The organism is Methanomicrobium sp. W14, assembly GCF_017875315.1.
GTDB lineage: Archaea > Halobacteriota > Methanomicrobia > Methanomicrobiales > Methanomicrobiaceae > Methanomicrobium.
This window is the reverse complement of the sequence record NZ_JAGGMM010000003.1, coordinates 1-57,671: the sequence shown is the minus strand read 5'-3', so window position 1 is coordinate 57,671 and position 57,671 is coordinate 1. Positions and strand designations below refer to the sequence as shown.

Here is a 57,671-nt window from a genome sequence, read left to right as displayed (position 1 = left end):
ATTCATTAGAATATGAAATCAATGCATACAATCTTGAAAATCTCCTATCAATATGGATTGTAAAGAATCCAGATTTGTTTTTTCATTTGCATGAAAAAAGTGAAGATTGGAATCTGCTTTTACCTCAAATAAAAGAGATAATTAATCTTCAATTATGCAAAAAGGATCCTATTCTTTTAGAAAATATTGCAGATGATATTTTTTCTGAAATTGACTCTGAAAAAACAGATATTGATAAAATTATATCTTTTATTAGAGCAATATCGTTTAATTCGCTGGACGGTCAAAAAGTTGATCTATGGCTAGAGAAGTTTATAGAAATAGACAATCTAAAAGTAAATGAATCAATTATTACTTGCATTTGGTATTTGTCAAAGAATTGTGGAAATTTCAATATCTTAAAAAAACATTTGATAAATATATTAAATAATCAAAAAGAGATAAACAGTAACTTTTTAGATCATTTATATATCCCTGTAATTTATAATCTCAAACAAAATTGTGGAATTGTTCCCGAAGAATCTGAAAATGAATTAAAAAATGAGATCTTAAAAACATTAGTAAAGATTCCAGATTTCTCTATATTTCACAATAATTATCATATTAAAGAAATACTTGACTATACACTATCTGATGTAAATGAAATTGTCAAATTCATCCATTATCGAGCTGAGGAAAAAAAAGAAAATGAAGATTATTATATTCTATTGACATATGAGATCCCATTTTTTATTAATCTTAAAAGCTATGAAGAATTTCGATTACTTATCAAAGAGACATTCAAATTATTTTATGAAGGTAAAATACTTAAATCTGAAATCATTAGTCAAATCAAATTAGCTCGTCATTTCAAAAATTCAAATACAGATAAATTATATTTAGAAGATTGCATTGAAGAATTACTAAAAAAGAATAAGGCAAACGAAATACTAATCTTTTTTAGTGCTCTTCCACTTAATAGGACTACAAAGGAAACAATAATTAAAATATTAGAGAAAACCATACCTTCAGAAAATGAAGACAAAGCAAAGAGAATTTTTTATTACAATATAAATTCAGGAGGAGTTAGTTTTGGAAAAAACGGCATCTCTGAAGAATTAAAAAACAGAAGAGATTTTTTGAATGAATTAAAAGAATCTGCAGATCCAGGACCCGTTAGAACTTTTCTTTCTGAGGTTATAAAAGAAGTATCTCAGGAAATTGAGTATAATAAAAAAGAATATATTGATATGGATCTTGGAAGAATCTAATAATTAAATATTAGTTTTAAGATTAAATGCTTTAATTTTATTTAATAAACGAGAAATATCTAACTATGAGAATATGATATAAGAACAACTTAATGCCTGTTTTGATAAAGACTAATAAATATACGGGGGAATAAATGACAGAATATATCCAGAAACCTCTTTTTGAAGAAAATTATCTTGTAAGAACTTTAGGTCAGTTAGTTAAAAGACCAGATCTGGCCTTGACTGAACTTGTTGCAAATGCTTGGGATGCAGGTGCCTCTAAAGTGATGATTACTATTCCAAAAAATGAAGGAGAACTTTTGGTAGTTGAAGATGATGGAACCGGTCTTACTCCAGAAGAATTTAGAAAAAGATGGATGACTCTGGGTTACAACAGGATTGCACATCAGGGAAAAGAAGTAATCTTTCCTCCGGGCAGAGAAGAAAAACGCAAAGCCTATGGTAAAAATGGAATAGGACGACATGGGATGCTTTGTTTTAATGATGAATATACAGTAATTACATGCTCAAAAGGGACTAAGACAATATTTACTATCACAACTTCAAATGAAGAACATCCCTTTATAATTAAAAATGAAAAAAAAGAAGTTTCAGATAAACATGGTACAAGGTTAGAAGTTTCCGTAATCCAAAATTTACCAAAAACTAATTTTATTATTGATACCATTTCTGCTCGTTTTTTGCACGATCCAAAATTCACAATAACAATAAATGGAAACACCGCTACACTTGAAAAACATCCTGGAATAATTAAATCAGTAAAATTAGAGATAAATAAGGATATATCTCTTGAAATTTTTCTTCTGGAATCAGGAATTGCACATAGCAAGATTTTATATCAGGGAATAGCTTTTTGGCAGGATAACCGTCTTGTAGGCGATCCATCGTGGATATTAGGTAAAAATCAGGTTATTGATGGCAGGACTAAATTTGCAAAAAAATATTCTGTCATTATCAAAACCAATGATTTAAGTGAATATGTTAAGGAAGACTGGTCTGGGTTTATAAAAAACAGCGAGATGGATCATATATATGAAAAAGTTGCTGAACAAATACACAATTGGTTTTTTGAAATATCTTCAGAATACGTCTCAGATACACGGGATAAAGTATATGATGAATATAGTGATAAAATCTCAAACTTATCTCGTCAGGGAAAATATGAGGTAGATGAATTTATTAATCATATTGCAGCTGATACATACACTATTCCATTAAATACCCAATCTAAAATATTTGGAGCTTTTATAAACCTCGAAAGTTCAAGAAGCGGAAAAGAACTTTTACAAAAATTATCTGTTATGGCAGAAGAAGACATTGATGATTTAAACAGATTGCTAGAACAATGGACTGTTAAGGATGCTCTCTCTGTACTTGATGAAATTGATAGGAGAATTTCTGTAATTGAAGCTATAGATAAACTATCCGGGGATAAAGATGTTGATGAGCTTCATGTTTTACATCCTCTTATAACTGAGGCCAGATGGATTTTTGGCCCTGAATTTGATTCTCCAGAATATACTTCAAATAAGAGTATTAAGACAGCAGTGAAAACAATCTTTAAAACAGATACTAAAGATTTAAAAATTCCTAATTTACAAAAAAGGCCTGATTTGGTCCTTCTTTCAGATTCGACATTTTCAATAACAGGAACTCAAATTTTAAATGATAAAACAAATCTATACGAAACAAACAGATTATTAATTATTGAACTTAAAAAGGGCAAATCAAGACTAAAAAGAAAGGAAAGGAGCCAAGCTTTGGATTATGCAGAGGATTTTATTGGACTTAAAAGTCTTATCGGAAATCCATTTATTAAAATATTCTTAGTAGGTCATATTATTGATGAAGAACTCACTACATCATCACAAGATCTAAATAGAGATAATGTAATGAGAGGTACATTAACAATCACTACCTATTCTCAATTAATAGATACTGCAACAAAGAGGCTTTTTAGACTGCGTGAGCATCTTGAAGAACGATATGAGGACATTTCCGGACAGGAATTAGCCGCAAAAATAGGCCAGCAGAGATTTAATTAACCATGAAACTCGGAGAATGGCTTTACAGCACAACACACAAGTCCCCATGCAAAATAGTTGAGGAAACAGAACTCTGGGGAAACGTAACCTGCAAAATAATTCTTCCTGATAATAACAATATTGCAACTGTTCCTAAATCAACACTAAAACCGCTAAGCAGCGAAAACACACAGATAAACTCTTATTATCTCAGATATATTGCACTGGCTGCAAAGATTTCCGATATTCTTGAGGGAAATCCTGACAGTGAAGGCAATAAAACTCTTCTTGCACCTGTTGAATCTAACGTAATCCCGCTCCCTCATCAGCTTACAGCACTAAAAAGAGCAGTATCAGATGAACGAATAAGATATCTTCTTGCAGATGAGGTAGGGCTTGGAAAAACCATCGAAGCCGGCCTTATAATGCGTGAACTAAAATTAAGGGGCCTTATTAAAAGAATTCTTATAATTGCTCCTAAAGGCCTGACTGAACAATGGTTGTCTGAGATGAGAACTCACTTCAATGAAAATTTCAGCATACTGCTTCCGGAAGATATTCAGACACTAAAAAAAGTCGCTCCTTCCATCGGTGAAAAATACAACGGAGAAATGAATCCTGAAGTATTCCGAAAAGAGATCAATCCCTGGACAGTCTTCAATCAGGTAATATCCCCAATGGACTCAGTAAAGCCTCTTGACAAACGAAAGGGCTGGTCAAATGAAAAAATAAGTCAGTACAATAAAGACCGTTATGAAGACTTGATAAGTGCCGGATGGGACTTAATTATCATTGATGAGTCACACAGGCTTGGAGGAAGCACAGATCTTGTCGCACGCTATAAACTGGGAAAAGGCCTTGCCGAATCATCACCATACATCCTTCTTCTCTCAGCAACACCGCACCAGGGAAAAACACAATCTTTCTTCAGGCTGATTTCACTTCTTGACAATAAAATGTTCCCGGATCCTGACAGCATAACACAGGAAAAAGTCAGCAATTATGTAATCAGGACAGTTAAAAGAAATGCCATTGACTCTGACGGAAATCCTCTCTTTAAACCGAGATATACACAGCTTTATCCTGTTAAATGGTCGGAAAAACACAAAGACCAGGAAGAACTTTACGATGCAGTAACTGAATATATAAAAATAGGGTACAACGAAGCAATAAAGGAAAACAAGCAGTATATTGGATTCTTAATGGTTCTTATGCAGAGACTTGTCACATCAAGCACAGCGGCAATTGAAAAGACACTGCAGCGCCGTCTTGACATATTGTCTGATGCAGAAACAGAGAATTCAGCAGGAAATGGAAAAAATAAACCAAATGTTTTACATTTCTCTGAAGAGTTTTATGATCTGGACGGACAGGAACTGCTTGACATTGTTGTTGAATCAAAAGATAAAACCCAGAGCAATGAATACAACAAGGTCAAAGAACTCCTTAAATTAGCCGGTGACTGCAGACAAAAAGGTCCGGATGCAAAGGCTGAGGAGTTAATTAATCTCATCTACAGGCTAAGAGCAGAAGAAAAAGACTCTGATCTAAAAATACTGATTTTTACTGAATTTATCCCAACACAGGAGATGCTGAGCAAATTTCTTACAGATCGTGGGTTTACAGTCGAAATTCTAAATGGCAAAATGTCACTTGAAGAAAGAAACCAGACACAGGACAAATTCATGCGGAATGCCCAGTTTTTAATCTCTACAGACGCAGGTGGTGAGGGTTTAAACCTCCAGTTCTGCCATATTGTAATTAACTATGACATCCCCTGGAACCCGATGAAACTTGAGCAAAGAATCGGGAGAGTTGACAGAATCGGCCAGAATCATCCTGTAAAGGCTATAAACTTTACATTTGAAAACTCAATTGAATTCAGGGTAAGAGAAGTTCTGGAAGAAAAACTTGCCATAATTTATCACGAATTCGGTGTAGATAAAACCGGAGATGTACTTGATTCTGCAATTGCCGGAGAAATATTTGAAGACCTCTTCATTGAAACAATAAAAAATCCGGAAACTATTAAATCCTCAGTTGACAGGGCTGTATCAAAGATAGAGGAAGAGATAGAAGATATCAGGAAAAATTCAATTATTGGCGGAATTTCTGATACTCCTGACATAGAATTATCAAAAAAAGTAAAAGACCATCCTTTCTCATACTGGCTTGAAACAATGGCAGTATCATATCTTCTCTCACACAATGGCACTGCGAAACAAACCCTTGACTCCTGGAATATAACCTGGCCGGATGGAACCGGATATAAAAATGCAGTATTTACAGAAATAAACAAAACCAGATCAGAACAGATTATCCTCACACCTCAGGAACCTCATATAAGAGGCATTATCAGCAAAATTCCTGAATACATCACAGAAAACCAGATACTTGAAATAAATATCCCTGATTTACCCGGAGATCTGACAGGGTACTGGGGAATCTTTGAAATCAGCTTTTCATATGAGAAAGAATCAGATTACATGGAATCCCTTAGGTTTATTCCATCAGGAAAGAAAAAATACATGCCTGTATTTTTATCAGAAGAAAATATCAGCTACAGACAGACTGCACACTTTATCTGGGACTGTTTGATGTCAAAGTACTACAATACAACAAATTTAATTCAAAATACAGCATCCGCACAAATAATAGAAAAAATAATTCAGGAAGCAAAATTATCAGGCGAAGCAATATTTGGTGACTTAAAAGAAGAGCATAAACAACAGATACAGACTGAAAAAATACGTGCTGAAACTTCATTTTCTTCAAGAAAAAGAGCTATAGAAAAAATTGGGCTTCCGGAAGTCAGAAATTACCGCTTAAGAGAACTTTCAAAAGAAGAAGAATTATGGAGAAAACAAATTAATTCAGCAGAGTTAATTATTCCAAATCTAAAACCATTGATTATATTAAAAATTGCAAAAGGCCGGAATTAAAATGGGTTGGCGTGACAGCATACTAAGTGAATTCATAACCGATATCAGTAAACTTACTCTTGTAGCCGATCCTGACGGATTGCTGACTGAAGAGCTTTTAGTAACCAGACTGCGTGAAAAAGGTTTTGAAATTATTGAGTATGAAGATGCCATATCCTTCAGATATGCCTATGAAACAAAATACAGATCATTATGGGATAAAGGAATCACAACAGACCTTGTTGTTGTATTAAGAACGCAGGAATCAGATCTTGAAAGATTGCCATATGATCTCTACGAAAAGGGCAGAAAATTATCGTTCAGCACAAATAAACTTTTTCCAAATTTTAGCAGTCCTGTTGTAGAAGAACTGGACAAAAAATATTATGATGATTTATTTGAATCACAAAAAAATAACTCACCCCAGAGGATTGGAGACAATGCTACAAAAGATTACATACTTGAGAATGTCTTTGGGATAAAACCTGCTCTCATAAGTACAATTCCACAGCTTCTGAATCTTCTTCTAAGAATCCATTATTCAGAAATAAATCTTCCTCAAATCCTCAGACTCCGGATAACAAAGATATTGCAAAAAACAAGCATCTTCAAAGAATGGCCACTCGAAATCCTTTTCTCTGAAAAAAATTCTTTTTTCAAATTCTTACAGGAAAGATGGCCCTTATTTGTAGATTCATGTCAGGTCCCAGAAGAAACCGGTGCAGGATTTATCAAATCGCAAAAATCTCCATATGGTCTGAAATTCCCCGGACCTGCAAATCTGCCGTTCGATGATGATAAGGTAAGAATATATATTGATGACCTCTTCGCTGAAGGAAAGCTGCAGCCAATATCATGTGAAAAAGGCGACAAATTGAAAAACACATTGGTGAAATTTGGAATAAAAGATGAAACACAAAAAGATTTCATTTCAAGGATTGAAAATAGGCTTAAAAAGCTAAGACACTCTATTCCAAAACCCGATTGCGACCATTCGCGATGGCTTATTTTTGCGTCAGAATATGCAGAGCTCAAATCACTCATATATTGCAACCATAACACCAAATTTGATATAACACCTGATATTAAAAACTGTTTCAATGATATTTCTAACAATATCAATGAAATTTTTTCAGAATGGCTTTTCAAACGCTATCAGGGAATAATTAACCTTCCCCCAGTCCCGCCTGTCATTGTAAATCAAATCCCAAGATATCTCCAGCGTCAGCGTGAGAATAACCTTTCTGAAAAAATTGCTTTGATTGTAATTGACGGACTCTCATTAAACCAGTGGTTTACAATAAAAAAAGTACTAATGTCTCAGAACCCAGAACTTGAATTCGATGAAAACTCCATCTTTGCATGGATTCCAACATTGACAAGTATCTCACGTCAGGCTATTTTTTCCGGGAAAATTCCACTTTATTTCCCCGATAGCACAACCACTACTTCAGGTGAAGCAAAGTCCTGGTCAAATTATTGGGAAGATGCAGGGTTACCTGGTAAAAGCATATCATATGTAAAAAATCTGGTCGGCGAAAATATTGCTGAATTCTTAGAATCTGATTTCAATTTGCACAATACCACTATTGCAGGATTTGTAATCAATACAATTGATAACATTATGCATGGAATGCAGCTGGGTGAAGAGGGAATGCACAATCAGATTGAACAGTGGTCAAAAATGGGATTTTTAAACCAGATGATCTCATACCTTCTTGAAAATAATTTCAATATCTGGATAACCTCAGATCATGGAAATATAGAGAGCACAGGTATTGGAAATCCCTCCGAAGGAGCGATATCGGATTATAAAGGAGAACGTGTGAGAGTTTATAAGAATTCAATTCTTCGTGATGAAATCAAAAAGAAATATGAATTAGCAATAGAATGGGATACACCAGGGCTTCCCAATAATTTTTATCCATTATTTGCTCTCAAAGATTCATCTTTTGCGAAAAGAGGAATCAAATCAATTTCTCACGGGGGATTTTCTATAGATGAAACAATAGTGCCTTTTATTTCAGTATCTAAGGGAGAAAATAATGAAACGTCATGATATTATTGGAATAAAACAATCTGTAAGGCTCGAATGGATGCAGAAAACATCTGATCTACTCCTTGAAGGAAAAAATGAAAAAGAAATCCGTAATGAACTAAAAGAATATCTTTCTGAGAGAATGGGAAGAGGTGTTTTTGAGAAACGCAGTGAAACAGCATGTAATTTTTCAGTCAGTATGTTAATGAGAATCTGGGTAGTTCCTGATAAAGATCTGTTGCCATTCAGAGATGCCGGATTGAAATTTCTAAAAAATTCATCTGAAGATGAACAGGTTGCCATTCATTTCTGCATGCTCTCGGCAGCTTATCCTTTCTGGTATAATGTTTCAAAACAAATAGGGATGCTTCTTAGATTACAGGAAAATGTTACAATTCAGCAGATAATTCAACGCACCAAAGAATATTATGGTGACAGGCAGACAGTTGACAGGAACACGCAATTTGTTATAAGATCACTCTATTATTGGAATCTTTTAGAAGAAACAGATTTGCGGGGATGCTATAAAAAAGGAATAAATATAGAAATCCTTTCAGAGACTTTAAATTCATGGATAATAGAGGCGCAATTACATTCAATATCGGATGGAAAAGCAGTCTTATCATCACTGCAAAATGATATGGCTCTATTCTCATTTAATACTAAAAAATTGAATAGCACCGTTATCAGCAAAAATAATAAATGGATAGAAGTTTTTCAGAGCGGAATGTCAGATGAGATTATGATGATAAAATAGTTTTTTTCTTTTTAAAAGCATAATTATTTGATTCTTCTTGTTAACTCACCTTAAATTCAAATAAAAATGACTCCCGAAAATCTATAAAATCCTAAAAAAATCAGATACTTGGAGCATATTGATAAGAAAAAAATTGATGTAATTTTGTTTTATTTTTTCCCGCTTCCACTGTTTTTAGCAGCTGCAGATTGTGCTCTTGATGCAAAACCTGAATTGTTCCCCGTCTTTGCTGCAGCGGACTGAATGCGTCCAGCCGCTGATGGTGTCATTGCTTTTTTACTCACTTATTTTCACCTCCTTTTCCTGATAACAAATAATAAACAGAGATTTAATAAAACCATATTTGGAAATCATTTCTGTTTTTATCAACAAAATCATTCATTTATTATTAGCTAAAGCAAATTTTAAAGCCAGTTCTCCATTTTCTGTTATAATAAATCGTTTTTCTTTTTTATTAACCGATTTAACAGATCTTTTTTGTTTACCTTTCATACTGGTTTTAAAGACCTCAGTTTCCTGAATTAATTCCCAGTTTTCTAAAACCTCAGTCATTTTAGTAAGGGTACCTCCGTGCATTACTCTGTCTGTTTTTTTATCTCCGGTATTTCTAACAGGTCGATATAACTCTCTCATTTTACTTTCAAGAGATTTCCTTAACTCTCCTTCTTTTTTCCCGGACAATATTTTTAAAATTGAAATATAATTTGGATTTGAAGATACATCTTCGACATACATTTTAGGAATTGAAATTTTCTGAATTTCTGAATCTTCGGATACATAATAAGCATCACCAATTAACCAAATGGACATTAATAAAAGTCCTATTGTGTGGATTTTTGTTCCACCGGTTATATTAAATGAGAAATAGGCATTTGGATATTTGAGTTTAATGTCAGCAATTGCATTTCTTATAGAATTAATATCTAATTTATCAAATTCTGCCGGATAATATTCTATTTTATATTGATCTGATAGGATTCTGACATTATCATATGCCTGTTTAATTCTGATTTTTTTGGGATCATTATTATTTTTGAGAACATCAGATTCAATCAAGACATAGGTTATATCAATTGGTTTTCCATAAGGAGATTTAATATTCATCACAATATGACGATAAGTTTCTTCTATACTGGCCCCTGCAGCCATAATATGAATATGTTTTTCCTCTGGTTCTATCATAAAAGTAATTTCAATCATAAATATAAAATTATTTCTAATTTTGGAAATTATTTCTAAATTTAATTTTATCTGTATTTATTAAAACTATCATTGAGGTAATGCCTATAGACCTAAATTCTACAGCTTTACCCGGTATGGAGATAAAATGACATTCAATAAGATGATCCGTTCAGTAAACTGGCATTTCACTTCGAAATGCAACTACAATTGCAAGTTTTGTTGTACTCAAAAAATGAAAGGAGAAATGGAAGCATCTCTGAAACCAGAGAATATTTATGAAAAATTAAACGATCTTGGAATTGAAAAAGTAAATTTTGTTGGTGGAGAACCTTTCATGAGTCCAAGAATCTTTGAACTTGTAGAAAAAGCCAAAGAAATGGGGTTTACAACAAGTATCGTGACTAATGGATCACTTGTTGATAATGAAAAACTGAAGAGAATATCTCCTTATCTTGACTGGATAGGCATATCAGTCGATTCAGCTTCAGAAATTGTAGAAAAAAAACTAGGCAGGGGTTTGGGCAAACATATTCAAAATTCAATTCAGGTTGCCAGATTAGCAGAAAAATGTGAAATTAAATTAAAAATAAACACAACCGTTACAAAATTATCAATAAATGAATATATGGGGGGATTAATAAACGAACTTAATCCTGAAAGATGGAAAGTATTTCAGTTCATGCACGTTCCCGGACAAAATGATGAAGCATGCGAGTTATTTTCGATTACTGATGAAGAGTTTAATAATTATAAAAAACGTAATTCGGAGATTAGGTTGAAAAATGGAAAATTCCCTGTTTTTGAAAGTTCTGCAGAAATGCTGGATTCATATTTCATGCTTTCTCCATCGGGGTGTGTTCATATAAACACTGAATATCCAGGTATCGACATTCCACTTGAAAGTGTAACCAGGGATAATATTTTTGAATTGATTAATTCCAATCATTACTTTCAGAGAGGAGGAATTTACAACTGGAATGGGAAAAATAAAAATGAATTCCAACAATTTTTCTTGTTTCAATTTTATACAGATAATTATTCCAGATAATATTTTTTTGATTAAGGAAGAATAAAATGAAAGACAATAAACAGAAATTTAAAATAATACATTTTCTTCTCCTTGGAAACTCAAAGGAGCATATAAACCGTGTCATTGAATACTACGAGATACGTAATATTGTGTTTTTTACATCAATTAATCTGATTAACGAAAACCTGGAATTTATTAAGGATATTAAGAAAAAAGAAATTAATGTCCTGGAAACAGTTTTACTTGATCCTTTTGAAGAAAAAGCTCTGGAGAATATGACTAAAAAAATGCTTGATGCATATTCTCTTTATTCAAATGATGGTATAAATCACATAATCGCAGGATTAACCGGAGGAACTAATCTAATGGTTCTTTCGATGGGGATGTTATGCCTTTCTGCCGGATTAAAAGCTCATTATGTGGTTAATAATGAAAATAATGATGTTATTACGATTGATATTTTTCAAGATATGGTGAAAAATGGCGATAATATACAAATTTTTAAAGATCTTTTTAAAGGAGAATTATAATGAGTAATCTATACTACGCTAACCTTGGAGAGGAAGATCCAGAGCAACTAGAGGATAGAGTCGTTCAAAGACTCAAAGATTTTCAGATCTTTTTAAACCAGGCTGAATATAGATTGAAGAAAAAACGCTATAAGTTTTCTTTTAGCACAAAAAATGCAACAGGCAAAATTTCAGCTACAGATGCAGATATTAATCTCAACCCGTTTTCTTCAGAGGGCATATTTCTTGATGAGAAACTGACGAAGAGAATCCAGGAAAATCATATTAACAGGGATAAAAAAACCATTAAGCTAATTGAAGGGCCCTATATCAATAGAATCGTTTATGTTAAATCCAACGGAATGAGATATCCTTTTCAATTCACTCCTCAGGAATTTACTCTGAGCAATATTCATCCCGAATTGGTCTCAACTTATGATAATGGGAATTCTGATGAAAAAAGAGTACGAGAAGATGAAGAGGATCTGGCTCTGAATTTTCTGTCTGATTCAGACACAATAGAGATAAAGTCTAAAGGAAAAACAAGGAATATCCGTTTCAGAAATAAGTTAAAACGAGAAGAGTCAATTATTGTCAATGAATTACCTGAAAATGGAACCTTCTGGGCAAAATACAATACTTACATAATTCAAAGACAACGTCAGGCAATTGAAGACCTGGCCTTATCTCCTCAAAGACATCAGATTCCCCTTTTAAATCTTTTCAGACAAAAGGAGCGTGATTTTAGTTGGGGGAAAAGTGATACATCATTTAACCCCGAAATGTGGTTTTTGCTCACCGATAAAAACAGGGACGGGACCGATGAACAGCGTGAATTCGTTAGAAAAGCATGGGGTACGCCGGATTTCGCAATTCTTGAAGGATCGCCGGGTTCAGGAAAAACAACCACAATTCTGGAATTAATTGCACAGGCTATATCGAGAAATCAGCGAGTTTTAATGGTAGCTTCGACTCATGTTGCAGTTGATAATGTTATTGAAAAACTTCTTGAAACCTATGTTCAAACAGCTGAAGGAGAAAAAACTCTAAAAGAAGCATGTGGGGCTATCCCTTTAAGGATAGGTGATGAGGATAATGTTTCGGATTTAATAAAGCCTTACTGCCTTAATAATTTTGTAGAAAATGAAAGAAATGATCTTATAAATTTTCTAAACAGTAAATCCACATCAGGCAATTTGACAGAATCACAAAAAATATGGAACCTATCACTTACAAAAAATAAGGCTGATGCAAAAAAGAACCTTCAAACGCTTCTTCTTGATGTAGCTAATCTAATCTGTGGTACAACCATTGGAATATTACAAGCCCCAATCATAAAGAACACTCACCTGACAGAACCTCTATTTGATCTTGTGATACTGGATGAAGCCTCAAAAACAACATTCCAGGAATTTCTTGTACCTGCTCTATACGGCAGGAAATGGATTTTATCTGGTGATGTTAAACAATTATCCCCATATGTGGATCAGACTCCGATAGAAGAGAACCTTAGCAATCTTCCGTCATTTACAAAGGAGAATGGACAAAAAGACCGTGAAATTTGTTATGCAGCATTCCAGGCATCAGGATTTGATAGAGGTCCAAAAAATGTTCTTATGATTAAAGAAACAGATGAAGATGTTTCTGATTTTTATAAATATTCCCTAAAACAAGCCGAAGAGACAAATAACTATTGCAAAGAGCATAAAATTAAAAATGAAATCCTTACATGTAAAGGAATTTCTCAAACTCCAAGTAGTTATTCAGAAAAGCTTGAAATTCTTGGATCAAATTTCATTATTGCCAAGAAAGATTTAGTCTCTAAAATAGGATCATATCTGCCGCCTGATGTTTATTTCAATGATAATGAAATTCATGGTTTTTTTTCAGATCAATTCATTCGAAAAAGAAATGCCTGGAATGCTAAAACTTATGAAAACAAATCCTGGGAAGGTGAAATCACCTGGAGAATCAGCAGAATGCATGAGTTAAAAAATTCTGATGATTATGATCAGCTTTCCTCTGAAGTGGATCTGCTCATTCCCAAATATGAAAGAGATAATCCCAAAACGGATGATTCAAAAAAGCATAAACTGAGATTTGATCTTGTAAAAAATGAGATCGATAAGATACGGAGAATTGCTCTTCCTTCCGTCCTTGAATTACTTCAGGAAGGATTTGAGACACATTCAAAAAGGAGAGATCATGATCTTATAGCTTTATACAGCGGTCTTTCTTATGGTGGAAAAAATCCTGAGATTTTAGATATTCGCCATACCCTTTTGACATATCAGCACAGGATGCATCCTGATATATCCAATCTGCCACGAAAGTATATTTATGAAGGCAAGGCCTTAAAAAACGCAAACGGCGATGAAAGGATGAAAAATGAACGAGATTGGAAATATAATACATATAGTTCACGATGTGTCTGGATAGATCTAAAGCCCTCAAAAGAGGATTTGGGATTTGGGAAATCAAAGTACAATTTGAAAGAAGTTAAAGCTATAAAAAAATCTCTCAATGAATTTATCAATTGGGCTAAATCTAATCCAAATCCTGGCGATAAAAATGGTCTTTGGTCAATAGCTGTCCTTTCTTTCTATAAAGGACAGGAAAAAAAGTTAAAAGATGAACTGGCTGATATTTCTGAAAAAAATGGTATTCCATCTGAATTTGTTCGCCAAGATTGCAATATCTCTGTAAAAATATGCTCCGTTGATCGCTTTCAGGGTCATGAGGCCGATTTAGTCTTCTTATCATTTGTTCAGTCCTGTCGTAGAAGGGATAATAAACGCTGCAAAAAATCAAGCATTGGATTTCTGAATTTCCAGAATCGGCTGAATGTAGCAGTTACAAGAGCACGTTATCAGCTGGTTATGTTTGGGGATAAACAAAATTTTGAGAGAAGTAAATCTGTGTTCCTCAAAGCACTGGCAACAGAAAGTACGCCCGGAGATATAGAATTTGGAGGTAATAAAAATGGAAATTAAACTTGAACGGAATATTTCAGTCAAATCTTATGAGGCAATAATGGAGATTGCATCATTTAACAAAGATTATGACTTTCTTCTCCCTGTTTTAAAACTTGAAGAAGAAGGTGGAATTACAGCAGAGCAGATAAACACTAAGCTTCTCAATAAAATTCCAAACCATATAATGGGAAAACGCCTGTTAGACAGAATTGAACAATACAAGCTTATTGAAAAAGGATCCAGCCTAATTAAAAAAGAATCAGACAGAATTGAACAGAATAGTCTTTCAGAATATTTGACTTATTATCTTAGTAGCAGGGGGGAGAGACTATTAAATCTTCTAAAAGGTAAAAACTTCTGGGACACTTATTATGATGTTGATGAGGATCTTCTAAAATCTCTTTTTGAGATGGGCCTTTTAAACCCCGCACTAGTTGGAGCTGGAAGTTGTTCTAAAACAAAAAAATGCGAATCATTATTACTTCATTCCTGGCCATACACTCCCAAAGATAAAGAAGAAAATCAAATATTTATTTCTCTTGAATCCATGGGTTTCCTTGAAAAAAATGAGCAAAATTCAAGTAATATTTCTTTTGATTATAATAAAAATCAGGACTATAATTATACATTGACAGAAATTGGAAGGAAGGCACTTGAAATCGGAAAAATTCCTATTCCTGAAAAAGGGTTATTTGTGATTTATACGACTGAAGACTCGCTTTTCCGTGAAAAAATGATTGCATGTGAGCCTAAATCCGAAAATAAAAGAAAGGATTTTAAAGAGAAGTCAAGCAAATATTCTCAAAATGACAATCAAAAAAATAACACTCAAAAATCCAAAAATCCTGAGTGGCTAAAACAAATAATAAAATCATTACAAAATTCTCCTAAAATTATTGAACTAGATGCACAGAACAGAGAAGAAATACAACTGATAAATATTGAAGGCGAAGTAAATAACTCCGAGCAAATAAAAAAAATATCAATTAATCTTATATTATCATCAAAACAGTCTCCACAGATGGAAGTTTATACATCTACATCTGATAAAAGAAAAAATCCGACAAAAGAGATTAAATCGCTATGTCAACCTGTAATTAATTTATCACTCCTTGAAATCCTGAAAAAAATGGTTGCTGAACATGCCAGTGATATTATTGAATTTGAAAATGAACCTGCTCTTCTAATAAAATTCTCTGAAATTAAAAATAATCCTTCTGAAATAAATTCAGGAAAAAAGTCATTGAAAATAAAATCCCCGGCTATAGAAGGATTTGGAACTTTCAATGATGTTTCAATACAAAATATAAAAATACTCCCTAAGACTTTAGAGGATGCTATTTCATGGTCAAATTATCTAATTTCCAGTTCAATCAACTATTACATTGATAGAGACTCGTATAATGCTCTCTGTGAAAAAGTAATTCAGCGTTTTAAAGAGAGATTTGAACATCATGAATTAATGAATGGAGTCCATTCTTATGATGAACTAAAATCTGAAATCATCGAAGCAAAAGATAAAAATCGACAAAAATACTGGTATTTTACAGCTCCAGAAATACTTACATTTAAGAGGGTGAAATAATATGGCTATCAATTATTCCGGTAATATCTTGAAATCTCTTGAAAAACCAATCCAAGAGACATTTAGTTTTGAAGATGAGATACTTGGAACATGCTGGGAAAGCAAAAAAGTTACGGATTTAAATAACCTTCCGGTTTTCAATGGTGACATAATAAAAGAAAACCAACGTGATTTTATCATACCCTCTAAAAATGGTGAATTAATAACATATTTAGTTAAAAACATTAAAAAAGCTCATAATGAAATTTATCTCTCATCATTTCTCATTCAAAAAAGTCCTGTGACTGAGGCTCTTTTAGAAGCCGAAAATAGAGGAGTAAAAATATTTCTGTTAACTGCAAGAGAAGAAGATCTCAAAAACATTAATAGCGAAAACCTGGAAGAAGAGAGTGATATAATAAAAGAGCATATTGCACTTTTAAATTCTTTTGCTGGGAAGATACTTGTCAGGACATGCGATAGTTTTCATGCCAAATATATTCTGATTGATCCTCTTTCGGATAATCCATTTGGATTGATGATGACCTGTAATGCTACTGTTGATCCTATGACAGGTTCAAATATTGAAATAGCCGTTTCACTTAAGAATGATGAAATATTATCCTTTTTTTCACATTTTCTTAATGGCTTTTGGGAGATGGCAGATCATGAACTTCTAGAACCTGGCAAATTAAGAGCCGTGAAAAAAGATCTCTCTTTCAAACCTGATTTGGGAGAAATTACTCTGCCGGTAACGACCAATAAATCTAAAACATTAAGAAAATACCTGATTGAATTAATTACAGGTGCTAAAAAATCAATTTATATTACAGGATGGTCATTTGATCCTGGGTATCAAATTGTTAAAGAATTAGAAAATGCCTCTTCCCGTGGTGTTTCTATTCAAATCGGAACAAAACAAACACCAAAAAGTACAAAAGCACTATTAAAACTTGCAGAGCACAATGCTTCTATTTTGGGTCACTCACGTTTTCATGCAAAATGTGTTTTAGTAGATGGAGAATCAGGAATTATTACTACATCAAATTTTACAAGACTTGGTCTTGAAAGCGGATTTGAAACATCCGTTTTATTAAATAAAGATGAAGTAAAAAAAATCGAATCTATTATTTCAGAATGGTTTAAAAGCTGTCCCTGGAAATTAAGCCACAGCCTTCTTCTTGGAGTCGCTGATGATAAAATTTTAGAATTATCAAAAACAGGGGATAATTTAATTGATTTTTCAATTATAACTGAAGAAGAGAGATCAATTCCTGATTTTTCACCTCAATCATTAGAACAGATCATAAACTACACAATTCAAAAGGGACAGGCTGAAAAAATTAGAAGAAATGTAAATGATAAAAAAATTAAAAAATTGACATTATCTCAGAAAATAATTCCCCCAAAATTGGCAAAAAATGCTAAAAAAGAGGAGCATAAAGAAATTCCTTTTCCGGTATATAACACAGGGAAAGGACTAAAATGCATCACCATCTCAAAATGGGAAGATATTAACTCCGCAAAAGAATTTGCCCATAAATTGAACGCTAAAATTGTTTTAGAAGCCTAAATAATAGTAAAAAAAGGGGATTTAATATGTCTAAAAAAACAATTATTGAAATTAATGAAAAAATTACGAATCTTAGGGAACAACTTGCGGGTTCACTAATGAGTGCAGAAAAAGAATATAGAATCAGATTTGAAATCAGTGATTTGCAATACGAATCACTCCAGATGCAGATAAATGATCTGCATCAAAAATTAGAGTCAAATCAAAATAAAATCTTAAAACCTCCCAGAAATGAAAATAATAAATCAATAAATTGCAAAAGAGCAATAAAAGATTTTTATAAGCAAATTGAACACTTGGAGATGGAACAACAGACAAGGGTTATGAATGCTGATAAAGAGCGTGAATTGATTGAAAAAATAAAAGAATTGAGACTTAAAATTCAAGAACAAGAAGATAATTTAAAGTCGATTTCTTAAAAAAAGATTTAACTTTTTTTGATTGTTTTTCAATCCTTATTTCTTGTGATTTGTAAAGTTAGGATTTAAAAATTATTGCTCAATTTTAAAAATTAAAGAATTATAAGAATGAAATTTATCAAATCTACACCCAATAAAATCTAATCTCACTTTTAATCCTCATGCCTCCCTCCTAAAAATTAAAAATTCCAACCATATTTTTCCATGACTATCACACTTCCCGATCCTGTAATGAGTGTAGCGGTTATCCTTGGAATCTCAGGTGCAGCCCTTGTCGCTGCAAAAAGCTCTCAGGTCCGGCGTGCAGGATTTTCATGATCAATTAAAAGGGCGATCTCAATCTGTGCCTTGAAAATCACATCTCTATTGATTCCTTAAAATGTGTTTGATTTTTTGGACATTATATAGATACGGCAGGTCTGATAAAATGATGAAAATATCGTAACCTTCCAGATTTCTATATAAATGCAGTCCCTCAGAGGTGCTCCCTTAGAAGGGGGTCCCTCTGTTATAGTCCTGATTGGTTTTATAGCAGGTTTCCTACTCTCTCAATTGATGAATAGTACAGGTAGTAGGTAATAGGTATAAAATCGAAGTACCCGTTGCTCGTATTAACGGGCGTATTTTTTCCCCTCCGTAGGTACATAGGATTGCAGCCTGAGAAGCTCAGCCAGACCCTCAGACATACAGGTATTAACTGGAGAATAAGAATTGTAATTCAATAGCAGGGGAGCTCTATTTAGCAGTTAAAAAACGATGCCTGTATCTAATTTTAAGATTAAACGCGATGTCCCTTGAGCATCTTCCTGAGAGACACAGGATTGCATCTGAACTTGCAATAAAAAAAGGGTAAGTGGATTCTTGTTTAAAATGGTAATCCATAAAATAACTTATTTAAACAGGATTTACGTAGTTGCTCTTTGAAAAAAAGTAATATACTAATTTTATTCTTTTGAGTTCTTTCATCCTTTATCTCATAGCATAACGTATTGGTTGTTCTTTCTGTTAGTACAATGATATATTCTGTTTAATTCTAATCCATTCCATTCTGACAACAGCTATGATTGCAAGAAGGATATATCCAATCTGAGCTCATGCTTTCCTAGCCTGACAGGCCTCACACCAAGATACTGCTTCAGATTTTTAGGACATAATTCAATTTTAAAGATCATATCGGATGTTTTTCTCTTTTTCTTCTTCAGAAAATCAGTCGCCCAAAACGGTATGCCATTTCCATCATTTTCACGGTTAGAAATACGAACAATTCTTACTCCTTTTGCTCTGACATTAATTCCAACCATAGGAATAGGAAATTCCTGAATTTGACAAAATTTTGTTTTTTCAATTTTTATCCTCAGGTTTTTCAAAGCCCCAAGTACATCTTTTTCCCTATAGGAGGAATTGACTCATCCAATCCATCTTTTTGCTATAATCTAATTTATTCTCAATCTTTTCTGTATTTAAACAGTCTATATCGACGTTTTCAAATTTGTAATTTAATATATTATAAAATCCCATTAAAATAGCTTTGAACACAGTTATTTTATATTTCTAAGAATAACAAGAAGAAGAATAAAATGAAGAAAATGTAGAAAATGAAGAAAATGTTAAAAAAGGAATTCCTTTTTTTAAAACAAATATTCAATAATCATTAAATTCCCTAAATTGTTGCATATCACAAAGATATACCAAATATTTACCATTCCTAAAGCCACAACTCCGGTATATTGGTATTTCTTTTCATAGGACATTGCCATTTTTATTATCAGATAAGCAATAGCTATTTTAAAAATCAGATGAAGCACAGGATTGTAAGCAAAAATAATCATTACAGGATTATATTCAAGTCCTCCAAACCAGATGATGAATGATGTTGAAATGACATCCAGGCAGAACAGGACTCCTAAAATAACACAGAGAACAAAAATTACTAAAAAGCTTATGTTAAAATCAAATTTTAGCATATTCTTATTTTCAATCTGCATCTTTTCCAAGTCCTATTTTATCTATACAACCGGATAAATATTTACGTTTTATTCTAAAACGTTAAGGTTCACCCCTCAAAAGAAATGATAATTGATGGATTTATATGGATAATGATTACAGAAAAGATAAAAACATTAACTTTCTTTAAAATTGTAAAGGTCAGGATTTGAAGATGTTGCATATGCAACATATCCTGACTACAGTGTCTCGCCACAGAACCCTGTAACATATTTCTTCATATCAAATTTCTCTTCAGCAGTGAATGAAATATTGAGATAATGGTTCATTGCAGTTATACTATTGTGACCTTGTGACATATGTATCTGTAATGCCATATGCGGGAAAGAGACTATTAACCAGGATTCCCAGGTTTTCCGGGTCATTTTAGGCATTATTCCGTTTGTACCAATCCCAGCCTTCTTTGCTGCCCTAAGCAAGTCTTCCCTCCATGCCACTCTGGAAACTTCATATACCTCACTGTCATATAGTCTTTCCATAGCCTGCAGACCCCAGTTTGAAAGGAAAATATCCCTGGCCTTGTGTTTTACTTTGCTTTTTTTCACTAGTTTTTCAGGCAGATGAATTACGCATCTTTCAGGATCAAAGTACCTTTTGTATTTAATAAATCTCCAGAATTCTTCTGTTCTCGCGCCTGAAAAGAGCATTCCATCAAAGATCATCTTGTGCGTATAGTTTTGAAATTCAGATCTTAATCCGCGATACTCTGCGGGGGTTAAAATACGGGTATTCTGTTTTAAAAGAATACTCTCTCCTTTCATGCATCCTTTTTCAGAAGGATCATTCACCAAAGGATATGAATGTTTTTCATTCATGATCCTGTTTCCTCCTCACCAACGATTTTTCTTGATTAAGAACCGCCTCCAAGGTTATGCCTATAAGGAAGTTCATACGCTCTCCCTCCAAGATCGGCCTATAAGGCAACTCATATGCGCCACCTCTTTGAGGTTCCGCCTCTTTATAGTCCTTTGGCTTATATTACAGACAATATTCAATGGAAAAACAGGTATGCAGGGGTTCATCTCCGTTCCTCCCTATTATCTACTGTTTCTCCTCTTTTCACCAGTATTTTTTCCTTTAATACCTCTCCTGCCGCTGAAATTTTCAACTGGTTTCCAGACATCTCCTGAAATAAACCTGCTCTGACTAACTCCTCAGTACAGGCAATTACAGGCTTCCTTTGCGACAGTACAGGGTCTTTTACTTTTCCTGTCCTGAATACGTCCGTTACCGACCCAATTTTTATCTGACGCCGGATAGATTTTGATTCATTTAGGTACTCCCTCTCAATATAAGCCAAAAAAACCTTTGAGGCATTTTGCGAGACCTCAAATACCTTAGAAATTGTTGTATAGAGAACCTCAACGGAAGTTTTTTCATTGACTTCATCGGTGACTGCATTTATCTTTTCATCTATCTCCGGACTGATTATTTGCTCAGTATTTTCTGTATTCACTTTAAGTTCCGAAAATTCTTTCTTTAGAAATCCAGTAAAACTCTCAAATTTATCATCTAAATTTGTTATTTTCTCCTTCAACTGGGTAATTAGGTTTAGAACTTTCAGTTCTATTTCCCGAGGATAATATTTTTGTATGTAACTCAGAAAGGCCTGATCGTCATTATAAAGGTTATTCAAAACATTTAGAAGTTCGTCTCTTATTGGAATAACAGATGAAACCTGAAAATTATTGAAACATACAAATTCTATTCTTAATCTTTTATTGCCCGCCCTGTCCTTATTATATATTTTTAAATGGGGTAAAACCTCATTTTTGGAACTGAAATACACATTAACCAGAGAAAAGTCGTTCTTTTTTAGTAATGTCTGAATGATTTTGATTCTTCCCGGATCGATGATGTCAACAGCACATTCATTCCTGAAAATAAAACAAGGATTTGTAACTCTATATACCAGACTGTCAATATTAAGATAATAAGCTGCCAGATTATTCCTAATCCATTCACCAATCTCTGATAAATCACCAGGAGAACTGGAATATATAACTACAGCGTCCAACCCCAACTGAAAAGTCATATTTTCACTTTTTATAAAAACAGACCTCTTGTTTTTTGGACTTTTATTGTCCTTCTTGAGACCGCATTTTCCTGCTTCAGCCAGCAGCAGAAGTAAATTCCTAAAAATTTTGTCAACTATTACGTAAGAAAGTGCATCCCTCTCGAATTTTGCATAATTTAAAGGACAGTCAGTACATCTCTCATCCTCTGTAAGAATCGCCCCGATCTGCCTCTTTTTTGGCTGATCACCATGCCTTGCATCTCTTCTTTTTGAAAAATGAGAACATATTTCAGAGAATTTCCTGCTTATTTTAGCCGTTGATTTATATACTCCACTAAGTAATATCCTCGATAACCCTACAGCCACCGGTATGTTTACATTTTTTCCCGGAATTTCCGTCATCTAATCACCAGCGTTGCAGAACTATTTTCTCATCCCATGCTATAGCCTGAGGATTTTCTTTTGAACTGAGGTCATTTACAAGTACCAGCTCTTTTTTATCGATTAGGTAATACGCAAAAGCTTTCTCTATCTCAGGCAACCGATCAAGGATCTCCTGGGTTATCTGTATTTTAGGCCTCTGCATTGTTATGACCTCCAAATACACAAAATTCATCTGGACATAAAACAAAATAAACGGTGTCGGTACTGTCCATCTCGTCCTGATTTGAGATAGCCCGATACTGGAGAGGGGTGTTCTGGGATAGTGTGGTAGCTAACATCATTGTCACTCCTCTCCTGCTGGGACGTAGCTGTTAGTTGATGAGAATATGGTAAAGTGATCTATTACTACCCTCTCAATCAAAAAGTCAAAAACTTGGAATGAAATCTTTTCGGTGAGTATCCAACAGGACAGTCTCGTTTTTCGTTTACTTATATTCATACCATCTCTGTGGGTCGGGTTACGTATTAATTTTTAAATGTGAAGCGATAAGTGTAACATATGCCCAAAAAGACCTCTGAATCAAAAAACATGTTGTATAACCCTTCAATTCGCAAATATTATGAAAATCTAATCATGTCGTTTCGTAAGGAGATCTTTTTGGATTTGTGCCAATTAAATGTATATTCAGAAAACAAATTTAACTTTACAATACCGGGTATAAGAGAATTCATAACTAAACACCTATTTTATTATTTATTTCGTGAATATTTTTATTTTCGCAGTTCAGATCCCCTGTTTTATAAAATAAGTAGAATACTTAATGTCGAAAAGGAATTTTTGGAGCCTATGTGTTCAAACCTCCAAGAGAACCTAACTATTCTCAGTAGACCAGTAGCATTATACCTCTACAGAAATTCGCATGGCTCAAAAGGTCACTTAAAGTGTCTATCGGCATACGTAAGGTATTATCAATATATGGATCTTGGAATATATATTCACAAAGTTAAAAAGGATGATTTTGAAACTGCTATGAAATATAACCATATTGCTATTTCTCTGGAAAACGAATATCAGAAATATTGCAGAAGAAAACTGGAGCATTATGGATGCTTTTACGAGAAATTAGACAATCTCTTAAGTGATAAACCTGTAATTTCACCTAGAATTCCACTAGATTTGAATCCTGAACCATATTTTATTTATTTCCATAAACTAGATAATTTTCGCGATAGATATCTATCTGAACTAAAGGAATACTCAAAGGAGTATTTAGGAAATCATAAATATCGCCAAATAACAGAAAAAACAAGCAAATTTTGTGTATTGGGTGAATTACCTGAAAATAAATTTTTAGATAACTCTGATGATGATATAAAATATATAGGTAAATTGAGGTATCTCAAAGAAGACCTGAGTAGTAACAAATTGCTTTTAAGCCATGCACTATGCCAGAGATATTGCATTATGTGTGGAAGAAAATTTTTTAGTACTAAAAAGGCTCTCTTTTGCAGCTATGAATGCAGATCTCAATATCATTTAAGAAAAAAGAAATATGAATCAAACATTAGAATTTGCCCAATTTGCGGAAAACCAATAACTGGCCGTAAAGATAAAAGAACATGCAGCAATGCCTGCAGAACGGCACTTAGCCGGAAAAAAAGAAAAATTAGTTAATTTTTTTTGTATATTCCGAGATTATTTCAACTAATTTTTGAGGGTCTTCACGTGCTGTTGCCGTTACAAAATTATTAAGGAACCTCTGAATCTGATCATATGCAAGTGCTGTTTGATCATCAAGAGGAAGACCGCATTTCCTACAGAACTTAGCTGAATTGCTGTTTATACTTGCACATCTTGGACACTGAATAGCTTCAAGAGTAGTCTTTTCAAATTCTTCCTTTGGCTTTATCCCTTCAAACTGATAAAAAGTCTCGTCAATATAAGTATCATCAAGATGAAGATACGTTTCAAGCTGATCAGTTGTCAACGAACCCCAGCAGACCCGTTTTATGTAGGATTCCGGGTAACCTGCTTTAACAAGATGAGTTATTCTGCTGTGTCTGAAAATATGAGGAGTTACGTTTTTCTCAATACCAGCCTTTTCAGCAATTATCTTAAGCTGTTTTCTGATTCCGGCATAAGTCATATACTTATGAGCCGGTCGTGATTCGTCGTTCCCATGATGCGGGTCATTATTTACGTAAGTTAAGAAAACAGGCATATCAGGAGTTATTTTATATGGATAATCATCCTTTAAATTAGCCAAATAGGGTGTGGTATTCGCCAAAGGAATCCTGCGTGGCTTCCCGGTTTTAAAATCAGTATTCACAACCAAACCAGTATCTCTGAATTCCACATCTCCCCACTTTAAATTACCTATTTCACCTGCCCTGAAAGCTCCTTCATAGAGCATACTGATCATCGCCCTGTCCCTGTTGTTTGAACAGGCTTCAATCATTTTTTTGACCTCAGCAGGAGTGAGAATATCACCAACAGTTTTTGTCATCTTATCTCGAGTTGGAATTTTGATTTTTTTAATTTCCTTCTCTGGTATAGATGAATATCCGCTGTCTATTAGCCAGATGTAAAACCTTTTCAAAAAATTAATGTGATCTCTTAATGTATTCTGCTTATATTTTGTACCATTCTTAGATTTTACGCTTCGGATCTCTTTTATACCGATAACTATGTCATCATAAGTACTGTTTTCATATTCAGATACAAAATTTCTCCAAAGAATTAAAGAACGACAGATTTTCAGTTGTCTTCCTGTTGAAATATCATTATTTACAGTAATTCTGGATATAAAAGAGTTTATTAACTGTTTATCCCGTTCGGTTATTCTCCCGTCTTCAACGGCTCTTATAAGAGACCTATTATAGTCCCTTGTGTTTTGGTTATCACTTCTATGGAAAACAATTTCCATATTTTCGATGCTCTGGTAGTGTGGTAGTACCATAGATCAATCTATTCAGTTAATACAATAAATAGTTAATGGAGCATTTAACCTAATGTATTAAAGCTCCATATCAGCACTCTGTCCTGAAATTTAACTATTCTGAATATGATAGTCACATAGTTTGTACATGACCGAAAGCATACAAAGTCACATATAAATCCTGCTGAAATTTTCGTAAAAGTTATCACTACTGCTATTCTACTATTCCGTAGTTAACTATGAAATCCGGGAGAGCCTGTAAAATAGATATCATAACCTTAACCCTCCTGACAACATTGATAACAATTGTTTTTGCCTTTACAATTTCTTCAGGCTGCACCGGTCAGGTTCAGCAATCGCAGACTTCACCCGCTGTTGATGCAACTGAAACACCTGAAATTCCTGAAACGTCTGTAAAACCTGCTCCTGTCAATTCTTCGCAGATATTTGGCGATAAGGAATTCAATTTTCAGTTCCTGAGGACAATCGGGGCTTCGTATTCGGGTGAGGCTGACATCGGGGAGTGCCTTTCAACCGCGTCGCGAATCACAGAAGGGGATTTTGAGAGCTGGTACAGAGAATGGAATAAAACCGCGGATGCCATCCGGGATGCGGGTGACGAAAGTCTTGCGGCCGGGCACAGGCGTTCTGCAATGGAAGCATATTACCGGGCTGCAACGTATTACCGCACAGCCGAATTTTTCCTGCACGGAAATTCCTCTGACCCCCGAATCCCTGGAACGTGGGAAAAGAGCCGTGACTCTTTCCGTGACGCACTGGCACTCGATGACGTCCCTTATGAGATTGTCGACATCCCGTATGAGAATACGACTCTTCCTGGCTATTTCTATATGGCTGATGATTCCGGCACACCGCGACCGCTTCTTATCATCCAGACCGGCTTTGACGGCTGCCAGGAAGAGCTCCATTCCTATGCGATGGAAGGAATAAAACGCGGGTACAATGTCCTGACGTTCGAGGGGCCGGGCCAGGGTGAAGTGATAAGGGTTCAGCATATTCCGTTTCGCTATGACTGGGAAAATGTCATCACACCTGTTGTTGACTATGCAGTGAGCCGGACCGATGTCGACGAAGACCATATTGCACTCTGGGGAATTTCCCTCGGCGGATACCTCGCTCCCCGCGGTGCCGCATATGAGCACCGTATTACGGCGCTTATCGCAGACCCTGGTACATATGACGTCGGGGAAACTCTCCTGAAAAACCTGCAGAAAGAAGGGGGAGCGGCTGCGGACACGACTGAAGAAGACCTGAATAAATGGCTGCAGACAGACCCTGACGAGTTCAACGATGCCATAAAAGGAGCTATGGCGGGTGATACCGGCACCCGGTGGCTGAACGAGAACGGGATGTTCGTTTTCAGTGCCGGCTCTCCAGCACAGTTCTGGGCAAAATGGATGAATTTTTCACTTGCAGGAATTGCCGAAAAGATAAGCTGTCCGACACTTGTATGTTCCAGTGATAACGACCACCTGGACCCCGGCGGTTTGCAGGCAAAGGAGCTTTACGGTCATCTTACATGTGAAAAGAAATACATATTATTTTCAGACGAATACGGTGCCGGCTCGCACTGCCAGTTCGGAGCGTCCGGGCAGTCTTTTGGTGCCAAATTCGACTGGCTTGATGATATAATGGGAATGAAAGAGTAACGAGTCCGGGATGTGACACTGCCGGCCCGTGACCACCTTTTTAGGGTATTTATTTGAATTTCCGGGGACTGATATAGTTGGTGCCACCGGAAAGTACAGTGATTGTTAAAGCTGTCATTTTTATTCATTATTTGGAGCAGGTTAAAGAACAGCTCTTTTTTCGTGCATTTGATGTTTTATGGAGGTGAAACAGAAAATACCGCTTTTGTGTGTGTGTTCTCTTCATGAAACCTTTGAAAAACTTGTGGCTACAGGTTATATCAGGTATAATTCTTTTATACATACTTATTCTTCCGGAGGAAAAAATATATAATGCAATATTATTTTGTCCGTTTTTTCAGGAATTTTTTCCTTTTATCAGTTTACCGGGTAGAAAACTTTTTATAAATTCTCTCCCAATATCGTATTGTCGATATCGGTAAACCGATATCAGTTAAACGATGTCGGCAAATAACTGATGCGAAAGGGATGCTAATGAATGACAATCGTGCTGAAATGAGAGCATTTATGAGAAAATTCAACCGTATAGGTTTTTTCCGTGGATACGGCGGGTTAAAAATCATAGTCCTGCGTTTGTTAAATGAAGGACCGAAAAACGGGGCCGAACTTATGGACGCTATTGACCTTATGACTCATGGTCACTGGAGACCGTCACCGGGCTCCATTTATCCGCTCCTGGGTAAGGCTGTTGAAGATAAACTGATTATAAAGAAAGAAGACGGAAGATATGAGCTGACAGAGGAAGGGTCTGAGGAGATAAGCATGTTTGGTACAGGTGAGTTTGAAAAACCGGGATCAGTTGATGCCATACTTAGAGATATGGACAGTAATCTTTCATACATTGAAGATTTGCCGTGCGAAAAAATTGAGCAGTACGAAAAAATGCTTGACAATATCGAGCAGAAGTTAGGCAGAATTCAGAAAAAACTTCATTCTACAGGTGTTGAGCAGTAAAGTCATTCCGTGCAGGATAGGATTTGAAGAGGCATGGGCCTTTCCTCCTCTTTTCTAAAATTCATCCCGTTTTGGTTTTGAACCTGTTTAAAGGCAGTTTAAATAAGGCTGTACGGCCGTGGTCCATACAAAATGCTGGATTTTAAGCCCCCCCTATGTGTCTTACCGGTTTATGAATATGGCTGAAAAAAAAGTTACACTGAAAAATAAAGACCTCCTTGAAGCAATTCGCAGGGTTTCAGGCGGAAATGATCGCGTAAAGCCGCGTGATGTTGAAGCGGCGCTGGATTTGACTCCTGCTGCCGTAACTAACGGGATTAAATGCCTTTCTGACGCAGGACTTGTAAACTACAAACCTTACTGCGGCGTTACTCTGACCAGTGAGGGAGAACGCTTTGCCGGACAGGTGGAGCAGTCGCGGATAGTGCTCTGTCATCTGCTTGAATTTATGGGATTAGAGCCGGTTATAGCATGCCGGGATGCCTGCATCATGGAGCACTGCCTTTCAGGTGAGTCATACCAAAAAGTTCTCAGTGCTGTTTTTTCATTGAAAAAGAGATGACCTCAAAAAACCTATTTTTTGCCTGAATTGTTCTTTTCAGTCATTTTCCGGTAAAATCACAAAATTTACTGTATCATTAATGTTAGTATAAAACATCTTTGTTTGTATTCACTGAATAAGTTATATTGTACAAACAGATACTAAGATAGAAAAGGAAAACAGTGGTACTGGTTTTCAGTTGGCGGGTATTTAATGATTCTAAGCCTGGTGCGGCCGGTAAAAAAGGTGATTACAGTGACCTGCTGCTTAAATACGGCTGAAAAACAAAATCTGATTCAGTGTTATGGCATCAGAAAGTGCAGGAATATTTATGAAACGATAAAGAAGGTGATTCTGAAATGTTATACAGAAAAGTTCCTAAAAACGGAGACGAACTCTCGATACTCGGGTTCGGGTGCATGCGTCTTCCGGTGAAAGAGGACGGCACAATTGATGAAGAAAGGGCAAAAAGGCAGGTGAGGTATGCAATAGACAACGGAGTAAACTACGTTGATACTGCCTGGCCTTACCACAACGGCGGAAGCGAGCCTTTCTTAGGCCGTGCCCTTGCAGACGGGTACCGTGAAAAGGTAAAACTTGCAACGAAGCTTCCCTCGTGGCTTATTGAAGAGAGGGAGGATATGGACAGGTTCCTGGACGCCCAGCTTAAAAAACTCAATACCAGTCATATTGACTATTATCTTGTCCATGCCCTTGTCGGAGACCTGTGGGACAAAGTTAAAAACCTGGGCGTGGCTGATTTTCTTGACAGGGCAAAGGCTGATGGACGGATTGTAAATGCAGGCTTTTCCTTTCACGGTGCTTCCGGGGACTTCAGACGTATCGTAGATGCCTATGAATGGGACTTTTGCCAGATTCAGTACAACTATCTCGATGAAAAAAACCAGGCCGGAACTAAAGGGTTGGAATATGCTGCCTCAAAAGGTCTTGCTGTAATCGTGATGGAGCCTCTACGCGGAGGAAACCTGACGAAAACCGTGCCTGAGGTTGTAAAGGAAATCTGGGACGAAGCCCCTGTGAAAAGGACTCCTGCAGAGTGGGCCCTTCGCTGGGTATGGAACCACCCTGAGGTCACTGTAGTTTTGTCAGGTATGGGTGATGAAGAGGAGGTCAGGGAAAACCTTTTGGTTGCAGATGAGGGATACCCTGATTCGCTTTCCGGAGCCGAACTTGATATTATAAAAGAAGTTGAGGGCAAATACCGGGAACTGATGAAAGTGGGCTGTACAGGCTGCCATTACTGCATGCCCTGCCCTTCCGGCGTGAATATTCCGGGCTGTTTTGAGCAGTATAACAATATATCCCTCACCGGTGACCCTGAAAATGCAAAGTTTGTTTATGCTGCGCAACAGGGGGGGGTTCTTTCCGTGGGAGAGCCTGAGTATGCGTCCCTGTGCATTCAGTGCGGCGAGTGTGTCGGGAAATGCCCGCAGCATATCGATATCCCGGCAGTTCTTGAGTCAGTTGTAAAAGAAATGGAAGGGCCTGACTTTGAAGAGAGGATTGCCGCTGCAAGGGAAATATTCAAAAAGAAATGAAGGATGCCGGTTAAAACCCTTAAAACCGAAGAAATACATTTAATCTCTATTTTTCAGGTATTTTGGGACTTGTTTTCTGATTAAAATACGGATGAATTAACTGTTCTTTCAGCACCGTGATTTTAGGACTCATGAATCAGGTCTTTTGCCTGTCGCTTCGAAGAATGTATAGCAGAACGTACCGTTTTCCCCTGCTGTTTTGTATAAATCAGATATTCCCCTGTCCCATTCGTATTTTGTGATGATTCCAGAGGAAATTGCTTTTTCCTCGACTCCTTCAACCATTGCCGTGAATGTCTTTTTCGTAAACCCTTCCACTAGCTCAGGGTATGACGAATCGGCATATATTATTCTCGGAGAGACGTGGACGTCTGAAAGTCCGGCCTCTCTCAGGACCGGATAAAGCTTTCTTCCTATAAGAGCGTCTCCACCTGCCTTTTTCTGCAGGGCAACCAGACATTCTATGTCCTTTTTTGCGAAACCGCTGTCAGGGAAGAAGAATGCCGACCCGTGATCACCTTCAATGACGGTCATTGTCCCGCACCCGGCTTCAAGAACAAGGGAACCCGGAGGATAAGTTATATCCCCGTAAAGAATTTTATTAAGAGTTTTGGCCTGTACTGACAGTCTTTTGGCTTCGTTATCCGAATACCCGTGAACGTAGCTTTTGTTTTCTCTGGACATATATATACATTGTTGTTTAAATTTTGTATATGATATACTTTTATCACCAGAGATTTTGTTTTTCTGCGAGTTGCAGGGATATCTAAATTGATGAATTGTCTGGCTTTTTTTGTTTTGCTGAAAAAGAAAAAATGCATCTGCAACAGGCCTTGCAATGAAGAAGGCAGAAATGAAAATTTTGCTTTCATAAATCTGCCGAAAAAAATAAGTTAGGTAATTAATTGGCTACTAAATTATGGCATCTGTTGTATTGTCGTTTTTTACCATTTCCTGTACGGGAGAAATTTTCCGTTGAATTCTACTATTACGCGATCACCTTTCGGGTCTTCCTTTTTTCTTATGTCTATCTGAAAGTCTATTGCGCTCATTATGCCGTCGCCGAACATCTCATGAATTATGGCTTTCATAGGGACGCCGTAGACCGTCATTATCTCGTAGAACCTGTAAATCAGAGGGTCTGTAGGGACAACTTTGTCTGATCCTTTTAATGGGCATCCGGTAAGAATTCTGGTGCATTCCGGTTCAAGATCAAGTATCTTAACTGTCTTTTCGGCTTCTTCTTCACTCATACCGGCCTGGCCGAAAAGAGCCGCCGCTGTCCATACCTTGTGTCTGCCGACAGCATTTGCAACCTCTTCAAAGGTAAGGTTTTTGGCTCTCATTGAATCAAGAATCTTTTCGTTTAACTCTTCTCTTTTTATATGAGATCACCGCCGTTTTCTGTTTTTTTCAGGCTGTCCTCTTCTTTTTTCAAGCTAAGACATCTATATTAAATCCGGCATTCATTACTACAGAGATTCTTTCTCGTTGTGATGATGTGGGAATTAATACATCCTGAATTTTTTTCTTTTTTTTCTTCTTTACTGAAGAGATGTACAAAGATAATTTTCCGGGGAAAACCTTTGCTTTTCCGCGATTTTTCCTTAAATAACGAAAGTTCTTCTCTTCTGTGAACAGTGCACCGTTCTACCTGCCAAAGACAGGCTGGAAGATAATTTCTATGTTACAATATATAATGGTTTCTCGCAAAATCACATTGTCAGGCCCATTGATCTTTTAAGCCTGCAAAAAAAGGATTATTCCGGGTATATTCATGCGCTTTTGTTTATTTGGGTCATTTTGCCCGGAGAGCGGTCCGCAAAGCAGTTGGATAAAAAAACTGATTTTTTGTTACCTGAAAATTAACCCCTGAATATTTTTATTTTCCTGTCTTTCCTTTTCCTTCCCAGAGTGCCGATACTACGGTTTCAACGTCGTCGTCAGTGAAATCTTTGGGTTTTCCCTTTTTTTGGCCAAGTTCAGTCACCACAAGGTGTCTGGATACGGGGATATTCTTTGATTCGGCAATTTTTTTTGCACACTGCATCGGGCACCCGTCAAGAATTACAATTTCATCAGCATCCTTTGCACTTTTTATTATGTCTTTTGCACCCGATGCAAGGAGTGCAATGCATGCGGCGCTTCCGAACCCTTCTTCTGTGAGCTGTATTGCAGCAAGGTTTGTAACCTGCCCGGTGTTTGCATGACCTGAGCACGGGAAAATAATTTTGTTTGTATCGGAGCTGTCTCCGCACGAACACCTGGGAGTCTTATTTTCAGTCATTTCAGTCACCTTTATGATATCAGCTCTTTTATTTCGGCAACATCCGCGACACGCCCGGAGACCTTAATCTCACCGTCTATGACAAGTGCCGGGGTGAGCATAACTCCCCTTTCCATGATTTCCGTTATGTCTTCAACCTTTACGACCTCTGCTTTCGACCCTGTTTCGACAACGGCCTTTTCAACGTTTTTCATAAGTCTTTTGCATTTGACGCATCCTGTTCCAAGTACTTCAATCTTCATTTCTTTCACTTTCCGTTTTTATACTCTTTCAATATAGCGCTGCGGTAGTTTTCATATGCCCCGGCCGGGACGTAGTTATAGATTTTTACCTCTTTCATCAGTTCATCGGCCGTCTTTTCTTCCCCGGAGATGTTTTTTTCCCTGACTTTTAGGCATATCACCTCAAACATCGAAATGCCTGTGGGTATCCCGTTTATGTTGATTCTTTTAATCCTTTGCGCCGCTTCGGCGGCGCAGCAGGGTATTCTGTCGTATATGCCCATTTCTCCCATATTTCTTACCCGATTATAATTCCGTAAAGGTAACCGCCTGCTGCAGAGAAGGCAATTACAAGTCCTGCATAGACAAGCGTTTTTTTTGCACCCATGACTTTTGATATGACAAGAAGTGAGGGGAGACTTACGCTTGGGCCTGACAGGAGAAGTGCGAGTGCAGGGCCTCCTGCCATAATTCCCGACGAGTAGCCGAATGTCGTCCCGATAAGCGGGACTTCAAGAAGTGTCGGCATGTAAAGTATCGTCCCCACAAATGATGCAAGGAGTGCCGAACCGAATGTGTCGGACCCGAAGAAGGGGCTGAACGTTTCAGGGGGAAGGAAGAACGAGATCATGCCGAGTGCAAACGTCCCGACTATTAATATGGGAAAGATCTTTTTTGTAAGGTCCCAGGTCTCAAGTCCCCATTCCGTCACTTCATCGCGTTCGAAGTAGTATATGAGCACAAATGCCGTTGCAAGTGTCAGGAAGTATATCACCGGAAATTTAATGATCCAGTCCGCCTGTGCAGTTCCTGCAATCAGTATTCCTACGAGAAGGGCAAAGAAGAGAGGTGTAACCCATTTCGGCCTGTCCTGCGTTTTTTTTGCAGGTGCCTGAGGCATTGCGGCCATTTTTTTCTTTGTCTCGCTGTCATGCGACCTGAACAGAAGCGCCATTATAAGCCCGATAACGATTGCCATGACGATTGCAAAAACCGCTCTTGCAAGGCCGATATCGAATCCGAGGACTTTTGCGGTATAAACAATTGCAAGAATGTTTATCGCCGGTCCTGCGTAAAGGAAAGTCGTTGCAGGGCCTATACCACTTCCGCGTTTGAAAAGACCTGCAAACATCGGCAGTATAGTGCACGAGCATACGGCAAGGACAGCCCCGGATACAGACGCAAGGCCGTATGCAACGCTTTTTTTTGCGTCGGGGCTGAAGTATTTCAGTATGGCCTCTTTTTTGACGAATGCGGATATTGCTCCTGCAATGAAAAAGGCCGGTATAAGGCAGGTCAGGACGTGTTCGGAGAGATAACTGATAAGGGTATCAAAACCTGTTATCAGCGAGCCTGTCAAAAGTTCAATCATTGTTTAACCCTTCATCTTGTAATTTACTGTTTTGTTCGTTTTTGGCAAATCAGAAAATCTGCAATGACAATTCAAATTTTCTTGAAATGGATGCGGCGTGAAAATATATATGATTTTCTGTTTCAGCTTTTTTTGAAATTACCCCCTGTAAAAATACTGTCATTTAATACATTGTGAAGCATAAAATGTTTCAGGACATAAATTAACGATAGTATCTACAGGGCTTATAAGACCATGAAAATTAGATCTTTTAATAAGTGCGGGAGGTAGCTAATGAATAAAAAAAATACTTCTTTTCCGGCCGATTTTCTTCCTGAAGGTGTTGAGCAGTCTTTGTACGGGTGTGGCGGAATCGGCGGCTTAACCGGTAGACTGCCACCTGATTCCGAAACTGAAGCACTGGCAGCGGTTTACCGTGCACTTGCGGACAGCAACAGGGTGAAGATTTTGTTTATGCTTAACGTCCAGCCGCTGTGCGTCTGTGTAATAAAGACTGTTCTTGGCATCGCAGATTCAAAGCTTTCGTATCACCTGTCGATTCTGAAGAAAAGCGGGCTTATATCAGGCGAGCAGAAAGGGACATGGATAATATACAGTCTTACGGAAAAAGGTAAAAAGTGGCTTTATTCGGGAATTAATGCGAATGCGGCAAGAAAGGACAGAGCGGACGGCTTTTTCTGATGAAATTTACTGTTTTATCCGGAAATTTTTCTGTAAACTGTAAAAGAGACAAAATAATTATCGCTTTAAGCGCCAGATTTTAAAAATACCTTCCGGGAGGTTTAATTTTTCAGGGCAAAATTATCCCGTAATTACTATTTTTTAAGACCTGCTGATAATTGCAGATTTTTTCGAAGTCAACGCTTGTATTTAATATTTCCCGGATCATATATCAGAAAACATGATCAAAAAGGTTATGCTAATTCCTGTTATGGGAATTCTTGTTATCCTCTGTGCGATTTTCGCTGGGTGTACGTCTTCGCAGACACCTGCGGACAACGCTACCGGTGCAGGCGTTACGCAGACGCCCGGGGGAACGCAGAATCCTGTATCCGCGGAGGACCCGGTAAAAGCGGTTTTGAGTGCGAACAACAACTTTGCTTTCTCCCTTTACAGGACGCTTTCGGGTGAAAATTCAGTCGATACGAACCTTTTCTTTTCGCCGTATTCGATATCCTCAGTCTTCGCACTTGTCTATGAAGGCGCAAAAGGTGACACCGCCAGCCAGATCTCTTCCGCCTTTTACTTCCCCGAAAACACTGCCACTTTAAGAGAAGGCTACAAAGAGATGAACTCTGCACTTAATTCAGGAAATGAAGGGTATGATTTGAGCACGGCAAATGCCCTTTGGGCGGAAAAGACCTATCCTTTCCTTGAAAGCTATATAAATACTGCAGAAGATTACTATTCCGCGAACACTACAAACCTTGACTTCGTAAACCGGCCTGAAGAGTCCAGGACAGAGATAAACGACTGGACTTCCGGAAAAACGAACGGAAAAATTACCGATCTTATACCTGAAGGTATGATAGACTCGTCAACGATGCTTGTAATCACGAATGCGATATATTTCAAGGGTGAATGGGTAAAGCAGTTCGATAAAAACGAAACCACGAAATCCGACTTTACGACTGCATCCGGAAAGACCGTTTCCGTTGACATGATGAAGAGAACGGATGATGGTGCGATATTCGGCTATAACGAGACCGATTCGCTGCAGGTCCTGGACATGCCTTATTCAGGCGACAACGGTGAAAACCTTTCAATGCTTGTCCTTCTCCCGAAAGATGGTTCTCTTAAGACGGCCGAAGATGTCCTCAGTTCCGGCCGGCTTGAAAATATCACCTCGTCTCTTAAGGAGCAGCGGGTAATTGTCGGTTTCCCTAAGTTTAAGCTTGAAACTGAGTATTCTCTTCCACAGACTCTTAAAAAAATGGGTATTACCGATGCGTTCACTTCAGGTGCTGACCTCTCAGGAATGGACGGAAAAAAAGACCTCTTCATAAGCGGTGTCGTACACAAGGCCTATGTTGATGTGAACGAGGAGGGGACCGAGGCTGCTGCGGCAACAGGAGCCACGGTTTCACTGACTGCCGTCATGAACGAGAATCCTGTACCGGTATTTATTGCTGACCATCCGTTTATATTCGTGATACAGGACGACGACACAGGCAATATTCTCTTCATAGGAAGGTTATGTAACCCGGAATAAGATAGTGAGACATTTTTCCCAGGAAAAATTTCTTTTTTTTATTTTTTTAAATGCATGATGGCTAAGACTTAAAGAATCCTGTCCTGGACAGATGCGGGTGTAATGATAAAAGACTGTTTTTTTGAATGTTTTAGTCAAAGATTTGTGATATGATTTTGTTTTTTCGTTATAGCTGCAATAATTTTCGAAGTCAACGCCTGTATTTAATATTGTCTTCACCTATGGTTTAGTCATGATCAGAAAAATCCGTTTAATTCCTGTTATGGGAATTCTTGTTATCCTCTGTGTGATTTTTGCGGGGTGTACGTCTTCGCAGACACCTGCGGACAACGCTACCGGTGCAGGCGTTACACAGACGCCCGGGGAAACACAGAATCCTGTATCCGCTGATGAACCGGTAAAAGCGGTTTTGAGTGCGAACAATAATTTTGCTCTCTCTCTTTACAGGACGCTTTCGGGTGAGAATTCAGTCGATACGAACCTTTTCTTCTCGCCGTATTCGATATCCTCGGTCTTTGCCCTTGTCTATGAAGGCGCAAAAGGTGATACCGCCAGCCAGATCTCTTCCGCCTTTTACTTCCCCGAAAACACTGCCACTTTAAGAGAAGGCTACAAAGAGATGAACTCTGCACTTAATTCAGGAAATGAAGGGTATGATTTGAGCACGGCAAATGCTCTTTGGGCGGAAAAGACCTATCCTTTCCTTGAAAGCTACATAAATACTGCAGAAGATTACTATTCCGCGAACACTACAAACCTTGACTTCGTAAACCGGCCTGAAGAGTCCAGGACAGAGATAAACGACTGGACTTCCGGAAAAACGAACGGAAAAATTACCGATCTTATACCTGAAGGTATGATAGACCCGTCAACGATGCTTGTAATCACGAATGCGATATATTTCAAGGGTGAATGGGTAAAACAGTTCGACAAAAACGAAACCTTGAAATCAGACTTTACGACTGCATCCGGAAAGACCGTTTCCGTTGACATGATGAAAAGAACTGATGAAAATGCGATATTCGGCTATAACGAGACTGATTCATTGCAGGTCCTGAAGATGCCTTATTCGGGAGAAAACGGCAAAAACCTTTCAATGCTTGTCCTTTTACCGAAGAATAATTCACTCGGGGCAGCTGAGGATGTACTTAATTCAGGTTCACTGGAAAATATCGCAGGCTTGATTGAAGAACAGCAGGTAAAGGTATTTTTCCCCAAATTTAAGCTTGAAACTGAGTATTCTCTTCCACAGACTCTTAAAAAAATGGGTATTACCGATGCGTTCACTTCAGGTGCGGACCTGTCGGGTATGGACGGCAGTAAATACCTTTTTGTAAGTGATGCTGTCCACAAGGCGTATATTGACGTAAACGAGGAAGGGACAGAGGCTGCTGCGGCAACTGCCGCAGTAGTTAACGAAAAATTTGTTGAGAATACTGTACCTGTCTTTGATGCAGACCACCCGTTTATATTCGTGATACAGGACGATGAGACCGGCAGTATTCTCTTCATTGGAAGGCTTTGTAATCCTGAATAAAAAGGAAAAAATTCCGGATTTTTTTTCTAATTTTTTGGCGTTCCTCTAAAAAAAAGTAATATATTGCCGGTTTTAGTTTTTTATCTTCTTTCGTACTTCCTGTACATATAATATACTCCCCCTGCAACAATCAGAATCATAATTATCCCGAATACTCCTATCATTGAGTTCTCCTTGACTGTGACCCTGATGCTGTCCGAGACTTCATTCTGGTCAGACGTTATTTTTACGGTTATCTTGTATTCCGATGCCGCGATGTTTGACGGTGGGACTACCTTGAGAGTTACCGTGTCCTTACTGCCGGGCTCTATTGCAGGAATAGTTTCAGGTGATATTGTGACTTTCCAGCCTTCGGGCGTTGTGACATTGGTTATTACGTTTGTCAGTGCAACGCCGTTGCCGTTGTTCAGTATTTTTATCGGTATATTGACTGTATCGCCTTTGGTGATCTCATACAGGTACTTTTCGGAGAATACCTCAAGGTCGGCGCTTCCCTTGATTGTCGCTTTAAGGTCAGTTTTGTATTCGGTTTTGTCAGATGAGATTATATCAGAGTTGAACTCGTAGCTTCCTTTTGTGACCGAGTACGGTGGTATTACCTCCATGTATACCGTTTTTTCGTCTCCTGCCTTTATGAAGACTTCGGAGACTTCACTGTTTGCATCAGAGCTTTCCTTGTACCTTGCGTACCACCCGTCGGGCATGTCGCTGTAAGAAAGAGTGAATGTGTCGTCGCTTTTTCCTACGTTCATCAGTTTAATCTCGTATAGTGGCTTATCCCCAATCGGTGACGTCACAACCGGAGTCTTGACGTCGATGTCAAGACCGTAGTTCTTCCTTTCAAGCATAACTTTTTCCAGGTCTTCAGTGTATCCGCTCTGGATATTTACGTCATCAATTGTTCTGTTGAGGTAACCGTTCTTTTCGACAAGCAGGCTGTATGTCCCCTGGTCAAGTTCGGTTCTTACCTGCCCGTCCGATGTCGAAAAGACCTGTGTATCAAATGCCGTGTTTTCATTGCAGATGGCAGAGACTTTTGCTCCTTTGATATCTTCGCCCTGTTCGTTTACCACTTCCAGTTTCAGGACACCATTTTCCCCTGCGTGCGTCTTGTCTATTATTACATAGAGCCAGATGCTCCCGTCATCCATGCTGACCCTTATCTGGTATGTGTCTACAGGGGTGTCTCCGGCGGTCTTCACTTCAAGGTTTACAGTTTCTGACTCCCCTTCAGGAAGCGAAAGTCTGTCTATCTGCTGATCGCCGGTCATAAATTTGAATTTCCAGTTCTCTTCACCTCTGAATGAGTCGACGCGAAGTCTCCTTGAATTAGAATTCCCGCCGTTATTCTTTATTGTAAGGCTGAAGGTTACGTTTTCCCCGGCGTCAACTATTTGTCCGGGGTACCTGCACGAGATTTGGATGTCTGATGTAGACCCTGTGCTGCTGCTGTCATCCGATGACCCTGCGACAGGACAGATTATTCCGCTTACCAGTACAAGTGCGGCAAGAATACCGCAGATAATAAATTTTTTAGTGAATATTCGTTTCATTTTGTTTCTCCTGCTTCTTCTGCTGCTGTCTGCAACGGTTCAGTGCAGTTAATGAGTTTTTCTTCATATCCTGGTTCAGGGAGACTCCTGTTGAGATAAAATCTGGTGTTTCTTCCCGTTTTTACTGAATAAATGTATCCTGAATCCCTGAGCCTTTTCATATGCCATGATACGGAAGGCCCTTTTATGCCCATTGCTTCGGCAAGCTGTTTTCTTGTAATCCCCGGTCTTGACCCGAGAACCTCAAGGATCTGTTTGTCTGTTGCGTTTTTTTGGACAAGCGACATTTTCATCTCGGAAATCGTGTATGTGTCGTTGTTTTTGAAATATCCTGTATGACCGTTTTCGGAGAACGGTCTTACAGCCCCGTATGAGACCAGTACTCCCATGTGATATTTTGCCTTTGTTTTGGTGATAGAAAGTGCCTTTACGATTTCCGAAAAACTAATGCCCGGATTTTTCTTTATAATCTCAAAAATCTCTTTGCGGGCCTTGTTCTGAAAAATATTCTTTCTGTTGATGCTTTTGTATCCTAAAAGTAATATTGAACCTGAAGCTATAACTATCTCTAAGAGAGTAATGGTTATATCGCCAAAAAAGGGAATTTTTTCAGATATTAAAGTATTCAGAATCATCTGAGGCGATGTATTCCAAAGGTCTACTTCTTTGCTGTCGCTGACCTCTCTTCCTGAAAGATTTTCATTATATGCCGATGTTACAATATATCCGTTTCTTATCTGTATTATTTTGTCATCTGCACAGGTGTGGCAGGAAAATAATATTGTGATACACAAGAGGTATATTAAGATAAGCACTTTGACTTTTACCGGGAAAAAATTCATTTTGCAACTCTTCATCGACATATAAGAAATAATTAAATTTAAAATAATAAAACTTTTATTCGATTGTAACTTTCCAGTTGTAATGTTCTGTTCCTGATACTGAAAAACCTTTTACTTTACTACTCCACAAACCCTTTTCAAGCCCGGAATTCTTGTAAATCTGTATAACTATTTTCCCGTCTATTCTGCCGTCTGATGAATCATGATAGAACCCAAGACTTGTGTACGGTGTCCGAATTAAAAGTCCTAAATCATTTTCGGAATCTTTCCACTCCAGCTCATATGTTATTTCATTTTTACCGGAGCTGACATAGTCATTGTAATAGTTGGTTTGTCCGTTTTTGATTGAGTGCAAAGAAGATGCCAGGCTGTCCATTGAAATCATTGTGCCCGGACTTTTGATAATGTCGTCACCTGTCCTTATGATGTACCCTGACTTGTCCTGGATTATCTCTGCACTTGCTGTGCATGTCAGAAAAAGCAGTGCCAGGATGGAAATTGCTATAATCCGTGAATAATAATTCATATTACTTAATATATTGTCTGATTATAGAAACCTCTTACGCCACAATCCTCTACACGTTTTTTTTGATTAAATAGAACTACTTAATTTCTTTTTTAGACCCGCTGCAACCGCAAAGGATCATTAGTCTCTAATCAGGTATGTTAATAATATATTTTGAAAAACAGTCAATTTATTGTTAAAATGTGCGAATTGCTGATTATATCCCGGTGCGCTTTTTTATAGCACTTCTGCATCTTTGCTTTTATTGCTTTTATGCATGAGGCATACTTTACGCTGCAGAATATTTTTGCAGACTGATATCCCTGTTAAAATCCGTCTCTTTTCTGGTTTAACAAAGTTATATTGTTAAATAAATTTTGATGCATTGAGTGTTTTTACGGTCCTGAAAAATATTTTTTGTCAGTGTATTCTATAACAACAGTTAAATGTTTCTTTCAATTCAAAAACGTGTAGAGAGTTGTGCAAAAAAAGGTTTATATGAATACTCAAAAGATTATATCCGGGGACAACGGGAGAGAAAAATAAAGGGTCACAGACCTGATATTTTTGTCCTGCTGCCTGAAGAGAAGAACGAAATTCCATAAAAAAGCCAAAGTAAACAGATTGTGATTTCATCCTTTCCTTCTGCCTTCCGTGGAAAAGCCTTTCCATTGAAAGACCCCGTGAAAGGGGGGTTTAAAGAACTGCGAACCTTTAATACCTTAAGTTTGGAATTAAAGTTTATGCAGTCTGCGTGAAATCATCCGGATTTAACCGCCCCTTTTAAAATGCATGCTCACCAGTTGCAGAATATGAATATGCAGAAATTCAAACGGCTTTCTACATAGCAAGACACAAAAACTGAAAGAGCAGAGAATGTAGGATTTCATCTGAAATTCACGGATTAAATTGATGAAAATACGATGGATAAATGCAGAAGCAAATTGATTGCTGATTAGAAAACCGGAATCTTAAGAATAAAACCAAAAAAGTAAAATTAAAAATCCGGATTAAAGGCCGGATTTAAATTAGAATCTAAAAAAGCAAAGAACAATCAAAAAAACCAAAAAATTGAGAAAGGAGAAGAAAATATGAAAAAATTCAATTCAAAAAAGCTTGGCATCTTTCTCGGAGTAATGCTTCTTGCGGGTGCCATGGTCGTTGGGCCTGCCAGTGCAGATCTGAGTGCATCTGGGCATATTGATCAATATAAGAATCATATTTCTTATGATGGGAGGGGTGATTCGAATAATGGTCATTCGAGTATAACTGTAACTTTAACGTTAACACGTGACGGTTCATTTGTTAATGAAGTTACAGGTTATAACCCCTCTTCACCAATTCCTGCCCATTATGCTAAGGCAAGTGGAAAATATTATAACTATCCTTCAGGCACTTACAGAAATGTGATCGAAACCACGGCGACAGGTCCTAAAGAATCTGATAGTGCTGTTTACGTACTTAGAGTACGTTAAAACTTATCCTTTTTTTAGAATGTCATGAGGATAACTAAAATGAAAATAAGACTTATTATGATTCTTTTATTTACAATTCTTGAATTAATCTTATGTTCTGGTTGCGTAAATTCTTCAGGTAATGGGAATAATATTAGTGTTGATGATTCTGTTAACTGTAATGAAACTTTTGTGTCTCAGGAGCGGGTAAATGATTCTCCCGAAGGCTCTCATGCTGAATATATGAATTTATCACAAAATTTCACTTTGCCAGACAAAACAATGGAACTTATAAAAACATTATTCCCACAAATAATTTCTGAAACAATTCAGAATCCTGAGTATGTTTCCAGTGATATCGTTCCTGGTAAGATTTATCTTTGTTATGATAACGTAATGTCAGTTGATGGCAGCAGATATGATATTGAATTTGATCCCGAGACTTACGATATTACATACTGTGGTATTGTGTCGGCTATAAAATACAAAAAAGCTGAAAAAAATGTCTCATTTGATGGTGCAAAGGAAATTGCATCAGATTTCCTGAAAGTTCTGGTTTCTAACAGTTCTGAAAATTACCTTGAAGGTTACCTTAACAGCTCGGTTTATGAATATTATACTGATGCCCAAAGAAATGATACTGCCTGCGGAATTGGCTTAACGTACACAAGAGTTATCAGGGGTGTTAGATGTTTTGAAAGCTCTATACAAATGGAAGTAGATTCTATCACAGGTAATGTTGTAATTTTTTATGAATATTGGCCTGATTTGGCTAATTATGAGTTTTCATCTTCAAATCCTGACTATTCACTTGCGTATGCTAAGGAACTTTCTGAGTCAACCATTAATGAAAAATATCCTGCTCAAATTAAAAGTTATGAATATAAGCCTTTTCATGGAGGTTCAAATGAAATTGAGCCTTTGTGGTATGATGACGAACTTCCTTTGAAGTATGAAAAAGGAAAGCCAATAGATCTTGTATGGGTATTTTATTTAAAAGTAAATTCTAATCCCGGATATAAATCTGAGAACAGTTGGAATGTAGATGAAATAAGTGCTCATTCAGGTGAGATATACAACCTGTTCTATAAAGATATCAAGATCTTTGATGGGGAAAAGTATGGAATCAGCTTGTAATCAAGTATTTTTCGTTAATATTGTTAAATGTGGATAAATCATGATAGAAACAGTAGACCTGACTAAAGAGTACAACGGTGTAAAGGCAGTAGACAATTTAAACCTTAAAGTTGACGAAGGAGAAATATTCGGATTTTTAGGCCCGAACGGTGCGGGCAAAAGTACAACCATTCTGATGCTCACCGGAATGATTGAGCCTACATCAGGAGTATGCACTGTCGACGGGGTGGATGTTGCAAGAAATCCACTGAAAGCAAAAGAGTTAATCGGCTACCTTCCGGAAGACGTCGGATTTTACGGCAACCTTACCGCCGGGCAGAACCTCGATTATTTCGGGCAGTTTTACGGCATGAGCAGTGAAGAAAGAAAGGACCGTATCGAATATCTTCTGGACCTTGTAAGGCTTAACGGAGTAACCCAGACAGTCGGGGGCTATTCCCGCGGAATGAACCAGCGCCTTGGTCTTGCGCAGGCTCTTTTAAACGATCCAAAGGTTGTAATTCTCGATGAACCGACTGCAAATCTCGATCCTGAAGGAGTGGCGCAGTTCAGGAATATAATAAGACACCTGTCTGAAGAAGGAAAGACCATCTTTATCTGCTCCCATATTCTCTCTGAGATAAGGCAGCTCTGCAAAACCGTAGGTATTCTGTCCCAGGGAAAACTCGTTGCACGGGGGACTGTTTTGGATGTAGAAAATCAGCTTATATCCTTAAGCAACTCGACAATGAAAATAATCATAGAAACGGAAGGAAAAATTCCTGAGATTAAGCATCCTGATATTATCGATATGAAAATAACGGAAAACCGGGCCGAAATTACTGTAAATAAAGATATCCGGCGGGAAATATCTTCCCAGCTAAAGGATTCGTGCCCTGAAATTCTTGAAATGTATCTTCAAAAACCTGAACTTGAAGAGCTGTTCCTGAAAGTCTACAAGAGGGAATAACATGCAGTTGAACAGGCTCTTTGTAGTGGGGAAAAAGGAATTTTTTGATCATATCACAGGCAAAAAATTTTTAATTCTGCTTTTGATGCTTGGTCTGGTAGTTGGGGTAGGGACAATTCATGGTATTACAAGTTATAACGAGAACCTTGATCAATACAAATCTGGATATTTTTTTGGAGATCAGCCATCTCCGGTCAATGTATTTGTCAAAATTGTAGATACTATAGGTTATTACGGATTCGGAGCAATTATTGGAATAGCACTTGGATTTGATCTGATTTCAGGTGAAAGGGAGGGAAAGTCCTTAAAATCCCTTTTATCCCATCCTGTCTACCGTGACGAGATAATAAACGGAAAAGCACTTGGAGGAATTCTTGCACTTTTCATCGCAACCGTGGCGGTATTTTTTTTGGCGTATGCTATTCTTCTGATGGATGGAATTGTTCCTGACTTTAACGGAACTGAACGTATCGTTGTTATGGTGCTCTTTACTCTTTTTTACCTCATTGGAAATTTTTCCCTTGCTCTTATGGCTTCAGTCATTGCCAAAAACAGCAGTTCAGCACTGATAATCTCGATGCTGATACTTTTCGTACTTGCTTTTCTTCTTCCTTATGCGGGTACAAATGTTGTCAGTTATGTTGTTTTGGGAGAAGAACCTGCAACTTTGTATTCTGAGGACGAATCCTCAATGTCATATGAGGAGATTGAATGGCATGACAACCAGATTCGTGATTATGAGAAAAACAGTCTGTTTATACATGATGTTCTTAGTTTGTTCTCTATTAGTCTGGATTATTCTAATATTTGCTATCAACTGACAGAGCCCCAGGATTATATTTCAAATAGCTACGAAGAAGATTCCAGTAGAGTAACAGGAGATATTCCGATAATGAATTCTTTAAGCAGCTCCCTGGCAAACATAATTTTTCTGTTAGTATATCCGTTTGTGTTTTTTGGAATAGCCTATGTTAAATTTATGAGAACGGATTTGAGGTAACAAAGGGAGGTGAAAAATATGTCAATAGAAAGGGTTTTAATCGTCGGGAAAAAAGAATTTGCAGATATTATTACAGGCAGAAGATTTTTTGCCCTTCTCGTAATGCTTTTGATAATCACCGGGACATGCGTAATTAGTGAATCAGTGGGCTATTATGATGAACTTAAAGCTTATTCAAGTTCCGGAAGCACGGTTATGGATGAAAGCGGAGCAATCCACTATGGCGAAGCAGCATACAAACCTTCGGCAATAAACCTGTTTTTTGGTATTGCTAATGCTCTGACATCCTATATTTTCGGTCCTTTGATTGCAATAGCAATGGGTTTTGATGCCATTACAAGAGAGAGGGAAACAGGGTCTATAAAGTCAGTCCTTTCGCATCCTCTCTACAGGGATGAACTGATTAACGGAAAAGCGCTTGGAGGCATCCTGTCCATAGGAGTTGCAACGGCGGTTGTTTTTATTCTCACGTTTTCAATTCTTCTGGTAATGGGAATTGTTCCTTCATTTTCTGAATCGGGTTCATTAATTGTATTATTTATATTTACACTCTTTTACCTTGCAGGAGTTTACTCTATGTCTTTGATGGCGTCGGTATTCTCAAAAAAAGGCAAAACAGCACTTGTATATTCATTGGTTTTGTTCTTGGCATTTTCATATATGGCGCCTGCACTGGGCCCGTCAGTAATAAGTACAATTCTTGGACCTGAACCGGACAGCATTTATACTGCGAATTATTATGACAACGAGGAGCTCCTGCAGGAAGTAAATAATTATTATTCTGCTGAAACTGCTATGAAGGGGATTGTTTTACAGCTTTCGATGAGTACTAATTACCAGTATATAGGTTCTGGGGTGACTAAAACCACTTTGTTCTGGAATATGAATACTGCCGGAGCCCATGATCAGTATGGTATGTTGGATTACTCATCTATGGGAATAGGTTTGAGTGATGTTCTTGAAAAGGTCTGGGGGAATATAATTTTTCTTTTTGTGTATCCGGTTGTTTTCTTTGGGATAGCCTATGTGAAGTTTATGAGAATGGATTTGAGATAATATATATAAATCTTTTTTTTGTTTTGTCAAGCTAATCACTTTGATAAAATATTAAAAAGTAATAATAATTATATATATCATATTTCTTTATAAATATTTTAATTGTTCACGCTATAAGCCTTTTAAATCAATAATGCAATTAATTTTAGAAATAACAGTTTTGAATATATTTTGGATTCTCTTCCTGTGGTCTCTGCCAGTTTTTTGCCGTCTTTACTGCGATTTCATATGATCTCACCATAGCAGAGTGTTTTTGGAGTCCTGAAGTATTTTTTATCTTTATCTTCTTTCGATATAGTTAAATGTCTTTCTCAATACAAAAAAACGTGTAGAGAGTTGTGCAAAAAAAGGTTTAAATGAATACTCTAAAGGTATATCCGGGGACAACGGGAGAGAAAAATAATGGCCGCAGACCTGACATTTTTTGTCCTGTTGCCTGAAGAAAAGAACGAAATTCCATAAAAAGCCAAAGTATTCAGATTGCAATTTCATCCTTTCCTTCTGTCTTCAATGGAGATACCCTTTCCATCGAAAGACACCATAAAAGGGGGGGCTTAAAAGAACTGCGAATCTTTAAGACTTTTGAAGAGAGTCTGAAATGAAAGTTTATGCAGTCTGCGTGAAATCATCCGGATTTAAACGCCCCTTTTAAAATTGCATGATCACCAGAAACACAAGATAACCTTCCGTTGCGTGATTAATGATAAAAAAGATTTCATCATGCAGATATCAGCATCAAATCAATACCGCAGGTTATGGAAATACTGTCAAAACAGCCCGCTTATGAAAGGCTGCTCCGGTATTCCTGATTTCCATGTCGTTCTGCCGTGAGCTCATAATCAGAATATTGATCTTTTCCATAAAAGCTTCCGGCAGGATGGACACGGGCAAATGATGCCCGGTGGATATTGTCAGCTTGAATGTATCTGCTGTCTGGCAAGGTCACGCCTAAACAGGCAATGCGGGGGCAGATAGTCGCCCCCTTGTGCAATTGAAAAACTGCAACTGAGGTATGATTATGTTTACCGAATTTAAAAGAGGCATTCCGGCAATAATTGTATTTGCCGCAGGCGGCGTTTTGTATGGAGCTTTTGTCGCCGGCAGTTTTTGTCATGCCGTGAATTTGCCTGAATCATCAAATTTTCTTTCAAATAGTGCCTTTGAATCTTATCTTTTTTATATGGCTGAAGCGGTTTCAGGAATAATTCCGGAATGTGCCAGGTGTTGCAACTGTATTCATGGTTCATTTTTTTTGGGATCTGATCTGCTTTGTAACCCGGCTTTGTCTTCAGGATTTTTCTTTCCATTTGTCGTTTTTCCGTGTTTAAGGGTGAAAAATACCGGCTGGAAAAATATTCCTGACAATGATAAGAGAACGGATGTCTACAATTATATAAAGGAAAACCCGGGCATATATTTCAGCGAAATATACCGTGTATCGGGGCTGAACAAAGGCACTGTGGAGTATCACTTAAAAGTGCTTGAGTCCGAGGGACTTATAAATACTCTTAGTGCAAACGGCAGACTTCATTATTTCGCCAGCAATTCCAGTTATTCAAAAGATGAAAAAAATCTAATTCTGATACTAAAAAACGGTATCCTCAGAAGTATTCTCGAGGTAATCTATAGAAACCCTGGCATCAACAACAAAGGAATTGCCGAAGATTTGGGGTATTCGGAATCTACTGTCAGCAGGCATCTCAACTGCCTTAAGGACTGCGGGATAGTCAGGCCGCACACCAGTGGATGGTTTGTTATGTACGATATTGACGATGAATACCATGAAAGGATAAAACAGTTTTTTTATTCAGAGTCTTTCAGCTCTTTGGACAATGATAAAAAACTAAATTACTGAAAAAACAATTACTTAATAAAAAAACCACAAAATAGAGTAACTGAATAAACAGTCAAAGGTCAAAGAAACTGCGCATTGCAAAATTTTCTCCACCCTATTTTTTGAGCATATAAAATTCAGGGAAATAATGCATGAATTCCTTAAATCTCCTGGGAATATCATTTTTTTGAGTAAATATTTTTAAAAGATTTTCAGGCGTTTTTTCCGGTATATATCGTTTATGGGACAAAGTGCGAATTAATTCGCATTTTGTCTTAGAAATAATATATATATCCAAATTATATTGCTAGTTTGAGGATAACCCCGAATGATTTGCCGTCAGATATAAATGGTCCTGGTAAAAACCCGGAAAAATTATTCAGATATTCTGACCTGAAAAATCTTTCAGGTGCATTGATTTGAAAAATTTCCGGTTGCCTGCCATTTATCTCAGGTATAATATGAATTCCCGTGTTCTCTTCACAAAAAAAGAAAAGTATAAAAATTTGACAGGGGGTAAAAAATGAAAAACCCAGGTTTTGGAAAAGTGGCACTAACGTGCCTGGTACTGCTTGCGGCAGCAGCGGTATTTGCATCGCCAGTGAGTGCACATACTCATACAACACATTGGGGGGCATATGACGTAACATCAGAAGGAGACTGGATCAGCAGTAGTTCCAATGACTGTTTCCAGGCTCTTGGAAAAGTAGAGCATATCAATGGAAATGATGTAAATGAAATTGATATAACTCTTGAAGTTAAAGGGCACCTTCATATGCCTTTTGGACCATGGTCAAAAAAAGTTTACAACAGCTGGGTGGCAAGTAACGGTTATAGGACTTATGAGTACTTTGACCACCCTAGGCAAAAACACTCTATCAGAACATCATTTACGGCTTCTGACGGAGGATATGGTTATTCTGTATGCACAATATAAACGCATGAAAATTTAATGTACCGGACTTTTTATGTCCGGTCATTTTTTTAAATTAGATTAACTTTCTATACTACTCAAATTTTAAGTTTTAATCAATTTGCACTTTGTCAGAGAAATAAAATATATTATTGAATTTTATATCTAAATGTGGTAAAATGAGTTATTCTAATATGAGAATGAAGGAAAAAAACATTTTTATATCTGTGGTTTTGGCTTTATTTCTTATTATAATAGCAGTACTGGTTTCAGGATGCACCTCTGCAGAGGATAGTAAACCTGCAACAGAAACACAGGCAATTCAGTCCACTGAAGAAGTGAGTTCTGCAAATGATACAGAAAGTTCGTCCCTGAAAGTTCCCTGGCCTCAGGAACCCTGGCCTCCTCTGGATGAAAATCCGGTTCCGCCTTCGTACAGTGGTGAAAAAATGGATTCGGCAGTTAAAGAAGCGAAACAGGAAATAATGAGGCTTTTTCCGGATATCGATGAAAGTACTCTTGATAACGTTTCATGGGGGTATAATGGCTATAATAGTTACCAGATGCCTGTTTTAGTATTTAGTAATGTTATGGAGCCATACGGCGGAAAGGATACTGCTGTTGAGATTCGGTATGACCCTGAAAGAAAGATAGTGTGTTCGTATACGCTTCAGAACGGAGTTTTTTGTCAGGATAGTGACAAGACTATTATATCCCGGGACGAAGCCAAAGAGCATGCACTTGAATTTTACAAAAAAGCTAATGCTAATGAGTATGAGTATCACAAAGACGACTTTGTAACTGTATTCAACGACGAAAATGACCCCCAGCTTTATGATGCGGATATTACCACGAAGTATAAAGGGATAATCTATTCTTTCGATAATTCAGGTGTCGGTTATGACCTTAGGTATGACAGAGTATGGAACTATTACAATGGTCAGGGAAGTCACGATATTATGTCGCAGATAACTACTTTGTCGCCTACACCTGATATTACAATTGACGAAGCCAAAGAGATTCTTGAAAAATATCTCAAGGATAAAAATGACGGTGAAGAAGTTTCTATTGAATATTGCCCACGTTATGAATATGATTCTTTTCCTAATCTCATGTGGGACGACAATACTGTTATGGATAATTGTTTGGAAGACGGCTATATTGTCAGGCCTTTCAAACTGGTCTGGGAACTTCCATATACGACCTCTAATGGGAGAATGCATTATGGAATAATTGACGCTCATACCGGTGATGTTCTTTATGTGCTGTGAATTGTTAGAATCACAATACTTTTTTTAGAAAAATCGATCAGTTCGTACTTTGTCCGATAAAGTGGATATATTATAAAATTATATTTTTTCTGCGATTATTTGAGTCAGATGTGAATATATCATGGAAAAATCAGAATTGATGCACATTTTACTTTTATTGGTGTCTATTGTGGGAATTGTATTTGTTGGAGGATGTACATCCACGGTAGACAACAACAGTCCTACAACAGAAACACCAACAGTTCAGTCAACAGATGAACTGAGTCCTGCTAATTATACGGGAAGTCCCTCTTTGATGAAAGTCACTTGGCCCCAAGATGAGAATACTGCTTTAACTTACAGTGATGAAGAAAAGCAGTCTCTTATTAATGAAGCAAAACAGGAGATATTAAGATTACTGCCAGATGTTGATAAAAATACTCTTGATAATGTTTCTTGGGAAAGCCAATAATTATAATACTTATTTATCTCCAGTTATTGTATTCTCGGGAGTTCTGGAAAATTATGGTGCAGGAAAGAGAACTGTTGAAATAAATTATGATCCTGAGAGAAAAATGATCTGCAAGTATGTACCTGGCGGTGGTACGTTTTGGAGGGCTGGTGGTGAGATTGTTGTATCAGAGGAAGAGGCCAAAGAACGTGCAGTTGAGTTTTATAAAAAATTTATTGGAGATGAATACAATGATCATGAAAATGACATTATAAGTGTACGTGATTACGGTGATATAAGTAAGGTATTTTGTTACGTAGATATAAATACGGTCTATAAAGGAGTAGTTTATTCGTATGACAGCACAAGAGTAGTATATGGCATGAGGTATGACAGGGTCAGGGATTACATAAATCATCAGGGAAATTATGATATCATGTCACAGATTACTACATTGTCACCGAATCCCGGTGTTACAATTGAAGAAGCAAAACAGATCCTTAAAGATTACTCTGATGTTGATATTCAGGATGGTTACGTAAGAAGCCCTTTGAGACTTGTCTGGGAACTCCCGTTTATTAAAAAAGACGACAATAAAATGCATTATATAACAATTGATGCCCATACCGGTGAAATTATTTTTTACGAATAAGACAATATTTCTATGAAAATGAAAATCCAGCTGATCTTTCATATTTTTTAAAGAATTTAATCAGTTCGCATTCTGTCAGATAAATCGTATGTATCATGGAGTTGTATTCTCATATAAATAATCCTGAATAAGAAGTGAAAAACACCATGACTAAATCAAAACTAATTTTTCTTTTCTTTTTGTCCTCACTTGTTGTTGGACTGATTTTTACTTCAGGATGCACCTCTGCAGAGGATAGTAAACCTGCAACAGAAACACAGGCAATTCAGTCCACTGAAGAAGTGAGTTCTGCAAATGATACAGAAAGTTCGTCCCTGAAAGTTCCCTGGCCTCAGGATGAAAATCCGGTTCCGCCTTCGTACAGTGATGAAGAAATGGATTCGGCAGTTAAAGAAGCGAAACAGGAAATAATGAGACTTTTTCCGGATATCGATGAAAGTACTCTTGATAACGTTTCATGGGGGCATAATGCCTATAATAGTTACTATATCCCTGTTTTAGTATTTAGTAATGTTATGGAGCCATACGGCGGAAAGGATACTGCTGTTGAGATTCGGTATGACCCTGAAAGAAAGATAGTGTGTTCGTATACGCTTCAGAACGGAGTTTTTTGTCAGGATAGTGACAAGACTATTATATCCCGTGACGAAGCCAAAGAGCATGCACTTGAATTTTACAAAAAAGCTAATGCTAATGAGTATGAGTATCACAAAGACGACTTTGTAACTGTATTCAACGACGAAAATGACCCCCAGCTTTATGATGCGGATATTATCACGAAGTATAAAGGGATAATCTATTCTTCCGATAGTGCAGATGTCGGTTATGACCTTAGGTATGACAGAGTATGGGACTATTACAATGGTCAGGGAAGTCACGATATTATGTCGCAGATAACTACTTTGTCGCCTACACCTGATATTACAATTGACGAAGCCAAAGAGATTCTTGAAAAATATCTCAAGGATAAAAATGACGGTGAAGAAGTTTCTATTGAATATTGCCCACGTTATGAATATGATTCTTTTCCTAATCTCATGTGGGACGATAATACTGTTATGGATAATTGTTTTGAAGACGGCTATATTGTCAGGCCTTTCAAACTGGTCTGGGAACTTCCATATACGACCTCTAATGGGAGAATGCATTATGGAATAATTGATGCTCATACCGGTGATGTTCTTTATGTGCAGTGAATTGTTAGAATCATAATACTTTTTTTAGAAAAATCGATCAGTTCGTACTTTGTCCGAGAAATTGTATATAAGATTGAGTTATACATTTCCCTGAATTAAACCCAGATTATCATGACGGGGCAATTCAGAGGATAATTTCAAATATTACGGCAGGCTCATGCATCCGGCTGTTTACTGTTAGTTATTCATGCAGGAAAATACAGGGAATTGAGTGAGATCTAATGATAAAAACAGAAAATTTGACCAAAGAATATAACGGAAAAAAAGCTGTTGACAATTTAAACCTTGAGGTTGGCGACGGAGAGGTTTTCGGCTTTCTGGGCCCTAACGGTGCCGGAAAGAGCACAACAATCCTGATGCTTGCCGGAATGATTGAGCCTACCTCCGGGAGCTGCACGGTTGACGGTATCAATGTCGCCTTAGACCCGCTTAAGGGAAAGGAGATTTTAGGTTATCTTCCGGAAGACGTCGGTTTCTACAGAAATCTGACGGGGTATGAAAATCTCGATTACCTGGGAAAGTTCTACCCTATTACGAAAAGTGAAAGGGAGGAGAGAATCGAGACCCTTTTAAAGAGTGTGAGGCTAAACGACGTCCCGCAGAAGGTAGGCGAATACTCCCGCGGAATGAACCAGAGACTTGGACTTGCACTGGCCCTTTTAAACGACCCGAAAGTAATAATTCTTGACGAACCGACTGCAAACCTTGACCCTGAGGGTGTGTTAAGATACCGTGAAATCATAAAAGAGCTTGAAAAAGAAAAAAAAACGATTCTTATCTGCTCGCATGTCTTATCGGAAGTAAGGGCAGTCTGCAACACTCTCGGTATAATTTCTCAGGGAAAGCTTGTTGCAAGAGGGTCTGTTGAGGAGGTCGAGGACGAACTGATTGTACAGAGCAATACCCCTCAGAAAGTTGTAATAAAATCAATCAATCCTGACGTATACGGTTTTGTTGAATCAATCTCAAATCCTGAAATCCTCGGTGTCGACAGGACTGAAAACGGCGTTGAAATCCGGGTTAAAAAGGATATCAGAGAGGAGATAGCAAAAGAGCTTGACGGGAACTACTGCGGTATAACCGAGATGTACCTTGACAGACCGGGCCTTGAGGATTTGTTCCTGAAAGTCTACAGGAGGGAATAAATAGTGGATTTTCACCGCCTTAAGGTAATATCCCAAAAGGAATTTTCAGATCACATAAAAAGCAGGCGTTTTTTGTTTCTTCTGGTTATCTTTTGTCTTGTTCTTGGAATTGAGGCGACAAGTGGTGTCAGCTCATACAACACGGCGCTTGAGAATTACAAAAACGGGGATTCAATGGAGATTTACCAGCCTTCAGCAGTAGAGGTTTTTTCGGACATAGTAAATTCTGTGGGAGGAAACGGTCTTGGAGTTATAATCGGGCTTGCCCTGGGTTTTGACCTGATATCAGGTGAAAGAGAGAAGAGGTCGCTGAAGACAATTCTTTCAAGGCCCGTCTATCGTGACGAACTTATAAACGGCAAGGCACTTGGAGGGCTTTTTGCAATTGCGATAATTACGTTAATCAGCTTTATAGTAGTGTTTTCAGTGATGCTGATAATGGGAATCGTCCCGGATTTGGATGGTATTGCAGGAATTGGCATAATCTGGGTTTTGACTTTCCTTTTCATATCTGCTTTTTTTTCTCTTTCCCTTATGACTTCAGTAATTGCAAATACCAACAGTGGTTCTTTGCTGCTTTCTCTTGTAATAATTTTTATTTTGCTTCTTATCATTCCTATTGGAGGCGGAGAAATAGTAAGCCATTTACTGTTAGGACAGCCCCCGCAGGAACCTCCTTTCGGCTCAGTGTCCGATTCACAGTATTCAGAGTATCTGGAGCAGTCAGATGAGTACCATAAAGGAATCGAAGCCGTCAATGATTTTTTTGATGATTTTTCAATGAAAAGTGTTTATAATGACATAAGTATTCCTATCACATCACCTTCCAATTATGTGATGGGTAAAGTGGGATTTAGTGCGTTTTGTTCAGATCCTGATATTGCAGATTCCATTGAAAAGCCGGATTTCTGGACTGTAATTGAGGATAAATGGATAAAGATTATCGTATTTTTAATGTGGCCTGTTTTGTTCTTTGGAATTGCCTATGTTAAATTTATGAGGTCTGATTTGAGATAGGAGGACTTTTCTTATGGATTTTAGCAGGATTTTAAATATAGCCGGAAAAGAAGTACGCGATCATATAACCAGTTCACGCTTTATCGTCCTTTTATTTCTGATGATGACACTCTGTGCCGTGTACATGCTGAGAGATACCTGGGTTTATTTTGATGAGATTAGACAGTACAGCATTGATTCTTATTACCCTCTTGACTATCTTCCGTATAGTCTGAGCATATTCGAAGGTATCAGGGGAGCAATTGGCGGAAGTTCTATATTCGGGTCGATTATCGCGATAGCGCTTGGTTTTGATTTAATCACAAAAGAGCGTGAATCAGGTTCCATTAAAGCAATACTTTCGGTACCAATTTACAGGGACGAACTAATAAACGGCAAGGCACTTGGCGGAATTATTGTCCTTGTAGTTGCAACAACGATAGTTTTTGTGCTTGCTTTCGGAATTCTCCTTATATATTCAATAGTTCCTGAAATCTATGAACTAAGCTATATTTTCATGTTCTGGTTTTTCACGGTTCTGTATCTGTCGGGGATTTTTATAATGTCACTTATGCTGTCGACTTTTGCGAAATCAAGCGGGATGTCCCTGATAGCTTCACTTCTGGCACTGCTTATTCTTACAAGTGTCATATATACCGTCGGAAGCTCTCTGCCGGATTTTGTTCTCGGTCCTGACCCATCTGAAGAATACCAGAGCATGGAGGATTATGATCCTGATGCCTATTATGAACTGTCATCTGATTATTCCGCAAAAAAGGACATGATTATGGATATTACTGATTATTTCAGCCTGAATACAAATTATTTCATGATTGCAAAAGTTCTTACAAGACCACAGGATTCAAGGGAGAAATCTCCTGACTACTTCTCAACAGATGCGCAGGAATATGACCGGACGCTTCCGCCTGTCGGAGAAGCCCTCTCGTCTATGTGGGGTTACATCCTCTTTCTTATCGCGTACCCTGTTGTCTTCTTCGGAATCGCCTACGTGAAGTTTATGAGGCTTGATCTGAGGTGATTTTTCAAAATATTTTTTCAGGAGAAATAACGTGTAGAGGATTGTGGCGTAAGAAGTTTTGTCTTTTAATTTAAACCATATTTTCTGACTAGAAAAAAAGTTTTTAAAGCTTTTTAATCGGGAACTCGAAGTGAAATATTGGTTCATTGTTGTAAGTGGGAATAAATATGCTTGAATTAAAGGGAATTATACGAAAATTAGAGTTTGCCGTAATAATTGCAGTGATTCTGTTCTCATGCTTTTTTGCAGGTTGTGTAGACTCTTCAGGTAATGGGAATAATATTGGTGTTGATGATTCTGTTAACTGTAACGAAACTTTTGTGTCTCAGGAGCGGATAAACGATTCTCCCGAAGGCTCTCATGCTGAATATATGAATTTATCACAAAATTTTACTTTGCCTGACAAGACAAAAAGTCTTATTAAAGCACTTTTTCCAAAAATAATGGTTGGAACAATACAGAATCCAAAATATATTTCAAGTGCTGTCGTTCCAGATAAAAAGTATCTCTATTACAGTAATGTTGATTCAACGGATGATATGTCATATGAAATTGAATTTGATCCTAACACATATGACATTATATTTTGCAGTCTCATGTATTCACAGAAATCTAAAAAAGCTGAAAAAAAGATATCATTTGATGATGCAAAGAAAATATCATCAGATTTCCTGAAAGTGCTTGTTTCAAACAGCTCTGAGAATTACCTTGATGGTTATCTTAACAGCTCAGTTTACATTAATTACTTCAATACTGAAAGTAATGACAACAGTACTGCCTGTGGAGTTGATTTAACATATAATAGGGTTATCAACGGAGTTAGTTGTTTTGAGAGTACTATACAGATTGAAGTTGATTCTGTTACCGGGGATGTTATAAGCTTCTATGAATACTGGCCTGATCTGAGTGAATATAAATTTTCATCTCCTAATCCTGACTATTCACTTGAATATTCACAAGGACTTGCAGAGTCAACTATAAACGAAAAATATCCTGGCGAAGTTAAAAGTTATGGATATAAATCCGTTAATGGCAGTTCCGATGATATCAAACCATTGTGGTTTGACGATGAAATTCTTTTAAAATATGAAAAGGATAAGCCGATTGACTTAGTCTGGGTATTTTACCTGATTCCTGATTTAAATGCCGGATATTCTTGTGGCCAGAATCAGTACTTAGAGGAGATAAGCGCTCATACTGGTGAAATATATGCCTTATATTATAACGATATCCATATTTACTTTGGGGATAAATATTGGTCAAATTATTGATGGTAATATATATAATTTAATATTTTACGGAAGGTAAAAATGATAGAAACTATAGACCTGACGAAAGAGTACAACGGTGTAAAGGCTGTAGACAATTTAAACCTTAAAGTTGACGAAGGAGAAATATTCGGATTTTTAGGCCCGAACGGTGCGGGCAAAAGTACAACCATTCTGATGCTCACCGGAATGATTGAACCTACATCAGGAGTATGCACTGTCGACGGGGTGGATGTTGCAAGAAATCCACTGAAAGCAAAAGAGTTAATCGGCTACCTTCCGGAAGACGTCGGATTTTACGGCAACCTTACCGCCGGGCAGAACCTCGACTATTTCGGGCAGTTTTACGGCATGAATAGTAAAGAAAGAAAAGACCGTATCGAATATCTTCTGAACCTTGTAAGGCTTAACGGAGTAACCCAGACAGTCGGGGGCTATTCCCGCGGAATGAACCAGCGCCTTGGTCTTGCGCAGGCTCTTTTAAACGAT

Annotated in this window: 51 protein-coding genes (1 of these 51 running past the window's edge); 35 read left to right on the top strand and 16 right to left on the bottom strand. The window is 37.4% G+C overall.

Features of this window, described 5'->3' with window-relative positions:
• From J2128_RS09585 to J2128_RS09565, 5 genes are all read left to right on the top strand, one after another.
• A protein-coding gene (locus J2128_RS09585) for a hypothetical protein (RefSeq protein WP_209691001.1) crosses the window boundary here: on the top strand, nucleotides 1-1,250 show its final stretch. Its footprint begins 2,632 nt before the window's first position; the window shows 1,250 of its 3,882 coding nt (coding positions 2,633-3,882); the start codon falls outside the window, past its left edge; it ends in the stop codon at nucleotides 1,248-1,250.
• Between the two features lie 134 nt (nucleotides 1,251-1,384).
• Entirely contained in the window at nucleotides 1,385-3,298 is a 1,914-nt protein-coding gene (locus J2128_RS09580; RefSeq protein WP_209690999.1) for an ATP-binding protein, read from the top strand.
• Between the two features lie 2 nt (nucleotides 3,299-3,300).
• Nucleotides 3,301-6,219, top strand: a complete 2,919-nt coding sequence (locus tag J2128_RS09575; protein WP_209690997.1) for a DEAD/DEAH box helicase — start codon at nucleotides 3,301-3,303, stop codon at nucleotides 6,217-6,219.
• 1 nt (nucleotide 6,220) lies between these two features.
• Nucleotides 6,221-8,257 carry a BREX-3 system phosphatase PglZ gene (gene pglZ / locus J2128_RS09570; RefSeq protein ID WP_209690995.1) on the top strand — a complete coding sequence of 679 codons (2,037 nt, stop codon included), beginning with the start codon at nucleotides 6,221-6,223 and terminating at the stop codon, nucleotides 8,255-8,257.
• Nucleotides 8,244-8,993 carry a hypothetical protein gene (locus J2128_RS09565; protein ID WP_209690993.1) on the top strand — a complete coding sequence of 250 codons (750 nt, stop codon included), beginning with the start codon at nucleotides 8,244-8,246 and terminating at the stop codon, nucleotides 8,991-8,993. Before pglZ ends, J2128_RS09565 begins: the two co-directional genes overlap by 14 nt.
• Before the next feature lie 378 nt (nucleotides 8,994-9,371).
• Here the strand turns inward: J2128_RS09565 and J2128_RS09560 are convergent, their stop codons facing one another.
• Entirely contained in the window at nucleotides 9,372-10,193 is an 822-nt protein-coding gene (locus J2128_RS09560; protein WP_209690991.1) for a hypothetical protein, read from the bottom strand.
• A gap of 127 nt (nucleotides 10,194-10,320) precedes the next feature.
• On the opposite strand from J2128_RS09560, the gene J2128_RS09555 reads away from it, so the two are divergent.
• From J2128_RS09555 to J2128_RS09530, 6 genes are read left to right on the top strand one after another with little or no spacing between them, the layout of a single operon-like run.
• On the top strand, nucleotides 10,321-11,223 hold the full coding sequence (locus J2128_RS09555; protein ID WP_209690990.1) for a viperin family antiviral radical SAM protein: 903 nt from the start codon (nucleotides 10,321-10,323) through the stop codon (nucleotides 11,221-11,223).
• Between the two features lie 26 nt (nucleotides 11,224-11,249).
• Nucleotides 11,250-11,735, top strand: coding sequence for a hypothetical protein (locus J2128_RS09550; protein WP_209690988.1), 486 nt, complete (start codon nucleotides 11,250-11,252; stop codon nucleotides 11,733-11,735).
• The gene (locus tag J2128_RS09545) at nucleotides 11,735-14,707 is read left to right on the top strand and encodes an AAA domain-containing protein (protein ID WP_209690986.1); all 2,973 of its coding nucleotides are present in this window, start codon (nucleotides 11,735-11,737) and stop codon (nucleotides 14,705-14,707) included. Before J2128_RS09550 ends, J2128_RS09545 begins: the two co-directional genes overlap by 1 nt.
• Nucleotides 14,697-16,274, top strand: a complete 1,578-nt coding sequence (locus tag J2128_RS09540) for a hypothetical protein (RefSeq protein ID WP_209690984.1) — start codon at nucleotides 14,697-14,699, stop codon at nucleotides 16,272-16,274. The genes J2128_RS09545 and J2128_RS09540 overlap by 11 nt, the downstream gene beginning before the upstream one ends.
• A gap of 1 nt (nucleotide 16,275) precedes the next feature.
• Complete coding sequence (locus J2128_RS09535; RefSeq protein WP_209690983.1) at nucleotides 16,276-17,826, top strand: phosphatidylserine/phosphatidylglycerophosphate/cardiolipin synthase family protein; 1,551 nt, start codon at nucleotides 16,276-16,278, stop codon at nucleotides 17,824-17,826.
• 26 nt (nucleotides 17,827-17,852) lie between these two features.
• Nucleotides 17,853-18,245 carry a hypothetical protein gene (locus J2128_RS09530; protein ID WP_209690981.1) on the top strand — a complete coding sequence of 131 codons (393 nt, stop codon included), beginning with the start codon at nucleotides 17,853-17,855 and terminating at the stop codon, nucleotides 18,243-18,245.
• Between the two features lie 1,058 nt (nucleotides 18,246-19,303).
• Here J2128_RS09530 and J2128_RS09525 read toward each other — a convergent pair.
• The 5 genes from J2128_RS09525 to J2128_RS12890 form a co-directional block, all read right to left on the bottom strand.
• Nucleotides 19,304-19,546, bottom strand: a complete 243-nt coding sequence (locus tag J2128_RS09525; RefSeq protein ID WP_209690979.1) for a hypothetical protein — start codon at nucleotides 19,544-19,546, stop codon at nucleotides 19,304-19,306.
• Nucleotides 19,547-19,873: 327 nt separating this feature from the next.
• A complete protein-coding gene (locus tag J2128_RS09520) occupies nucleotides 19,874-20,230 on the bottom strand; it encodes a DUF5658 family protein (protein WP_209690977.1) in 357 nt (118 codons plus the stop codon).
• Between the two features lie 198 nt (nucleotides 20,231-20,428).
• Nucleotides 20,429-21,064 carry a hypothetical protein gene (locus J2128_RS09515; RefSeq protein WP_209690976.1) on the bottom strand — a complete coding sequence of 212 codons (636 nt, stop codon included), beginning with the start codon at nucleotides 21,062-21,064 and terminating at the stop codon, nucleotides 20,429-20,431.
• A 203-nt stretch (nucleotides 21,065-21,267) separates the two neighbouring features.
• Nucleotides 21,268-22,668, bottom strand: coding sequence for a hypothetical protein (locus J2128_RS09510; protein ID WP_209690974.1), 1,401 nt, complete (start codon nucleotides 22,666-22,668; stop codon nucleotides 21,268-21,270).
• A 4-nt stretch (nucleotides 22,669-22,672) separates the two neighbouring features.
• Nucleotides 22,673-22,807, bottom strand: a complete 135-nt coding sequence (locus J2128_RS12890; RefSeq protein WP_281069299.1) for a hypothetical protein — start codon at nucleotides 22,805-22,807, stop codon at nucleotides 22,673-22,675.
• Nucleotides 22,808-23,626: 819 nt separating this feature from the next.
• Here J2128_RS12890 and J2128_RS09505 point away from each other — a divergent pair.
• Nucleotides 23,627-24,325, top strand: coding sequence for a DUF2116 family Zn-ribbon domain-containing protein (locus tag J2128_RS09505; RefSeq protein ID WP_209690972.1), 699 nt, complete (start codon nucleotides 23,627-23,629; stop codon nucleotides 24,323-24,325).
• Here the strand turns inward: J2128_RS09505 and J2128_RS09500 are convergent.
• Complete coding sequence (locus tag J2128_RS09500) at nucleotides 24,318-25,577, bottom strand: tyrosine-type recombinase/integrase (protein WP_209690970.1); 1,260 nt, start codon at nucleotides 25,575-25,577, stop codon at nucleotides 24,318-24,320. The two genes, J2128_RS09505 and J2128_RS09500, sit on opposite strands and share 8 nt — an antisense overlap.
• 251 nt (nucleotides 25,578-25,828) lie before the next feature.
• Between J2128_RS09500 and J2128_RS09495 the strand changes: the two genes are divergently transcribed.
• From J2128_RS09495 to J2128_RS09480, 4 genes are all read left to right on the top strand, one after another.
• Nucleotides 25,829-27,259: a S9 family peptidase gene (locus J2128_RS09495; RefSeq protein WP_209690967.1), complete on the top strand. Its 1,431-nt coding sequence runs from the start codon at nucleotides 25,829-25,831 to the stop codon at nucleotides 27,257-27,259.
• 474 nt (nucleotides 27,260-27,733) lie between these two features.
• Complete coding sequence (locus J2128_RS09490) at nucleotides 27,734-28,213, top strand: PadR family transcriptional regulator (RefSeq protein ID WP_209690965.1); 480 nt, start codon at nucleotides 27,734-27,736, stop codon at nucleotides 28,211-28,213.
• Between the two features lie 178 nt (nucleotides 28,214-28,391).
• Nucleotides 28,392-28,775, top strand: coding sequence for a metal-dependent transcriptional regulator (locus tag J2128_RS09485; protein ID WP_209690963.1), 384 nt, complete (start codon nucleotides 28,392-28,394; stop codon nucleotides 28,773-28,775).
• Nucleotides 28,776-29,113: 338 nt separating this feature from the next.
• Nucleotides 29,114-30,313: an aldo/keto reductase gene (locus J2128_RS09480; RefSeq protein WP_209690956.1), complete on the top strand. Its 1,200-nt coding sequence runs from the start codon at nucleotides 29,114-29,116 to the stop codon at nucleotides 30,311-30,313.
• A 129-nt stretch (nucleotides 30,314-30,442) separates the two neighbouring features.
• Here J2128_RS09480 and J2128_RS09475 read toward each other — a convergent pair whose 3' ends face one another.
• The 6 genes from J2128_RS09475 to J2128_RS09450 form a co-directional block, all read right to left on the bottom strand.
• The gene (locus J2128_RS09475; RefSeq protein WP_209690955.1) at nucleotides 30,443-30,997 is read right to left on the bottom strand and encodes a hypothetical protein; all 555 of its coding nucleotides are present in this window, start codon (nucleotides 30,995-30,997) and stop codon (nucleotides 30,443-30,445) included.
• Nucleotides 30,998-31,257: 260 nt separating this feature from the next.
• On the bottom strand, nucleotides 31,258-31,698 hold the full coding sequence (cynS, locus tag J2128_RS09470; RefSeq protein ID WP_348632404.1) for a cyanase: 441 nt from the start codon (nucleotides 31,696-31,698) through the stop codon (nucleotides 31,258-31,260).
• A gap of 497 nt (nucleotides 31,699-32,195) precedes the next feature.
• On the bottom strand, nucleotides 32,196-32,600 hold the full coding sequence (locus J2128_RS09465; protein WP_209690952.1) for a putative zinc-binding protein: 405 nt from the start codon (nucleotides 32,598-32,600) through the stop codon (nucleotides 32,196-32,198).
• Nucleotides 32,601-32,611: 11 nt separating this feature from the next.
• Nucleotides 32,612-32,842, bottom strand: coding sequence for a thioredoxin family protein (locus J2128_RS09460; RefSeq protein WP_209690950.1), 231 nt, complete (start codon nucleotides 32,840-32,842; stop codon nucleotides 32,612-32,614).
• 5 nt (nucleotides 32,843-32,847) lie between these two features.
• Nucleotides 32,848-33,114 (bottom strand): hypothetical protein, encoded by a 267-nt coding sequence (locus J2128_RS09455; RefSeq protein WP_245323593.1) that lies wholly within the window; start codon nucleotides 33,112-33,114, stop codon nucleotides 32,848-32,850.
• A 5-nt stretch (nucleotides 33,115-33,119) separates the two neighbouring features.
• On the bottom strand, nucleotides 33,120-34,193 hold the full coding sequence (locus tag J2128_RS09450) for a permease (RefSeq protein ID WP_209690948.1): 1,074 nt from the start codon (nucleotides 34,191-34,193) through the stop codon (nucleotides 33,120-33,122).
• 273 nt (nucleotides 34,194-34,466) lie between these two features.
• Here J2128_RS09450 and J2128_RS09445 point away from each other — a divergent pair, with 273 nt between their 5' ends.
• From J2128_RS09445 to J2128_RS09435, 3 genes are all read left to right on the top strand, one after another.
• A complete protein-coding gene (locus J2128_RS09445; protein WP_209690947.1) occupies nucleotides 34,467-34,874 on the top strand; it encodes a helix-turn-helix transcriptional regulator in 408 nt (135 codons plus the stop codon).
• 220 nt (nucleotides 34,875-35,094) lie between these two features.
• Nucleotides 35,095-36,405 (top strand): serpin family protein, encoded by a 1,311-nt coding sequence (locus J2128_RS09440; RefSeq protein ID WP_209690945.1) that lies wholly within the window; start codon nucleotides 35,095-35,097, stop codon nucleotides 36,403-36,405.
• Nucleotides 36,406-36,667: 262 nt separating this feature from the next.
• Nucleotides 36,668-37,942: a serpin family protein gene (locus tag J2128_RS09435; protein ID WP_245323592.1), complete on the top strand. Its 1,275-nt coding sequence runs from the start codon at nucleotides 36,668-36,670 to the stop codon at nucleotides 37,940-37,942.
• 80 nt (nucleotides 37,943-38,022) lie between these two features.
• Here the strand turns inward: J2128_RS09435 and J2128_RS09430 are convergent, their stop codons facing one another.
• From J2128_RS09430 to J2128_RS09420, 3 genes are read right to left on the bottom strand one after another with little or no spacing between them, the layout of a single operon-like run.
• Nucleotides 38,023-39,495: an NEW3 domain-containing protein gene (locus tag J2128_RS09430; protein ID WP_209690942.1), complete on the bottom strand. Its 1,473-nt coding sequence runs from the start codon at nucleotides 39,493-39,495 to the stop codon at nucleotides 38,023-38,025.
• Nucleotides 39,492-40,337 (bottom strand): winged helix-turn-helix transcriptional regulator, encoded by an 846-nt coding sequence (locus tag J2128_RS09425; RefSeq protein ID WP_209690940.1) that lies wholly within the window; start codon nucleotides 40,335-40,337, stop codon nucleotides 39,492-39,494. The genes J2128_RS09430 and J2128_RS09425 overlap by 4 nt, the downstream gene beginning before the upstream one ends.
• A 55-nt stretch (nucleotides 40,338-40,392) precedes the next feature.
• Entirely contained in the window at nucleotides 40,393-40,863 is a 471-nt protein-coding gene (locus J2128_RS09420) for a peptidase domain-containing protein (protein WP_209690938.1), read from the bottom strand.
• A gap of 1,070 nt (nucleotides 40,864-41,933) precedes the next feature.
• On the opposite strand from J2128_RS09420, the gene J2128_RS09415 reads away from it, so the two are divergent.
• From J2128_RS09415 to J2128_RS09340, 16 genes are all read left to right on the top strand, one after another.
• Nucleotides 41,934-42,317: a hypothetical protein gene (locus J2128_RS09415; RefSeq protein WP_209690936.1), complete on the top strand. Its 384-nt coding sequence runs from the start codon at nucleotides 41,934-41,936 to the stop codon at nucleotides 42,315-42,317.
• 39 nt (nucleotides 42,318-42,356) lie between these two features.
• Nucleotides 42,357-43,433: a hypothetical protein gene (locus tag J2128_RS09410; protein WP_209690934.1), complete on the top strand. Its 1,077-nt coding sequence runs from the start codon at nucleotides 42,357-42,359 to the stop codon at nucleotides 43,431-43,433.
• A gap of 40 nt (nucleotides 43,434-43,473) precedes the next feature.
• Nucleotides 43,474-44,382, top strand: coding sequence for an ABC transporter ATP-binding protein (locus J2128_RS09405; protein ID WP_209690932.1), 909 nt, complete (start codon nucleotides 43,474-43,476; stop codon nucleotides 44,380-44,382).
• Nucleotide 44,383: 1 nt separating this feature from the next.
• Entirely contained in the window at nucleotides 44,384-45,382 is a 999-nt protein-coding gene (locus tag J2128_RS09400; protein WP_209690930.1) for an ABC transporter permease subunit, read from the top strand.
• A gap of 18 nt (nucleotides 45,383-45,400) precedes the next feature.
• Nucleotides 45,401-46,438, top strand: a complete 1,038-nt coding sequence (locus tag J2128_RS09395) for an ABC transporter permease subunit (RefSeq protein WP_209690928.1) — start codon at nucleotides 45,401-45,403, stop codon at nucleotides 46,436-46,438.
• Nucleotides 46,439-47,456: 1,018 nt separating this feature from the next.
• On the top strand, nucleotides 47,457-48,293 hold the full coding sequence (locus J2128_RS09390) for a winged helix-turn-helix transcriptional regulator (protein WP_209690927.1): 837 nt from the start codon (nucleotides 47,457-47,459) through the stop codon (nucleotides 48,291-48,293).
• A gap of 526 nt (nucleotides 48,294-48,819) precedes the next feature.
• Nucleotides 48,820-49,209 carry a hypothetical protein gene (locus J2128_RS09385; protein WP_209690925.1) on the top strand — a complete coding sequence of 130 codons (390 nt, stop codon included), beginning with the start codon at nucleotides 48,820-48,822 and terminating at the stop codon, nucleotides 49,207-49,209.
• 203 nt (nucleotides 49,210-49,412) lie between these two features.
• A complete protein-coding gene (locus J2128_RS09380) occupies nucleotides 49,413-50,456 on the top strand; it encodes a hypothetical protein (protein WP_348632403.1) in 1,044 nt (347 codons plus the stop codon).
• Nucleotides 50,457-50,577: 121 nt separating this feature from the next.
• Complete coding sequence (locus tag J2128_RS09375) at nucleotides 50,578-50,907, top strand: hypothetical protein (RefSeq protein WP_209690923.1); 330 nt, start codon at nucleotides 50,578-50,580, stop codon at nucleotides 50,905-50,907.
• Nucleotides 50,885-51,538: a PepSY domain-containing protein gene (locus J2128_RS09370; RefSeq protein WP_209690921.1), complete on the top strand. Its 654-nt coding sequence runs from the start codon at nucleotides 50,885-50,887 to the stop codon at nucleotides 51,536-51,538. The genes J2128_RS09375 and J2128_RS09370 overlap by 23 nt, the downstream gene beginning before the upstream one ends.
• A gap of 146 nt (nucleotides 51,539-51,684) precedes the next feature.
• On the top strand, nucleotides 51,685-52,734 hold the full coding sequence (locus tag J2128_RS09365; protein ID WP_209690919.1) for a hypothetical protein: 1,050 nt from the start codon (nucleotides 51,685-51,687) through the stop codon (nucleotides 52,732-52,734).
• Nucleotides 52,735-52,973: 239 nt separating this feature from the next.
• Entirely contained in the window at nucleotides 52,974-53,879 is a 906-nt protein-coding gene (locus tag J2128_RS09360) for an ABC transporter ATP-binding protein (RefSeq protein ID WP_245323587.1), read from the top strand.
• Between the two features lie 3 nt (nucleotides 53,880-53,882).
• Entirely contained in the window at nucleotides 53,883-54,896 is a 1,014-nt protein-coding gene (locus J2128_RS09355; RefSeq protein ID WP_209690915.1) for an ABC transporter permease subunit, read from the top strand.
• A gap of 13 nt (nucleotides 54,897-54,909) precedes the next feature.
• Nucleotides 54,910-55,914 carry an ABC transporter permease gene (locus J2128_RS09350; protein ID WP_209690913.1) on the top strand — a complete coding sequence of 335 codons (1,005 nt, stop codon included), beginning with the start codon at nucleotides 54,910-54,912 and terminating at the stop codon, nucleotides 55,912-55,914.
• A gap of 167 nt (nucleotides 55,915-56,081) precedes the next feature.
• Complete coding sequence (locus tag J2128_RS09345) at nucleotides 56,082-57,185, top strand: hypothetical protein (protein ID WP_209690911.1); 1,104 nt, start codon at nucleotides 56,082-56,084, stop codon at nucleotides 57,183-57,185.
• Nucleotides 57,186-57,224: 39 nt separating this feature from the next.
• Nucleotides 57,225-57,671, top strand: a 447-nt coding sequence (locus J2128_RS09340) for an ABC transporter ATP-binding protein (protein ID WP_209690909.1), incomplete at its 3' end; no start/stop codon positions are given.

Bases quoted from the DNA above. Each gene is read 5' to 3' on its own strand.
- J2128_RS09365 (WP_209690919.1), top strand. From the start codon at position 51,685: ATGACTAAATCAAAACTAATTTTTCTTTTCTTTTTGTCCTCACTTGTT.
- J2128_RS09555 (WP_209690990.1), top strand. From the start codon at position 10,321: ATGACATTCAATAAGATGATCCGTTCAGTAAACTGGCATTTCACTTCG.
- J2128_RS09485 (WP_209690963.1), top strand. From the start codon at position 28,392: ATGGCTGAAAAAAAAGTTACACTGAAAAATAAAGACCTCCTTGAAGCA.
- J2128_RS09530 (WP_209690981.1), top strand. From the start codon at position 17,853: ATGTCTAAAAAAACAATTATTGAAATTAATGAAAAAATTACGAATCTT.
- J2128_RS09565 (WP_209690993.1), top strand. From the start codon at position 8,244: ATGAAACGTCATGATATTATTGGAATAAAACAATCTGTAAGGCTCGAA.
- J2128_RS09370 (WP_209690921.1), top strand. From the start codon at position 50,885: ATGTTTCTTGGGAAAGCCAATAATTATAATACTTATTTATCTCCAGTT.
- J2128_RS09550 (WP_209690988.1), top strand. From the start codon at position 11,250: ATGAAAGACAATAAACAGAAATTTAAAATAATACATTTTCTTCTCCTT.
- J2128_RS09445 (WP_209690947.1), top strand. From the start codon at position 34,467: ATGAATAAAAAAAATACTTCTTTTCCGGCCGATTTTCTTCCTGAAGGT.
- J2128_RS09375 (WP_209690923.1), top strand. From the start codon at position 50,578: ATGGAAAAATCAGAATTGATGCACATTTTACTTTTATTGGTGTCTATT.
- J2128_RS09540 (WP_209690984.1), top strand. From the start codon at position 14,697: ATGGAAATTAAACTTGAACGGAATATTTCAGTCAAATCTTATGAGGCA.
- J2128_RS09395 (WP_209690928.1), top strand. From the start codon at position 45,401: ATGTCAATAGAAAGGGTTTTAATCGTCGGGAAAAAAGAATTTGCAGAT.
- J2128_RS09455 (WP_245323593.1), bottom strand. From the start codon at position 33,114: ATGGGAGAAATGGGCATATACGACAGAATACCCTGCTGCGCCGCCGAA.
- J2128_RS09460 (WP_209690950.1), bottom strand. From the start codon at position 32,842: ATGAAGATTGAAGTACTTGGAACAGGATGCGTCAAATGCAAAAGACTT.
- J2128_RS09515 (WP_209690976.1), bottom strand. From the start codon at position 21,064: ATGAATGAAAAACATTCATATCCTTTGGTGAATGATCCTTCTGAAAAA.
- J2128_RS09425 (WP_209690940.1), bottom strand. From the start codon at position 40,337: ATGAATTTTTTCCCGGTAAAAGTCAAAGTGCTTATCTTAATATACCTC.
- J2128_RS09390 (WP_209690927.1), top strand. From the start codon at position 47,457: ATGTTTACCGAATTTAAAAGAGGCATTCCGGCAATAATTGTATTTGCC.
- J2128_RS09580 (WP_209690999.1), top strand. From the start codon at position 1,385: ATGACAGAATATATCCAGAAACCTCTTTTTGAAGAAAATTATCTTGTA.
- J2128_RS09405 (WP_209690932.1), top strand. From the start codon at position 43,474: ATGATAGAAACAGTAGACCTGACTAAAGAGTACAACGGTGTAAAGGCA.
- J2128_RS09430 (WP_209690942.1), bottom strand. From the start codon at position 39,495: ATGAAACGAATATTCACTAAAAAATTTATTATCTGCGGTATTCTTGCC.
- J2128_RS09435 (WP_245323592.1), top strand. From the start codon at position 36,668: ATGGGAATTCTTGTTATCCTCTGTGTGATTTTTGCGGGGTGTACGTCT.
- pglZ (WP_209690995.1), top strand. From the start codon at position 6,221: ATGGGTTGGCGTGACAGCATACTAAGTGAATTCATAACCGATATCAGT.
- J2128_RS09495 (WP_209690967.1), top strand. From the start codon at position 25,829: ATGAAATCCGGGAGAGCCTGTAAAATAGATATCATAACCTTAACCCTC.
- J2128_RS09350 (WP_209690913.1), top strand. From the start codon at position 54,910: ATGGATTTTAGCAGGATTTTAAATATAGCCGGAAAAGAAGTACGCGAT.
- J2128_RS09575 (WP_209690997.1), top strand. From the start codon at position 3,301: ATGAAACTCGGAGAATGGCTTTACAGCACAACACACAAGTCCCCATGC.
- J2128_RS09510 (WP_209690974.1), bottom strand. From the start codon at position 22,668: ATGACGGAAATTCCGGGAAAAAATGTAAACATACCGGTGGCTGTAGGG.
- J2128_RS09505 (WP_209690972.1), top strand. From the start codon at position 23,627: ATGGATCTTGGAATATATATTCACAAAGTTAAAAAGGATGATTTTGAA.
- J2128_RS09490 (WP_209690965.1), top strand. From the start codon at position 27,734: ATGAATGACAATCGTGCTGAAATGAGAGCATTTATGAGAAAATTCAAC.
- J2128_RS09480 (WP_209690956.1), top strand. From the start codon at position 29,114: ATGTTATACAGAAAAGTTCCTAAAAACGGAGACGAACTCTCGATACTC.
- J2128_RS09535 (WP_209690983.1), top strand. From the start codon at position 16,276: ATGGCTATCAATTATTCCGGTAATATCTTGAAATCTCTTGAAAAACCA.
- J2128_RS09420 (WP_209690938.1), bottom strand. From the start codon at position 40,863: ATGAATTATTATTCACGGATTATAGCAATTTCCATCCTGGCACTGCTT.
- J2128_RS09450 (WP_209690948.1), bottom strand. From the start codon at position 34,193: ATGATTGAACTTTTGACAGGCTCGCTGATAACAGGTTTTGATACCCTT.
- J2128_RS09520 (WP_209690977.1), bottom strand. From the start codon at position 20,230: ATGCAGATTGAAAATAAGAATATGCTAAAATTTGATTTTAACATAAGC.
- J2128_RS09475 (WP_209690955.1), bottom strand. From the start codon at position 30,997: ATGTCCAGAGAAAACAAAAGCTACGTTCACGGGTATTCGGATAACGAA.
- J2128_RS09410 (WP_209690934.1), top strand. From the start codon at position 42,357: ATGAAAATAAGACTTATTATGATTCTTTTATTTACAATTCTTGAATTA.
- J2128_RS09400 (WP_209690930.1), top strand. From the start codon at position 44,384: ATGCAGTTGAACAGGCTCTTTGTAGTGGGGAAAAAGGAATTTTTTGAT.
- J2128_RS09465 (WP_209690952.1), bottom strand. From the start codon at position 32,600: ATGACTGAAAATAAGACTCCCAGGTGTTCGTGCGGAGACAGCTCCGAT.
- J2128_RS09345 (WP_209690911.1), top strand. From the start codon at position 56,082: ATGCTTGAATTAAAGGGAATTATACGAAAATTAGAGTTTGCCGTAATA.
- J2128_RS09525 (WP_209690979.1), bottom strand. From the start codon at position 19,546: ATGGTTGGAATTAATGTCAGAGCAAAAGGAGTAAGAATTGTTCGTATT.
- J2128_RS09415 (WP_209690936.1), top strand. From the start codon at position 41,934: ATGAAAAAATTCAATTCAAAAAAGCTTGGCATCTTTCTCGGAGTAATG.
- J2128_RS09545 (WP_209690986.1), top strand. From the start codon at position 11,735: ATGAGTAATCTATACTACGCTAACCTTGGAGAGGAAGATCCAGAGCAA.
- J2128_RS09560 (WP_209690991.1), bottom strand. From the start codon at position 10,193: ATGATTGAAATTACTTTTATGATAGAACCAGAGGAAAAACATATTCAT.
- J2128_RS09500 (WP_209690970.1), bottom strand. From the start codon at position 25,577: ATGGAAATTGTTTTCCATAGAAGTGATAACCAAAACACAAGGGACTAT.
- J2128_RS09440 (WP_209690945.1), top strand. From the start codon at position 35,095: ATGATCAAAAAGGTTATGCTAATTCCTGTTATGGGAATTCTTGTTATC.